Raw genomic sequence first — 55,110 nt, 5'->3', positions numbered from 1 at the left:
CGTCTTGTTGGAACAAGTCTATGCTTGAATCGATGCTTCGTGTACGCGCCAAAAGTTGCTTCCGTTTTCGATAGACATAGAAACTGAAGCAACAGAATGCGATCAAAGCGACGAATAACCCGAGATTTCGTCGTGTTGATTCTCCAGATTCCGTGATTCTCTCAAAAAAGTGATGTTTTCCTTTTTGAGGATCCAATTCAAACGGGTAATCTGCTTTGGATTCACCAATTAAAATGCCATCATCCTCATCCGATAGGAGATCAGTCGGGGGACTATTATTTTCCTCGACCGGTATCGTTTCCGGGTTATAGAGCCATTCGAATACCCCGGTCGCAACCACCATCATTGTAAAGGTGACGAGAAGTGTGGCGGCAATCATGAGAAAAAACTTGTTCGTCCAGCGCAAGAAGTTACCTCCTTTTTGAATGTTCAGACTATTTGTTGTTTATCTTACCATAAAAAGGTAAAGTTTGATTAAGACAAAAAATGGAGGTCATATCATGGGCATGGAGCGAGTCATCAAACAGTTGAACGAGGTGTATTTAGGAAAAGAGGATGTCGTGCGTCTCTGTTGTACGGCGTTACTCGCGGAAGGACACATTTTGTTAGAGGATGTACCGGGTACGGGAAAAACGTTAATGGCCAAGACGATTGCGGCCAGCTTTGATGGGGCATTCTCTCGCATCCAGTTCACGGCCGACTTGTTACCGTCTGACGTAATCGGCGCAGACTATTTCAACATGCAGACGCAGACGTTCGATCATCGACGAGGACCGATCTTTGCGAATATCGTCTTGATCGATGAAATCAACCGAGCGGTCCCACGAACGCAGTCCGCCTTGCTCGAGGCGATGGAAGAACGACAAGTCTCCATCGGGGGAGAGACGTATCCGATGCCGAAACCATTTTTCGTCATCGCGACGCAAAACCCGATCGAATCAGCGGGGACGTTCCCGTTACCGGATGCCCAACTCGATCGCTTCTTGATTTCGATTCCAGTCGGTTATCCTGATGTTGCGGAAGAGAGAGAACTCCTCTTACAAGTGATGCGCCAAACGAGGAAAACCGTAGAGGCGGTTGCGACGTTAGACGAGTTACGCTGTGCTCAGGAGGAAGTGAAGCAAGTATCGATCCAAGATGATGTCCTCGATTACTTACTCGGGCTCGTCCATGCGACCCGGGAACATGCATCCGTCGAGGTCGGTGTCAGTCCACGCGGAGCCATTGCGCTCATGCGAACGTCTCAAAGTTATGCCTATCTGAACGATCGATTGTACGTCATTCCGGAAGATGTGAAAGCCGTGGCACCTTATGTCTTGTCCCATCGTTTGACGTTGACGCTTGAAGGAGGCATCAAATCGACGAAACAGGACATCATCCGCTACATCTTAGACACCGTTTCTGTGCCGGTCGAGGGTTGATGATGACATTCTCGACACATAACGCCCTACAGAAACAATGGATTCCGGTTTATGGATTCGTTGGGGTGATTCTCGTATTCGTCCCGTACATGGAGATTGTCGGATATGCCCTTTGTTTACTTGCGGGCATCGTCTGGTTCTTCGAACGGACGCGGAAACAGTTAGAGCGAGCCCTTCGTCTTCATATACATACACACGAATCTCTTCTCTTTGTTGGGGATGAGACGGAAGTGCAAGTGATGTTAGATGGAAGTGAAACCCTCGAACGACTCGGACTTCCGGTTCGTGTTCGACTGAAATCCAATACGGCGCTCAGCTTTCCAGACCATGACCGTTCCCCAAATAGTTTAGATATGTCGATACGAACAGACCAGGCCCGTCACTCGCTCCGCGTTCAGGCCGAATTTCGGGGACCAGCTTATATCGAAGAATGCGTACTCGCTGTTCCGCTCCCGTTTCATCTCGGGACGTATCTTCTTGAGTGCCCCATCGAGAAGCGATGGACGGTATTGCCGTCGCTCACGTTACACCCACCCGTCGGCACGAAACGTTTAGCGCTCGGGGACCGACCTTTGACCGCATCGCCGCTACGGAATCCACTGCAGGTTCTAGGGTCAAAGTCTTATGAAGGAGAACCGGTCAAAGAGATTGACTGGGTCGCGACGGCGAAACTTGGACGAGTCCAATCGAAAGTCTTTCAAAAGACGTCGCTCGACACGTTCACATTCGCAGTTGATTTGAGTGGACCATCTGGCTACACGTTGCATCACGACTTTGAGTCGATCATCAGCCAGGTCGCATATGTGACGACTCGTCTGTTAAAAGAGGAGTGTAAAGTCGAACTGTTCATCAATCGCTTCAATGGCGAGGGAAAGATGGAGCATATCTCTCTTCAAGAGGGGGAACGAGGTTCACGCCTCATCCTTTTGATGTTGGCCGACCTCCATCCCGGGAACCGCTTCATCTCGACAGACGCGTTCGTACGTATGGTCGAGCGGAAACGCTTGAAGCAAAGCCATCTCGTCTGGTTCAATCAGCACAACCTGTATGACTAACAAGGAACTTTCCTTCTTCTGGCGAACTGTATCATATACAGAGATGACCAAAGGGGAGATCCATATGGCAAAACGAAAGTATGCGAATCGACGAGACTGGGAACGGATTTTAAAGAACCGCTACGCGCAAGTTCGTGTTCAGACGGAACAATTTTCAGGCGTCGTCGCCTTATTCCAAATCGATGAGGTTCGGGCACCTCAATATAAGATGCATAACGGCGAAGAATTCATCGTGGCAGATGCCGGGTTTGGTTGGCTCCAATATTTCCCGGACAATGAACCGTTCGGTGTGACGGTCATGTTCAACCCTGACGGTGAAATCGTGCAATGGTATATCGACCTCGTCGACCGAATCGGCGACGAAAATGGCATTCCGTACATGGACGACTTGTTGCTCGATATCCTCGTATTTCCGAACGGGGATATCGTCAAAAAAGATGAGGATGAGTTCAAAGCGGCGACTGAGAGCGGCGAATTGACGCCTGAACAAGTCGAGCGGGGATGGCGTGAGTTTGAAGCGACGCTCGAACGGATCAAACGTGGAGACTTCGTCTACTTTGATTTGGCAAAAGGACATTACGAACAGTTAAAACAAAAACTATGAGCGAACAAACTCTCTCTGCTACAGTAAGAGCGTAGGAGGGGGAGTTTTTATGAAAAGAATTGAAATCGAGACGTGGGCACGACGTAAGCACTTTGAGTTTTTTAAAGCGTTTGACGCGCCACATTTCAACGTGACGGCGAACGTGGATGTGACAAATCTCTATACATATGCCAAGGCGAGCAATCAATCGTTCTTCAAGCTCTTTTTATATGGTGCTGTGAGAGCGGCGAACGCGATTCCGGAATTACGCTATCGAATCCGTGGAGAAGAGGTTGTCGAACACGAGGTGGTCCATCCTTCGTTCACGGTCATGTTAGACGAGGGTGTCTTCAACTTTTGTGCGGCCACGTTCCATGAAGATTTACCGACGTTCTTACAGGAAGTGACGACGCGGATGGAGCGAGCTGCTGATGAAGTCGTGGTCGGGGATGACGAGCCCGACGATTTGCTGTATATCACGAGCGTCCCGTGGGTCACGTTCACGAGCATCATGCATCCGACGCATCAGCAACAAGACGATAGCGTGCCACGCATCGCCTGGGGCAAGTTCGAGCGTCAAGGAGAGCGTCTGGTTATGCCGTTATTCGTTCAAGCCCATCATGCACTCGTTGATGGGGTACATATCGGCAAGTATTACGAAACACTACAATCTTGGTTAGACGAAGATTTCGTACAGGAGGGAACCGACGTGATAGAGGAAAGTGAGTTTGATCGAGCCGTTCGCCTCCATGAAGAGGGACAGCTCGAACAGGCGAAGCAACTGTTCTTATCGCTCTTACGACAGGATGAGAAGAATCCGAGACTTCATGCATATTGTGCCTGGTGTTATGACTCGCTCGGGGAAGAACGTCAAGCCGTACCGCATTATGAGCGGGCTATCCGACTCGGGTTGACGGGGAAAGAGTTGGTCGAATCGTATCTCGGACTCGGCAGTACGTATCGGGCACTCGGACGATACGCAGAGGCGGAACAGTTATTTGAAGAGGCGATTGAGCAATTCCCGAATCACGGGGCGCTCAAGGTGTTTCAGGCGATGACGCATTATAACGTCGGTCGCCATGAAGAGGCGACGGGCGCGTTACTCGAGCTGCTCGCTAGCCCGAAGCCGGACGAGAGCATCGCAAGGTACCGCCGTGCCATCGCATTCTATGCGAGAAACTTAAATGAGATATATGACTAAAGGAGAATGACATGATTTCATTACGTCCGATCGATGCACAAAATTGGTATACATGCTGTCAACTGGCATTAAGTGAACAGCAACAGTCTTATATGGAGCCGAATGCGATTTCGTTACTTCAAGCGATGTATGAACCGACGCTACGCCCGCGTGCGATTTATGAGGAAGAGACGATGGTCGGCTTCCTCATGTACAACACGGAGCCGGAAGAATTGGATGCATGGTGGATTTACCGAATCATGATCGACCATGCTCATCAAGGCAAAGGGATTGGTCGACAAGCGACAGAGCTGATGCTTGAAGAAATTGGCGCAGAGAAACCGATTGTCGTCGGCTATCACCCTGAGAATGAGGCAGCGCATCACTTATATGAAAGCCTAGGATTCGTTGATGAAGGCCATCGATTCGGTCGTGAGATGGCTGTGATTCGGCGAGGGGAATGAGACGGAAACAACCCGTCTCATTTTTTTAATCAAATTGATTGACGACAAAATCATCACGTGATATATTTATCTCGAATTAAAGATATTTGAATTTAAGTAAATGGCTCTCTTGGACAAAGGAGGGAGACAGATGGAACCATCTGATGCATTGAAGACAATTACTGTGCTGTTGCGCGCCTCTCAGTCGTTACAAGACCTGGTGAAGCAGGAAGTGGCGTCTTACGGATTGAACGCGACCGAGTTCGCCGTACTCGAGTTTTTATATCATAAAGGGGATCAACCGATTCAAGTCATCGGAAAGAAAATTCTCCTCTCGAGCGGAAGCATGACGTATGTCGTGGACCGATTAGAGGAGAAAGGGTATCTCGTCCGAAAAGCTTGTCCGAGCGATCGCCGCATCACATATGCGGCGCTAACGGATGACGGAGAGCGCCTGATGCAAGATATTTTTCCGAAGCATACGGAGCATATGAATGTATTGTTTGAAGGATTATCTCTAACAGAGACGATTGAACAGTTGAAACAAATTGGGAAGCGGGCAGAAGCCGCAAAAAATTTTAATCATGTATCTTGAAATCAAGATATAAAAGGAGAGAGAACGATGAACCACGTAAAAGGAATTCACCACGTCACGGCAATCACGAGTAGTGCCGAAAAAAACTATGATTTCTTCACCCATATTCTTGGGATGCGCTTAGTGAAGAAAACGGTCAACCAGGACGACATTCAAACGTATCACTTATTCTTTGCGGACGATAAAGGGAACGCGGGGACAGACATGACCTTCTTCGACTTCCCAGGTATCCCGAAAGGTAAGCACGGAACAAATGAGATCGCGAAGACGTCGTTCCGCGTACCGACAGATGAAGCGTTGACGTATTGGGTCCGTCGATTCGACCGTCTCGGTGTCGAGCACGAAGGGATTCAAGAACAGTTCGGGAAGAAGACGCTCTCGTTCATCGACTTTGATGAGCAGGCGTATCAACTCATCTCGGATGAGTTCAACGAAGGCATCGCGTCGGGCGAGCCGTGGAAGAACGGTCCAATCCCGCTTGAATACGCGATCACGGGACTTGGTCCAATCTTTATTCGCATCGCCGATATCACATATTTCAAAAAAGTGATGGAGCAAGTGATGCTATTTAAAGAGATCGGGCGAGAAGGTGATGTGTATCTCTTTGAAGGAGGTGAAGGTGGAAACGGAGCGCAAGTGATCGTCATTCACGACGAGACATCTCCACAAGCGCGTCAAGGGTTCGGTACCGTGCACCATGTCGCATTTCGTGTCGAAGACCGCAGCGTCCTCGATGAATGGACAGCACGTCTCCAACAGTTCGGTTTGCCGACTTCTGGCTACGTCGATCGCTTCTTCTTTGAATCATCCTATGCACGTGTCGCGCCGCAAATCTTGTTCGAATGGGCGACAGATGGACCTGGATTCATGGGAGACGAGCCGTACGAGACGGTCGGTGAGAAGTTGTCACTCCCGCCGTTCCTCGAAGCGAAACGTTCGCAAATCGAGGCGATGGTACGACCAATCGATACAGTCAGAAGCACGAAAACATTTGAGAAAGAATATGAGGGCATGAAATGAGTTTCTTGAATCGCTTATTTGGAAAATCAGATGCATCACAACATAACCAAGGAGGAACTACTATGTTAAACATCGGAATCGTACTCGGATCAACTCGTGAAGGTCGCGTCAGTCCACAAGTCGGGGAATGGGTGAAAGAACTCGCCGACAAACGTGGCGATGCCAACTATGAAGTCATCGACATCGCAGACTACAACTTGCCGCTTCTCGGTGAAGCTGGCCAAGACGCATCAGGCGCAGCAGCCTGGTCGGAGAAAATTGCGCAAATGGACGGATTCATCTTCATCGTCCAAGAATACAATCATTCCATCTCAGCATCTCTTAAAAACGCACTCGACTACTTACGTGTCGAATGGAACAACAAAGCAGCTGGAATCGTCTCATACGGTTCTGTCGGTGGAGCACGGGCAACGGAACATTTACGTGGCATCTTGAGTGAATTGTCAATCGCTCACGTACGTGTCCATCCTGCGCTCTCACTCTTCACGGACTTCGAGAACGGGACGCATTTCGCACCGAAAGATGTGCAAGCACAATCGGTCAACGACATGCTCGACCAACTCCTTCCGTGGACGGAAGCGATGCAATCGGTCCGCACGAAAGCCGGAGAAGTTGCAAACAATTAACAAATCGCGAAGCCAGCCTGAATTCAGGCTGGTTTTTGTGCGTTTTCAAGTGGATTGCGCTAAAGTGGAGAAGAATGGAAAGAAAGGAGGGATTCGATGGTGAAACGAAAAATCATCGCGGCTTCCTGGACTGTGCCTATCTATGCGCTTCTATTAAGCATTGTTGAATTTTCGCAACAAACACTTGTGGAAACTTCATTTTTAGAGAGCGTATCTGGATTTCTATTATTATGTACGGTTTACATGGCTTATAGTTTTCCCATCATTTTTACATATGGCGTCGTGACATCGTGGTTTAGTGGTTGGGTCGCAAAGCGATTCAATTCGGAACGCGTACAGTTGTTCATTTCGTTCGTTTTACATATTCTATTTGGACTCATCTTGTCATGGTTGAGTCTGCTCGCAGCCGTTTTGTTCTTCCTGATTGATCGTCGATTGATGAATCAGATCGATGTGACGAAACGAGTGGTAATCAAAAATCTTTTCATCCCGATTGGATGCTGGCTCGTTGCGATGGGGAGTGTATATCTGATTGGAGTCGTTCAAGATTTCTTCGTTCGATTCAACTCGATTTAGGGAAACGAACATGGACAAACTCATACAAGGAGGTTTCAAGATGAAATGGATGATTTATGGGGCGAATGGCTATACGGGGGAACTGATTGCCCGACAGGCTGTCCGTGACGGATTGCGTCCGATTCTTGCCGGTCGGAACGGACGTGAGATTCATCGCCTCGGGGACGAGCTCGACTGCGAGACAGCAATATTTGCATTAAGTCGCGAAGCGGCAATCGAGGCGCTTCACAATGTGGATTTGGTACTTCACTGTGCGGGTCCGTTCACGGATACGAGCCAAGTGATGATTGAGGCATGTCTGGAAACGGGCACACATTATTTAGACATTACCGGGGAAATCGACGTGTTCGAATATGTCCATTCTAAACAGCGAGCGGCTCAAGCCAAAGAACGTGGTGTGATTTTATGTTCCGGTGTTGGGTTTGATGTCATCCCAACAGACTGTGTCGCACGAAAATTACGGGAACTTTTGCCGGATGCGACGACACTCGCCCTCGGATTTTCGGCGGCAGCTGGTATTTCTCCAGGTACGATGAAAACGGCTGTCCGTGGTCTTGGATCGAGCAGTATGGAACGTGTGAACGGGAAACTATCATCATTCCCAATCGGGGCAAAACGAAGAACGATTGATTTCGGACGTGGAAGCCGTACCGCCATCGCGATTCCTTGGGGAGATGTTTCGACCGCCTATTATACGACGGACATCCCAAATATTACGACGTGGGTGCCGGTCCCGACAGCGGCCGCTTATTTGGCACGCGCTTTGTCCTGGTTCAGCCCGATTCTTGGAAAAGAGGCGGTGCAGGAACGATTGCTCCGCTATGTCGATGAGAACGTATCGGGACCAAATGAAGCCGAACGTGAAAAAAACTCGACGTATGTATGGGGCGAGGCAACAAATGAGGGGGGCCGTAAAATCATCGTTCGCATTCAAACTGCGAGCACGTATGCCTTCACCGTATATGGCGCACTCGCCGTCGTCAAACGATTACTTGGCTCCGGCGGAATGCTTGCTGGAAGTTTCACCCCAGCCATGTTGTTTGGCTCACACTTTATCGAAGAGATTCAAGGCTCCTCTTCGTTCACGATTGATGAGATTCGTCCATGAGCCGAGAAATGTGGGATTTACTCGACGAAAATCGGCAACTGCTCGGTCGAACCCATTTTCGTGGGGATGAACTAGAACCGCATACATTTCATACGGTCATCGAAGTGTTCACGTTCGATTCGGATGGGAGACTCTTGCTATCAAAACGCCATCCGGACAAGACGTACCCGCTTCTGTGGGAAGGAACCGGGGGCTCGATTTTAGCTGGAGAAACGAGTCGACAAGGTGCGGTCCGTGAGCTGAAAGAAGAGCTGGGGCTATGCGTGTTGCCTGAGCAACTTCGGTTCGTGACAACGATTAAGCGGGGCACCTATTTCTTGGATCTGTACTGTTACGTATGCGAGAACCCCATTGACTTAGGACAACTCACTTTACAAGCAGATGAAGTGATTGATGTGAGGTTACAAGAATGGGAAGCCGTGTTAGGATCTGAGGACCTCGTTCCTTCTGTACGAGAACGAATGATTCAGTACGGTCATCTCATCCGAACGTGATATGCTACACTCAACATGAAAAAAGACAAGGGAGGGAACAAAGTGAAACGTTTAGAATTGGCACGACGCATCGAGCGCATCAAAGCAGAGGGGACGTCTGCTTACATTCGACATCGCAAACAAACCCCTCCCTATGAAGGTGCGGAACTGCACGTAGAAGGTAAAGGACACGTGTTTAAAATGGGGAATATGAGCTTTGCGGTCGGATTCGGGTTGAATCGACCGACAAGCTTTTATGATCTGCATCAAATGGAAAAGTGGGTACGCGGGAAAAACGTATCACGTCTACATATCGAAGTTTGTCCATTGGCAGAGGACTCGTTACTCCGCTTGTTGCAAGAGCGTAACTACACACTCGATCACTTTTTAGATGTGTGGACGTTGGATTTGAAACAATATTCGTCTGATTCTACAACGACCCAGGTCGAAAAAGTAAAGAATGAAACAATTCATGAGTGGGCACATGCGATTGCGGCAGGATTTGCCGAATCCGGAACCATCCTTCAAGAAACGATTGATACGGCTAAAGGATTCTATGCACTCCCGAGTAATCACGCCTATCTCGTCCGAGAAGCGGATACTGTCGTAGCAGGTGGGATTTTAGCGATACAAGACGGAATTGGAGAATTGTTTCTGACGAGCACCGTCCCGGCATATCGGCAAAAAGGGTATCAGACGCAACTCATTTTGGAACGGATTGCCGAGGCGAAAGCGCTTGGCTGTGACGTCTTGACCGTAACGACGAAAGTCGATTCGGCATCTGGACGTAATATGGAACGGCTCGGTTTTCAGCCGTTCTACCAAAAAGCTGTCATGAAAAGTCCTATTCTCAAATAAGCAGGCCGTCTCGGATGAGACGACCTGCTTTTCGATTACAAGAGGGATTCCGCACCGTCAACGTAAACCTCAGAGCCCGTGACATGGCTCGACATGTTGCTTGCAAAAAACAAGACGACGTCCGCGACTTGTTTGGCGGAACCGGACTTTCCGGCGAGTGGCTGGTTCCCGAGCGGATACTCGATGGGAATAACGACTTCTTCAAGCAATGCATCGTCACGATTGGTCGAATCATCGATATTTGTATCGATGGCCCCTGGACAGATGGAGTTGACCCGGATTCCAAATTGAGCGAGTTCGGCGGCAGCCATTTTCGCAAAACCGGTCTGTCCCGCTTTTGTTGTGGCATAACCACTGAAACCGAAATTTTTAAAATAGCGGTTGCCATTGATTGATGAAGTGATAATGATGCTTCCACCCTTCTCTTTCAAATGTGGAATCGCATGTTTGACGGTTAGGAAGGTCCCGGTGAGATTCGTCTCGATGACACCGTTCCAATCCTCTAAAGATAAATGTTCAATCGGTGTGATGGCCCCGTTTCGTCCAGCGTTCGCGAAGACGATATCGATTTGACCGAATCGATCCATCGTCTGTGCATACGCTTCTTTCATCGCCTGCTCATCCGACACATCCACACGAATACCGATGGCGCGCTCTTCCCCCACAAGACTAGCGAGACGCATCGCCTCCTCCTCATTCAAGTCGAGAATGGCGACTTTCGCACCCGCTTGAATAAAGCGAATGACAGCGGCGCGTCCGATTCCAGAGGCCGCTCCCGTGACGAACGCTACTTTTCCAGATAATAATTTGTTTGAAATCAATCCGACCACTCCTTTTTGGATTCTGTTGTCATATTCCACAGTTCTGGAAAAGTTACGCTTCATTTCAAAAAATCATGGTGCCATGACTTCAATCGTCCGCGCGATGTTCAAGTTCGAATTCGTCGGAATGACCTCGATTGTTACCAGTTGGCCGCTCTGTAGCCCTTGTACGCTGTTGACGATGCCAGTGACTTCGGTTTGATCATTGATCAAGATGACACGCAATGTGACTTCTTCAGAGGATTCGGTAGATTCAATCAATATTTGGGGGATATCGACTCGTTCAATCTGTCCTTCGACCATGTTGTCATTCCACGTGCTCAGCCAATAAACGGCGACTAAAAAAAGACCGAGAAAGATTAAGGCAAAGGTTAATCGTGAACTCATGTCTACCTCACTCCTTTGTCGTCCCGTTTCGCATCTCATCTAATGTATCTTTACCCAGAAATTCTCTCATTACTTGAAAAAATAGTAGGAATCATAAGAAAAATGGGGAATAGAAAGAAAAACGAAAAGGTGAGGTGTGGGCGAATGTGGATGATGATGGGAACACTCGGTTTGGTGGCTTGTGTATGGCTCACGTTTGGTTGGTATACAATTGGTAATGCAAAACGTCGAGTGAAAGGTGGGCTCTTTTCACTCAGCCTCATTTGTCTATTCGCTCCACTTTTACTCGTGAAATTAGGAGAACAGTACGGATTTTTCGGCGTACAAATCGGATTAATCACATTATTCGGCTTACTGGCGGGGGCCTTTTTCTTTGTGGCGCTCGGATGGACAGGACGACCAGCAAAAGTTCGGAAAGTGAGAACGTTATCGGAAGACCCTGATTTATTTTGAAGCATGGCTGACCACTCCTACGGTATAATGCGTTCATAACCATGTTACGAGGGAGTGGAGTGGGAATCATGATTAAACCGCCAAAGCTGCAAGTCGGGGATACGATAGGAATCATTACGCCTTCTTTTCCGGCACCTGTTCAATTTGAGGAACGCTATCAACGTGGCGTCGAACAGCTCAAGCGAATGGGATTCAAGGTGAAAGAGGGCATGTGTACATATAAAACAGAAGGATTTCGTTCATCGTCCATTCGAGATCGCGCGGACGAACTGAACGCATTTTTACATGATCCTGAAGTGAAGGCGATCATCAGTACGATTGGTGGAACGAATTCGAACTCATTACTACCGTATATCGATTATGAGCAATTGCGACGTCAACCTAAAATCATCATGGGTTATAGTGATGTGACGGCAATTTTGATGGCGTGTTATGCAAAAACGGAAGTCGTTACATTTTATGGACCGGCGATCGTCCCTTCTTTCGGGGAATATGGAGGAATGTTTGAGGCGGGCGAGCAATATGTCAAAGACATTCTCTGCTTAGAACGAAACGCTCCGTTTCAGTTACATATTCCTGATGAATGGACCGAAGAGATGCTCGATTGGTCAACGCAACAACGCGTCAAGACATTGCAGCCGAATAAAGGGTGGATCCCACTAAAGGGTGGGAAGGCAAGAGGGGCGTTGATTGGAGGGAATTTGAATACGATGTCCGGGTTTTTCAAATCAGATTATTATCCTGATTTGAAAGGAACGATTTTATTCCTAGAAGACTCGTTCAAAACGATGGCTGAAGAAGAACGGTCGCTCAGCATGCTAAAATTGGCTGGCGTATTTGATGAGATTTCAGGTCTGATCATTGGGAAACATGAGCATTTTCAAGATCAATCGGCACCCTTCTCATTCAATGATTTATTGCTCGAAGTCATCGGAGATACGAACATCCCGATTTTAACGAACGTCGATATTGGACACACATTCCCGTCGCATATCTTCCCGATCGGCATTCAAGTCGAGTTAGATGCGACGAATGGAATAATTCGATTTCTAGAAAATGGGGTGTCCACATGAAAGAACTCCTCACGATTTTTGATGCCAATCATCAAGAAATAGGAGTGAAAGAGCGGGAGCAAGTTCATCTGGATGGGGATTGGCATGAGACGTTCCATTGCTGGCTCTGGAAAGAAGACCTCATCTACCTTCAGCGAAGAAGCATGGAGAAGCAGGATTTTCCCGGGAAATATGATATTACCGCAGCGGGACACCTCACTGCAGGCGAGACGATTGTTGATGGCATTCGTGAAATCGAAGAGGAACTCGGACTCTCCTTGAGGTTCGAGCAACTCACGTCTCTTGGTGTCTTTGAGGATGTGATTGAACTGGACGGGTTTGTCGACCGCGAATTTGCACATACGTATAGCTATGTCTATCAAGGAGAGCCGATTCATTTTGACGACGGGGAAGTGATGGAGATCGTATCGGTACACCGGAACGAGCTTTTGGCGCTTACAGAAGGAAGCTTGCGTACGATTGAGGGACGCTCTCTTATGACGAATCATCTTGTCCGAATCAAACAAACCGATTTAGCCCCCCATCGTCTGACTTACTGGCAAAACGTATTTGAGAGTTTGACACGAATGGATGCCTCAAATCGATAAGGAGAGAATCCGTTGCTCACCAATCGGACCATCGATGCGACGTCCTGTATCAACCCATCCAACGTGCGTATAAAGGGAAAAAGCAGCTTCGTTTTTCAGATTGACCGACAGAACGACTTCACGAATATGAGGAAATTGTTGTTGTACGAACTTCGGAAGTTCGTGGAGTGCTGCTTTAGCGTAACCTTGTCTTTGGTCGTCATAGTTGATGGCGAAAGCGGAGAAGAGCAAGGCATGAGGTTCGCTCGTATAAGATGCGACGCGTTCATTGTCATGGAGTAAAAACATTCCGACCGGTTTCGTACTGAGGACGACAATCGGATAAGTGCCATCAGGTAATGGATCATCCATGTCTTTAGGCAGGGTCGTATACTTTTCTTGGTCCGTCGGTAGCGTGAACGTATCGAGAATTGGTCGATGCGTATCATTTCGATCGTCTAGTGTGATTTTCATGAGGAGTCTCCTTCAATTGTAAGTAAATTCATTTAGAAGAGAGGAATTATATGTCGACACAACTTACATATCGTCAAAACCCGCCACTACAAGATTTGTATCGCGCGTTTATGACTGGTTTTTCTGATTATATCATTCCGTTTCAATTCGATGAGCAGACGTTCGAAGACATCTTTCTCGTACGAGATCAAAATCAACCATCTCGTTCCATCGTCGCTTACGATGGCGAAACGCCAGTCGGTGTCGTATTGAGTGGGATTGCTTATCTCGATTCGAAATGGCAGACACGTTGTGGTGGACTCGCAGTCGCCCCACACGTTCGGAAGTTAGGCGTTGCGACCGAATTGATGCAACGATTTGAAGCGGAAGCAAAAGGTACTCGCTTACTTGAAGTCATTCAAGGGAACGTTGCGGCGCTGTCTCTCTATCAACGGCTGGGTTACAAAACGACTCGCGAAATCCTTTACTTCCAAGCGGTCTCATTAGAAACGACCGCAAATATGACTTCTGAACCGATTCAAACGTTATTTGATGAGGTGTATCCGGCAGCGAATCATGTTCCGATTTGGCAACGCGATGTACGGTTGACCCAACAAGCAGCTGAGTTAGTGAAAGTCGTAGAAGGAAATCGAATAGGATTTTTATTATACCGCGATCACGTATTGCTCGATGTTTTTGGACGAGCAGAAGAAGCGGAATGGCTATTGCGGGCGGCAGCAAGCCGAACGCCACTTCACATCACGTTGACGTCGGACCGCCCTGAATGGGTCGAAGCGGCACGGCGATTAGGGTTTGTCCAAGATGAGATTACTCAATTTGAGATGGTGAAGAACGCCTGATGAAGCGGTTACTAGTTATTTGTATCATCGTATTAATTGGTGGGAATACTGCGACATTGATTGCCCTGACGACCAATCTCCCACAAGGTGTGTCGCAAGGTCTACTGTTAGGTGGCGTGAGTGTAACCCTTCTTTCTATCGGTGGCATCCTATGGGCGGGATATTATACAAAAAAGCGCAAGTGAAATCCTTGTGAAGTGATCTCTGAAATTCTCACATGATGCTGTCATGTATGACATGAAAATGAAAAACTTCATATATTGAAATTTTTAACCCCCAGTGGTATATTCGCACATGTAGCTTTTTTGGAGTTCATGAATGTATCAATTTGGAGGGTTTATTATATATATGTGGAAACAACTCATCATGACAGCAGGTGTCGGTGTGCTCTTATGTCAAGGGCAGACGGCATCCGCTAGCGAAATGACCCCGCAAGACCTCGTACACACAGAAAAATCTGTGCAACAGACGAAGCAGCAAGTCAAAGAAACAAAACAATCCATTCACGCCATTAAAACGAAATTGAAGCAAGTCGATCATCAAGCAGAAGCGTTGCGCGATAAAATCGAAGGTACTTCTAAAGACTTGGAATCTATCGAAAAAGAGCTTGTACCGGCAGAACAATCACTCTTTGCGAAAGTCGTTTCTTCTGTGTTGCCAAGTGCGAAAGCAGAGGCCGCTGAAGCCGAAGAGGCGCATCAGACACTCGTTGAGAAGAAAAAACAAACGAGTGAAACGCTGAAACAGTTAAAAGAAGAGCAGCAACAAATTGAAGCGACACGTCAGGACGTGAAGACGTCATATGATGAAAAGTCGAAACAGTATAAGAAGCAAACGAATCAATTGAGCGATTTGAAAAAACAATATGAAGCGATGGCGCCAGACCAATTCTTAATGCCGGCGGAAGGGCGCCTCTCACAAGGGTTCGGTGCAGCGAGCGGTCAGTTCGGATACACATTCCACAATGGATTAGACATCGCCGCTAAAACAGGCACGCCTATCTATGCCGCAGAAGCAGGGAAGGTCACTAAAGTCAGTGCGAGCGGACCTTATGGAAATCATGTGCAGATCGAACACAACGTGGATGGTCAAACATGGACGACGGTTTATGCTCACATGCACAAAGTGAATGTGAAATTAGGACAGACAGTACGTCAAGGTGAATCGATTGGTCAAATCGGTACCACGGGCAACTCGTCAGGTCCACACTTGCACTTTGAAATTCATAAAGGGAACTACAATTTCTCTGCTAGTTCAGCTGGGAATGCCATTGATCCGATGAAAGTGGCAGCACGCCTCGGTGGTGCTTCTCCGGTGAAAGCAACATTTTAAACAGACAGATGCCCTGAGCCTCGTAAACGAGGTTCAGGGCATTTTTTATTGTTCGCGTGTCGGGTCGTGGTTGCCTTCACTATCGGCAATCGTATCCGAACTTCCATAGTCTTCTACTTGGGAGAAGGCATCTGTTTTTTGCCCAGGTTCATCCGTTCCGTCTAGTTCTTTGCGACGGGCCGTCTCGTTCGGGTTCAGCACATCCTCTTCGACCGGTCGATCGAGTTCGTGAGCGTGCTCTTCCTCTTCTTGTGCACGAGCATGTTCGATGCAGAGCGTAGCTTCTGGGATGACCTCAAGGCGATCTAGTTCGATGTCTTTCCCGCACACTTCGCACTTGCCATACGTCCCGTTCTGAATGGCAAGCAAGGCTTTATCGACATCACTTAAGAACTCTTCATCGAGTTCATTCAGTGCTTGGTCGCGCTCTCGTAAAAAGAGCTCCTCACCTGAGTCGGCAGGGTGATTATCGTAATGGGAGAGTTCGCCTTCATCGTATGTTTCTTCTCGCCCATCCATGTATCCTTCTGTTTTTGCTTTTTCTTTCAATAGACGTTGTTTAAACGTTTCGATTTGTTTTTCTGTCAACATCGTTATTCACGCTCCAGTTCTCAAGTCATTAATATAAGGTTTCCCATTTTATTTGCGTACAAACCTTTTGAAGTGGAATCCATCCTGTCGAGCAGTGTGCAGAACGGGTATGATGACAATAAAGAGTATTGTTTTTGAGGAGGAACCAATCATGCGAAAAGTTGAAGTGGTCGCATACAATCCAGAATGGAAGGGTCGGTTTGAAGAAGAGGCAGGCAAATTGAGCCGTTTATTTGAAGGAGAACTTGTTGCGATCCATCACATCGGGAGTACGTCGGTCGAAGGACTCGCGGCGAAGCCAATCATCGATTTGATGCCTGTCGTTCGAGAGATTGAGCGAGTCGATGCGTATACGGAACGAATGGAAGCACTCGGGTATCGAGGACTTGGAGAATACGGGATTCCCAAGCGCCGCTATTTTCGGAAAGGGGAAGAGCTGCGGACGGTTCACGTACATGTATTTGAAGAAGGCAATCCAGATGTCGTGAGACATCTCGCTTTCCGAGATTATTTGCGTACATTCCCTGACGTGCGCGATGCGTATGGAGAATTGAAGTTGCAACTCGCAGCGCAGCATCCGGAAGATATGGAGGGTTACATTCAAGGAAAGCACGAGTGGATTATCGAAACGGAACGACTAGCGACGAAATGGTATAAAGAAAATCATGATGTGTGAAACCTTTTGTGGGAATCACCGTATATGATATTAAACCTTGAAGGGGGAGATCTCATATGAAACGGTTTCTTGGAAAGTGCGTCGAATACGCCTTGGCGGCGCTCGTTTTCGTCGGTTTGTTCTTTGTTCTCCGAATGATTGCAGGAGATACAGATAAAGGGTATATGTTGACGCTACTCGGCTCATTTTTTCTTGTGTTACCCATCTCGCTCCTTGTTGGTTACTTCTTGGCTCGTCCTCTTCAACGTCGCCTAGAAGGGAGAGGGACATCATCTTCGAAAGAGCATACGTTACAAGGGACTGAAAAACCACACGGTGTAAATGAAGATCGAAACCCTTCAAACTATATCGGATGAAGGATATCTTATTTACGCCAACAACGGATGCCCGCCTCGTCGCACGGCTGAATCGGTCGATCCATGAGCATCACGTCCGTATGAATCCGACCTTTTTTGCGGAGTATGAGGAAGAGAAGATGTATGAAGCTTTTTTGACGCTGATTGGACGACCGGGTCATCATTATATGGTGATGGAGCTTGAAGCAACTCCAATCGGCTACATATGGTTTGAGGAGAAGGTGGGTGAGGCGACCGCATTTCGTCAAGCCGTTCGAACGATTTATATTCATCACATCAGCATTGACCCGATGTATCAGCGAAAAGGATACGGTCGACGCGTGATGGAATGGATGGAGCGTTGGGCATTAACCCATCATTTTAGAACGATTGAACTAGACTACTGGATGATCAACACAGATGCTGCCTCTTTTTACAGCGAGCTTGGATTTGTTCCAAAACGTCAGATTGTCATGAAAAAATTGGAGGAATGAAAAGATGGAATTACTTACAATCGGAATCGGTATTCTTGGAGTATTGTCATTAGGTTGGTTCTTTTATAGTTACTGGCTCGGATATAAAGGTGGCAATATCGTGATGACCCTCGATGAGCATTATACGAAACTTGAGGAATACGTGCCGGCCATTTTGGCGAAATTATATGAAGATGGAAAGTCCGCTAACTATCTTGGGGACCGCAAGTTCGAAGTGGAAGGGAAACGTTATGTGCTCGTCGAGCGTACCGTACCGATCGGGAACGTACCTACACAACAGACGGTGTTACAACCAGATCGCTCATAATCAGGAAAGGGAGCTCTCGAGTCGAGAGGCTCCCTTTGTTTATTTCACCGCTGGAGGACCGAACACGCCACTATGATAATCACGAAAGGCTTGGCGAATCTCTTCTTCCGTATTCATCACGAATGGACCGTGCGCGATATACTCTTCTCGAATCGGCTTTCCGGAATAGACAAGGAGGCGTGTACGTGTCGTGGCCTTCAGTCGAAGTGTGCTTATCGCCTCAGATGTTTCATCGAACGTCAGCGTCGCCACGTCCGTTTTGGTAAGTGGCGTGTTGGACGTTCCGACTTCTACAGACCCAGCTAAAACATATAAAAAGCTGTTATGATTCGCAGGCAAGATGTGTTCGTATTCGCTGCCTTCCTTCAATGATATTTCTGTCATCGTGATGGGGACGAGGCTTTCCATCGGTCCTTTTACGCCCGCGATTTCGCCGGAATAGACACGAAGCTGTCCGCCGTCGAAGGGAACGACGGGTGCGTCCTCGACGTATACGTTCTGATAGGAAGTCGTTGTCGTTTTTAACGACTTTGGCAAGTTCAACCAAAGTTGAAGCGTATGAATTAAATCATCGTCGACCGCTTCTTCAGCGTGACGGGCAGCCCATCCGGCATTCATATATTGAACGTCACCGGCGTCCAATATCGAATGTCCTCCATGATTATCAATATGTTCAAGGCGACCATCGATGACATACGTGATCGTTTGGAATCCGCGATGGGGATGGTCCGAAAACGTCCCACGCTTGAACCAGTCTTCTGCCATCAAAATAAACGGATCAAATTCCTCTTTTTGTTCCGGGGGCAACACCCAACCCTGTTGCACATGGGGATATCCGTTTTGTCGGTAAGAGACCCGCCAATGACGGTTCACGTCTCGAATAAATGGATTTGTCAAAATGATTCACTCCTTTCCTTTCTTATCTTCCCAAAAAATGTGTTCCATCGGACGAGATTTGCCTCGTGAATATGCAAAAAGACAGATGCGTTCGCATCTGTCGGATTATGTGTTTTGTTCAAACAGGTTATACCACTTGATGGCATCCTCGCGTAATAGCTTAAAATGGGCGCCTGTCTCTGAATTGGTCACATAGACATCGGCACCATCATAGCTGACATCGAATGTTTGGGCACATACGCCTTGAAACAACGTGACATACGGTGTTGGAGCAGGTTTTCCTGCATAGGCAGTTGCATTTGCTCGTTTGATAGCGCCGAAAATGAATTCCATTTCATCGTGACCCACATGATGTAAGAAGGATTCATCTTTCGATTCTGTACCGAGAAGCGCCAAATCATGAAAAATAACATGACGTTGACTGCTTAATTTATGGTGAATCTGTTCGTTCAATTCTTTCCCATAGAGTAACTGGGGTTCATGATACGTAAGTGAGACAGTCTGGCGATGAGCTGTTCCATCTTTCATGAATGTAAAACTATAGAGCGAATATTCATGCCCAGGTACAAGAACAGAAGGAAGCTGCGGAGCTGTCTTTGCCCCGAACATTTGTGAAATCTGCGCATGTTTCGGTCGCAATACCTCTTGATAGTTATTTTGATCCTGGCTCGTATAAATCGCATATTGTAACGCATCATCGGATTCTTCTGTCCCGAGTCCAATCGACAAATAGGGAGGGTGCGAGGAATCAATTGGAATTTTCAAGTGGTCTTCGCCTTCAGATGATGTAAAAGTGAGTTCAAATTCCCCGGTAAGGGGCATCGTGATATGGAAAAGGGTATGTTCAATCCCTTTTCTTTTTGGATAGGGCTCATTACCTATCGGTTTTTGCATCTCTTGTGCAAAGTGCTCATATTCATGTGGCTCCGCAAATCGGAATTTTGAAACATCCGGATACGTTTTTGCTGCATATTGGGCGTCATTTAAACTCTCAGGGAGTGTGGTGATTTTTGTAACATACGTGATGGAATCGAGCTGACATTGTACATAGGATTTATTTTCGACAGTGAAAAAAGTTGCTGTCGGAAAGTTAGCATTGGCGGCAGAATCGGTCAGTGGTTGTGTCAATGTAATCGTCCCGAGCCAACGTCGTTCACCGTTTGGAATCGTCGGAATCGCATGGTCTGGTTGACACATCTCAATAATAGCGGCGCGATCGGATTCTGGCATTTCGATTTGCTGTCCATTAGGTAACAGGGCACGTCCTTGATAATATTCAGGAGCGGGTTGAAGTCGGAGTGCGCGTTCTTCCTCGCATCCGAATAAGAAAAATAGGATAACGAGGGTACTGAAAATCAGGTACTTTTTCACATCGGTACTCTCCTTTGGTGAATCACTTTCACCATTCTAGCACCATTTTTTTGTGACTTTAGTCTTAGGAAAATTAATTTGTTATTTCGAAAAAAAATCAAAAAACCCGTTCGACTTGAACTGAACGGGGAGAAAAACCAATTATGTCTTATTTTTACTTTTTGGCTCTTTAGCGGTGTCGATTTTTGACGAAAAATCGTTGGTGTCATGCAATTTTAGAAAAAGGTAATTTTTCTTCTAAATTGCCACGTTATAATTCGGTGGGATTTATTTGATGAAGGTCCCTTTAATCGACATCTCGTCCGCGTGCCGCCTTCAAAATTTCAAACCATTCTTCTCGTGTGAGGTCGATTTGAAGAGCATCGACACCTGTCTGAACACGCTCGATTTTTCCTGATCCGATGATTGGCATGATGTTCGCAGGGTGTTTGACGAGCCACGCATATACGATCGAGTCAATCCCGCTCGCGTTGTGACGTGCACGGATTTCCTCAAGTTTTTCACGAAGGGGTGCGTACTGTTCGTCTTTGAAGAGTTGACCTCCAGCAAGCGGGCTCCAAGCCATGAGCGGCATCCGTTTTTCGTGACAAAGGTCGACCGATCCATCTTCGAAGTGCTTCAATTGCATCGGAGAGAGTTCGAGTTGATTCGTCACGAGTTGGAACGGGAGTCGTGATTGGAGCAAGTTCTGTGTCGATGGCACGTGGTTGGATACGCCAAACTCACGTACTTTACCGCTATCACGCAACGTAATGAAAGCCTCGGCCACTTCATCAGGGTTCATGAGTGGGTCTGGACGGTGGATAAGTAACGTATCAATATGATCAATTGCCAACTCTTTTAACGAACGCTCTGCTTGCGCGATGATATGCTCTTTTGTCGTGTCGTAATAATTGAGTGTTTGGTCCGGATTGAACGAACCTGTCAACTTAATTCCGGTCTTTGTGACAATCTCCATCTTGTCTCGGAGTTCAGGCTTTAATTTTAAGGCCTCCCCAAACAAGCCTTCACACGTGTAACCGCCATAAATATCCGCATGATCAAATGTCGTGATGCCAAGCTCAAGACATTGTTCGATAAACGTGAGGCGTTCCTGTGGGGTCATGTCCCAATCAGCGAGACGCCACATCCCATGGACGATGCGTGAGAATGATAATTCTTCTGTCAAAGCGATGCGTTGCATTATAACTCCTCCTTAGTTGTCAGTCGCTCTTCATTATACGTCTTACGAGAAAGGACGTCACTTGTCACCAACTCGAGCAGTTTTAACGTCAAATGAGCTTGAATGCGTTATGATGAAAGGGAAGAGAATGAAGAAAGAGGCGTGACGGATGATTAACTATAAACAATATGCAGATGTCACCTTCGAACGAGTAGGTGACTCGTTTCAGGTAGCCGCGATGCACCCAGATCTTCGTTTACATGGCATCGGTCGAAGTGCGGCCGTGTTTCGTTTAAAGGAAAAGGATCGTGTTATCAAAGTATTCTTTCCAGGTTATGAACAAATCGCAACTGAAGAAGCGGCAATCTATGAAAAACTAAAGGGGCTCCCTTACTTTCCGAAATGCTATGAGTCTGGTTCGTCATATATCGTGATGGATTACATCGAAGGAAAGACGCTATTTGAGTGTCTGACGGAAGGCGTCTGGATTGACCCGTCTTACATCGAGGTAGTAGATGAAGCGCTTCGACAAGCGCGGTTGCTAGGACTGACCCCGTCTGATGTCCATTTACGAAACATTATTTTGACCCCGAACGGACAGATTTTCTTGATTGATTTGGCACGCTTCAGACAAGGGCAACAAATCGATCATCAGTGGGAAGACTTGAAGCGGATGTATCGATTGTATCGCTATCGTTTCATGCCGAAACAATATGATGAGTCACTACTGAATCGAATCGCTTACTTGTATCGTAAGTTCGTGAACGACCCGGATTTTTGAACCGGGTCGTTTTTCTTTCGCCGATTAGGGAACAGCAGTAACGTGTCTAAAATTGAGGAAGCGAAAGGGGAATGATGTATGGCTCATCGGATCTATGCGAACGAACTTGAAATGCTCCACGAATGTGTGGAAACGTGCAACTACTGTCTGGAATCTTGTTTAGAAGAAAAAGACGTACAGATGATGGTCGATTGTATTCGACTGGATCGCGAATGTGCCGCTGCCTGTGCGTTTCTTGCCGAGGCGATGACGCGTGATTCGGCATTCGTTCCTGAACTCGCGCGAGCGTGTGCGGTCATCTGCAAAGCATGCGCACAGGAGTGTGGAAAACATAAGCACGCACATTGCCAGGAATGTGCGCGTGTCTGTACAGAATGTGCCTCGATGTGTGACCGCTTGGCCGCATGATTTGAGTGACCGGTTGATGGGACCGGTCACTTTTTTCGTGTCTTTTGAAGAGGGGATTCGTATAATGAAAAAAACGAAAAGGTGGTATGGGGATGATTCGCAATTGTCGACGAGATGATCTTCAAATGATTTTACATATTTACAATGATGCGATTGTAAACAGTACGGCCGTCTATCACTATCAACCGGTGACGCTCGAGAATCGAGTGGCATGGTATGAAGAGAAAAAAGAGCAAGATTGTCCGATCATCGTGTGGGTCGAGGATGACGTGGTCATGGGGTTTGCGACGTTCGGTCCGTTCCGTCCATGGCCAGCGTATCACTATACGGTCGAGCATTCGGTCTATGTACATCCTGGATATCGCGGAAAGGGCATCGGGAACAAATTGTTAAAAGAAATTATCCGTATTGCTGAAGCGAGAGGAATGAAAACGGTGATTGGTGGAATCGACACGTCGAACGTGACGAGTATTCGTGCGCATGAAAAAGTCGGATTCGTACATTCAGGAACGATTCGAAATGCCGGATATAAGTTTGGCAAATGGCTCGATTTATCGTTTTATCAACTTGATTTAGAAGGTCCTGCATCGCCTACAGAAGAATGAACGGTCTAGAAAGACTGAGCTACCATACGATATACTGGAACGAGTGAATCGAATGGAGGAAATGGAATGACTGAGTATCCGAATTGCCCAAAATGCCAATCATCTTATGTATACGAGGATGGACCGTTGCTCGTATGCCCGGAATGTGCCTATGAATGGTCACCGAGCGAGGCGGCAGAAGCGGAAGCGGCTTCACAAATCAAAGATTCGAACGGAAACCCACTTCAAGACGGAGACACCGTCACCGTGATTAAGGATTTGAAAGTGAAAGGGACCTCGCTTGTCGTCAAACAAGGAACGAAAGTGAAAGGGATTCGACTCGTGGAAGGTGACCATGACATCGATTGTAAAATCGACGGTCTAGGTGCGATGAAGTTGAAGTCGGAGTTTGTGAAGAAAATTTAAAAAAGTGTTTCGGCAACTCGCCGAAACACTTTTTGTATTAAGAGAAGAATGGTTTATACTCGCGACGTTCATGCATGATTGATACCCATTGAAGCGTCGTGAACTCTTCGAGTACCCATTCACCGTTGAAACGTCCGAGACCAGAGTTTTTCTCGCCCCCGAACGGCATGTGTGGTTCATCATTGACCGATTGGTCGTTGACGTGAATCATGCCGGTTTCGACTTTCCGTGCAAAATTGGTCGCGCGATAAACCGATCCGTGAACGGCACCACTCAATCCATATGGTAACTCATTCGAGAGACGGAGCGCCTCCTCGTCATCTTTAAAGGAGAGAATGACAGCTACCGGGCCAAAGATTTCATTTTTCGCGAGTGGCATGTCATTCGTGACGCCACTGACGACGGTCGGTTCGAGGACGTTGCCGTCGGCTGTTCCGCCGGTATGGACGGTAGCGCCGGCATCGACTGTCTTCTCGATTTGCTCTAAAATGCGATCGATTTGGTCGTGATCGATGAGCGGACCGACTTGCGTGTCTTTTTCGTTCGGATTCCCTGCTTTCAACTGTTTAACCCGTTCGACATAACGTTCCACGAACTCATCATGAATCGATTCAGCAACGAGGATTCGGTTCGTCGACATGCAAATTTGTCCTTGATGATAGAACTTGCTGTAGACGGCTGATTCCACGGCTCGGTCGAGGTCGGCATCATCGAGCACGACGAACACGTTATTTCCACCGAGTTCAAGTGCCGTTTTCTTCAATAAGCGACCAGCTTTCTCTGCGATTCCTTGCCCGACTTCAGTCGAACCTGTGAATGAGATTAGACGTGGGATTGGATGTTCGACAATGGCGTCCCCGATTTCAGACCCTCGTCCGACGACGACATTGAGTATACCTTTTGGAAGCCCGGCTTCCTCAAAGAGTGATGCGAACAGAAGACCACCTGTGACCGGTGTCGCTGTAGCTGGTTTGACGACGACCGCATTCCCGGTCGCGAGAGCCGTCACGATTGAACGGACAGCCAAATGGAACGGGAAATTCCAAGGACTGATGATTCCGATGACCCCGAGTGGTTTACGATAAACCCGGTTCTCTTTGTTCGGCACGACCGAAGGTTTGATGAGTCCGTCCATACGGAATGGGAATGTCGCGGCTTCTTTGATGATAGCCATCGATGCAGCAAATTCGCCTTCTGCTTTAATACGTGTACTACCGGATTCCTTCACAAGCCAATCGACAATAAAGTCTTTATTGTCCATCGTGATCTGAGCAAACTTCTCAATCAATTCACGTCGCGCCTGGGGGACCATGTCAGCCCATTCCGCCTGAGCCTCTTTGGCTGCTTCGTAGGCACGGTTTAAATCATTTTCATCTGCTGATTGAATCGAGAAGAGAGTCTCGTTCGAGAATGGATTGACGTTGTCGATCGACTTTTCACTTGATCCGTTGACCCACTCACCATTGATGTACATGTTCGTAAAATCTGTATGCATATTGGAACACTCCTTTATTTTTTCTTCACCATAAGAAGTATTCACTTCTTTTAGAAAAATAAACATCACAATGTATGAGATTTGGTAAGCTAGAATCAAAGAAGTCGAACTTATTTAGGAGAAGACAATGAAGACATGCTGCGTTGGTCTATTCTTTTTAATCCCTTGGGCATTTTTTGTGGCGGCTATGGATTATGTATGGGGTTTTTCGTTTGGATACGTGATTGTACCGATTGTCATTTGGTGGGTAACGAAACGAGCGTTGAGGTATATACGAATGCGTTTTGTTCTACTTTCATTGATCGGGTCTTATGGTTTGTCGAGTTATTTAGCCTACTGGTTTGATAACGATTGGGGATACTTCTTCAAGCCATTAAATCTGATAGGGATTGTTCATATGTGGTCGGTCGTGGTATTGATTGGGACACTCGTGATTTTAATTTATCGTGGGGCTCAAAAGTCAAACGACCATACAATAGAAATTGAAAGGGGAGATCAGTGACATCTCCCTTTTTTGATGTTCGTTTCTACTTCCTGTACAGTTAGACGAAGAGAGGGGTTAGAAAGAAATATGAAATGTTATGAAGCGATTTTATTTGATATTGATGACACGCTATTAGACTTTAAACAAAGTGAACATGTCGCACTTGAGCAGTTACTTGCATCCTACAACGTCCGGATGACGGATGAAGTGAAAGCGCGCTATGTCGACATCAACACGGGTCTATGGCGCGCATTTGAGCGCGGCGAAGTGGACCGTGAGGAGGTACTCGTCGGTCGACATACGAAACTGTTCGATTCGCTCGGACTCACGGTCGACGGTTCGCAGGTCGAACAGCAATATCGTGACTATTTACATGCAGGTGTGCATATGGTTGATGGTGCTTTGGAGGTCGTGCAAAAGCTGAGCAACGACTATCCACTCTATATCGTCACAAACGGTGTGACGGAGACGCAATTCAAACGGTTAGAGTCATCTGGACTATTGCCGTACTTCCAAGATGTCTTCGTATCGGATGCGACCGGTTCGCAAAAACCGATGAAGCCGTTCTTTGACTATGTCTTCGACCGAATCCCGAACGTAGCGCCAGAGAAAGGCTTGATTATCGGTGACTCGGTCACGGCAGATATCGCCGGTGGGCGGATGTATGGGTTGGATACGTGCTGGTTCAATCCGAACGAAGTGGCCGCGACGATCGAGTCGACGTATGAGATTCAACATTTACATGAGTTGAAATCGCTACTCTAAGTTCAAGACGGATTGAGTGAATGAGCGGGCAAGCGATTTGGTAGTTGAGCAAGTACTTCTGGGTAGAGCGTGATGTCTTGAAGACGGTCAAGTTTTTGCCAACGATAGATGAGGTGGTCTCCTTCAGGTCCATAAAAGTCCCCGTCTTGGAGCGGGAGGTCACCATCTACATAAAAGTATAGTCCAATCTCATGGAACGGCTGGTCATTATAGGTAAACAAGTTCTCGTGCACGAATGCGAACTCGGTATCGGTCACACGCATATTCAGTTCTTCATGTAACTCGCGCGCGAGAGCCGTTGCGGCTTCTTCACCGAGCGTCACGCGACCACCAGGTAGTGCCCAAAAGTCATCCCGGACGTTTCGGTGAATCAATACGTGACCGTCCTTCACAAAAATACCAGCGACGCGGTAATTGAAGACGCCCTGTTCTGTCGGAAATACGAGATCCATCTATATCACTTCCAATCTTTGTAATCTATTCTAGTATACCTGAAGGAGGGATATTATGTTTCAATCACATACGCACTATCGAGATGAAGATTTTCGAGACGTGACGCTCCGTGACGAAGAGCTGTCACATGTCACGTTCGAGAACTGTCGCTTCACATACATCGATGCGACGGAACTACAGACGGAGCGCTGTCAGTTCATCAACTGCGATTTCACGGATTCGAAATGGAATGCGTCCCGTCATGTCGGAAGTTCATTTTTAAACTGTCAGTTTCATGGTGCCAACTTGTTCACGAGTGAGTTTGAACAATGCAAAATGACCGGGTCATCTTTTGAGGAGAGTCAGTTCGAGGGCGTCCGTGTAACAGAAGGGGACTGGTCGTTCGTCAATCTTCGTCATGTGTCGCTCAAGAAAATGGATTGGTCCCACGTTCGTTTAGTCGAGGCGGACTTGTACGGAACGGACTTGACCGAGACGGTTTGGCATCAGGCCGATTTGTCACGGGCGACACTTCAACATGCGGTATGCCGCGGTGCCGACTTTAGAGGAGCAGTTGTCGATGGGGTTGATTTTTCGAACGTGACGTTACAACAAACAAAATTAGACGCGATGCAGGCGATTCAAGTCGCGCGCTCATTGGGGGCGATTGTAGAATGAAACAAGAACAAATCATTGAACAGTTGGTCGCGTTCGCAAAAGAAAATGACCAAATTCGAACGGTCGTCTTGAACGGCTCGCTCGTCAATCCGAGTACTCGACCTGATCTGTATCAAGATGTCGACCTTGCCTTTTATGTGAAAGACGTTCAAGCGGTTGCGGCCGATCGTTCTTGGATCGACATATTTGGAGAGATCTTGATCATGCAGACACCTGAAACGGCTGATTCCGAACGACATGTAACGTTTTTAGTGCAATATGTGGGCGGACATCGGATTGATTTGACGATTCGAAGTGTGGATCAACTTGAAGGGATGCTTGAAGCCGACTCGCTCAGTCAAATAATCTTTGACCGAGATCATCATTCGGTCGTCACGCCGTCAGACAGATCGTATCGCGTGAAACGTCCGTCTGCTGACGAGTATGCAGCGTGTTGGAATGAGTTTTGGTGGGTATCGCTTTATGTCATCAAAGGAATCAAGCGACATCAAGTGCTATACGCGCTCGACCACCTCGACATCATGCGAAATATGCTCCGTCAGATGATGGAATGGAACATCGGCTATGCGACGGACTTCTCCGTGAATCTTGGGAAATCGGGAGACGGGATGCGCGACCACTTGCCGGAAGAGTTATGGGAGATGCTCGGGGCGACATATGCTTCAGCTGAATTGAGTTCTATTGAAGACACGCATGGCCGATTGCAGTCGCTCTTCTTCTTTTGTGCGCAACGTGTCGCCGAACAAGGCGATTTCGTGTTCCGAGAAGAAGAAGCTAGACGCGTTCGTGCTGCATGTGCAACCCTTCGACATTCGAACGATTAATGACGGCGTGAGCCGGGAAACGCTCCTTATAGAGAAAGGAGCGTTTTTTCATGAATCCATATACGACATTTATTGCTCTACTTGTCGGAAGTCTTGTCCTCTTTGTCGGTATTCGATTAAAAAAATGGCCGATTATTTTGGTCTCAATGCTTCCCCTCGGTCTTGTCGCATTTAATATGTATTTACTGATTACGGGACGCTAGTGTATAAACCGGGGATTTGACGATTTGAGCGAGAAAAGGTTTGCAACGGATGAAAAGATTGATAGAATGTGGTCGAAGACGACTGAATTTCATAATGTTTGCCACTAGGGGAGTCGCGTCACGCGGCTGAGATGGACATGGTCCAGACCCTTTGAACCTGATCTAGTTCACGCTAGCGTAGGGAAGTGGGCGAAACGACTCATCTGGTTTCATCTAGATATGACTGTTCGAGACGCCGCTTCCGTTATGGGAGGCGGCGTCTTTTTGACTATCATAAGGGGGAATTTAGATGAAATTCACAGATCACTTACGTCAAGAGGCAGATGGATTGTTTGAAGCAAGCTTTCATCACCCGTTTGTCCGTTCACTCGGAGAAGGGACGCTCGATGAGAAGAAATTCAGACATTATGTCATGCAAGACTCGTATTATTTGAATCAGTTTTCAAAAGTACAGGCCAAAGGAGCAACCCTCGCACCGACGATGGAGTTATCGAGCCGCTTTTTAACGCATGCCTTACACACAATCGAAGCGGAACTCTCACTCCATCGAGAGTTCTTTACGATGCTTAACGTGACGGATGTCGAATTGGCGACTTTTGAACCGGCCCCGACCGCTTATGCGTATGCGCTCCATATGCAGCAGGCAGGACCGACACTCGGAGACGTATTGGCGTCGATTCTTCCATGCTACTGGGTGTATTACGAGATTGGCGAACGTCTGAAAGACAAGCGTCCGGACCATCCGATTTATTCGGCCTGGATTGCGACGTACGGTTCAGAGTGGTTCCGTGAATTGGTGGAAGAACAAATCGATCGATTGGATGAACTGGCTGGTCAGGCGACGGAGGAGGAGCGCGTACGTTATACGAAACTGTTCTTGAAGAGTTGCTATTACGAAGTCGCCTTTTGGGAAATGGCGTGGACGCTTGAGTCGTGGACCTTGTCGCAGGAGGTCAACCAATGAGACATGAGATTTGGAACGAGGTTCGACAACAGGCTCCGTTGATCCACAACATCACAAATACGGTCGTGGCGAATTTTTCAGCGAATGGACTACTCGCAATCGGCGCCTCGCCAGTGATGGCAGATGCAATTGAAGAAGTGGCAGAGATGACATTCGTAAGCGATGCGCTCGTGTTAAATATCGGGACGCTTGGAACGATGACCGAAGCGACAATGATTCGTGCAGGGCAGGCGGCGAATGAAGCCGGATGTCCGATTGTCCTCGACCCAGTCGGAGTCGGAGCGACGTCATTTCGACGAGATGTGGTCGAACGCATTTTGCGTCACGTTCGTGTGTCGGTCATTCGAGGAAATGCAGGAGAGATTGCGACATTGATTGGCGTTGATTGGGCGACTCGTGGTGTCGATGCGGGTGACGGGGCATGCGAGCCGCGACAATTGGCGCTTGAAGCGGCGAAACGATACGGATGTGTCGTGGCCGTGACTGGCAAAGAAGATATGGTCAGTGACGGGAGTGTCGTCATGGAAATCCGCGGTGGGACGAAACGGATGACTGAGACGACCGGTACAGGGTGTTTACTCAGTGCGGTGGTCGGAGCTTGTCTAGCAGTCGAAAAGAATGCCCTCAAAGCGACAGTGACCGCCATGTCAGGCTATGCCTATTGCGGGGAGTTGGCGAGTGAACGGGCAGAAGGACCGGGAGACTTTCCGATTCACTTTTTAAATGCGCTCCATCAATTGACGCAACATGCCATCCCGACGAATCGAATCGAGGTGTCGACATCATGAGACCACAAGTGTTGACGATTGCAGGTTCTGACTCAGGAGGAGGGGCAGGCATTCAAGCCGATCTAAAAACGTTTCAAGAACTCGGTGTGTTCGGGACGAGCGTGATTACTGCCATCACTGCTCAAAATACACTTGGTGTTCATGGAATCGAAACGATTTCCTCGGAAATGATTACGAAGCAACTCGATGCGGTGGCAGACGATTTTCAGATTACGGCATGTAAAACCGGGATGTTGGTGGATGCAGAGCGGATTGAAGCGGTGGCGAATGCGCTTGAACGTCACCGTTTCGAGCATGTGGTGGTCGACCCTGTCATGGTGGCAAAAGGAGGCGCTTCCTTGTTACAAGAAAGTGCGGTCGAAGCACTGCGCACGAAGCTGCTACCACAGGCGACAGTCGTGACCCCGAATATTCCTGAAGCAGAAGTACTTGCTGGAATGACAATTCGAACCGAGGCAGACCGCATGAAAGCCGCGCAGGCGATTCAGCATCTCGGCGTCGATGTCGTCATTATTAAAGGTGGGCACACGGAAGAAGAGGATGCTGTTGATTTAATCATGACTGGAACTGAAGCGTTTCAAGTAAAGGCCCCTCGAATCCAGACGAAAGACACGCATGGGACGGGATGTACGTTCTCTGCCGCATTGACAGCTGAACTGGCATACGGGAAGACACTTCGTCAAGCTGTCGTAGATGCGAAACAATTTATCCATCAAGCCATCACGCATGGATTATCGCTTGGACAAGGTCATGGACCGACGAATCACTGGGGACATCGTTTAGCGAAAGAAGAGGTGATTACCGTTGACGTTCTATACGAAACAAGCACTCGCTGAGCAGCTCCGTCTTTACTTTGTTTGTGGGACGATGAATACAGACGATGTAGTGAAGACTCTAGAAACGGCACTTCGATGTGGTGTGACATGTTTTCAATTTCGCGAAAAAGGTAAAGATGCATTGTATGGAGATGAAAAAGAAGCGATGGCAAGGACGCTCCAACGTCTGTGTCGAGAAGCAGGTGTTCCGTTCATCGTCAATGACGACGTCGACTTGGCGCTCACGATTGACGCGGATGGCATCCATGTTGGACAGGATGACTTATCTGCTGAACGCGTTCGGGAACGACTAGGACCTGATAAATGGTTAGGGGTGTCTGTCCATACGATGGAGGAAGTCAGAACGGCTCTTCCGTTTGCGGATTATGTCGGCATCGGTCCGATTCATGAGACGCAAAGTAAGTTGGATGCGGGACATGTGCGTGGTACGGAACTGATTCAACAAGTTCGCCGACACTACCCACTGCTTCCGATTGTGGGGATCGGGGGCATTCGTCCAAAGCATGTCCCTGCTATTATGGCTGACGGGGCTGACGGCGTTGCCGTCATCTCTGCCATCGCTTCTGCACCGGATGTAGCAACGGCTACCCGGCGTTTCGCTTGTCTCTGAATTCATTTTTGAGGAGGAAGACAGATGAACGTATTTGTTATCGGTGCAAACGGTCAGATTGGTCACCAATTGGTGGAGAAGTTACACAAGGAAGGAAAGCACAGCGTCACGGCGATGGTGCGCAAAGAAGAACAACTAAATGACTTCAAGTCAAAAGGATACAACGCAGTACTCGGAGACCTCGAAGGCTCGGTTGAAGATTTGCAGAAGGCGATGGACGGAATGGATGCCGTCGTGTTCGCTGCAGGTTCTGGTGGAAGCACTGGGGCAGATAAGACCCTCTTGATTGACCTAGACGGTGCAGCGAAGAGTATTGAAGCCGCGCAAGCGAACGGGAACATCAAACACTTCGTCATGGTCAGCGCCTTGAAAGCAGAGGATCGCTCGGCTTGGCCAGATTCGATGAAACCGTACTATGTCGCGAAACATCATGCAGACCGCTTACTCGAACAGAGTGGTCTCACGTACACGATTGTTCGTCCGGGTGCATTGACAGACGATGCGGGTACGGGCAAAGTGAATACGAAGTTTGAGGGTAGCGGAGAGATTCCGCGTGAAGACGTGGCCTCATTCTTGGTGCACGTCCTTCATAATCATTCGCATGCGCAGAACAAAGCGATTGATTTAATTAAAGGGGATACCCCGATTGAAGAGACGTTGTAAGGTTTATTGAGTGAGAGACGGGATGTGAACCATCCCGTTTTTTGTCGCTTTCAAAAGGGAAAAGTACGCAGAATAACGAATAATAGAAGACGAACAGGTGAGGAGGTTCCACATGACCGAGATGTTTATTTATCTGGCGGTCTATTTGTTGCCGTCATTTTTACTCGGCTTTTTAGCACTCGATGTCTTTCAACGCAATCCGAATAAAGTGGAGCATCGTTTGCTGAGCCTGTTTGTGTTCGGTTATTCGATGCTCTTCTTGGCGGAGTTTGTCCGTCATCTTTCTCCAATCGAATATAGTCCAGCACTCATCGCCTATTGGTTTGGAAATGCAGGGATTCTGATTTTTATCTTTTCCGTGCACTTCATCTTGAACATCACAGGTGTTGGAGCGAAGGCACCGCGATGGATTTATCCATGGGCCGTTTACTTACCATTGATTCCGGTCATCCTGACATATATTCGTCGAGAAAATATCACGAACAGTCAACAGTTTGAACAGATCGGGATTTGGATTTACCCAGAGTTCAATTCATCTTATTTGATTACGTTGACGGTCGGGAATATTTTTCATTCTTTGATTATTGGTCTGATTTTTTATGCATTACGACGAACGGAACGAAGAGAACATCAGCGTGTATTGCGTATGCTATTTTGGACGGCGATTGTCATCTTGATATGGGATATCGTATTCGGTTATTTTCAATTCCGTGGTCTCATCCCGCCGTACTCTTATATGTATGGAGGACTCGTTTGGGCAGTCGCTTTGGTCATTGCGATGAACCGATTGGACTTTTTGACCTCTTATGTGAAACGCTACGGGACCTTATATAATTTGAACCCCTCAGCGATTTTACTGCTTGACCCGGACGGCAGAGTAGAGAGCGCCAATCCGGCCGCACGAACATTGTTCCATACGGTGCGTGTCATGAATGAACGTTTTATTGATTTATTGCCAGAAAAGAAAAAGACAGAGTGGATGGAGCACTACAGTCAACACTTTCGGACACGGAAAAAGTTTTTGGAGTTCGAAACGAAGATTATGACGAAATCCGGCCAAGAACGGTATGTCGTCATTGATGGGGACTTCGTCGATATCGACCGCACGATTCACGGGATGATCATCATTCGGGATGTTCACTCGTTTAAAGAAGCCGAGCAAACAATCCGTTTCTTCGCTTATCATGACCCGCTCACAAAATTAGCGAATCGGCGTGCGTTTTATGAGCGGGCGGACCATGCGTTGCTTGATTCCGCCAGATTGTCTTTGCTGATTATTGATTTAGATGGCTTCAAGGCGGTTAACGACACGTATGGTCATCAGATCGGGGATCATTTCTTAACACACTTAGGTGGCCTGTTAGAGACGTCGACACGAGACGTCGGATTGGCCTCTCGAGTTGGCGGGGACGAATTTTATATTTATTTAGTGGATTTAACGGAATCGGAAGTGCGCGACTTTATTCATAAACTTCAGATGACATTGAATCAGAACCCATATCAAACGTCGGATGTGACGATTCCAATCCGAGCAAGTATTGGGGTCAGTCACGCCCCAGAACAAGGGACGGATTTAGATACGTTGATTCATAAAGCGGACCAGGCGATGTATCAAATCAAGCAGGATGGAAAAAATGACTATGCCATCTACGATGATGCGTTACATGGTCCGAAATAACGGGAAGAAAGTAGTGGTTGATTTTTGAAAGGAGGATGACATATGTCTGATAGACCGTTAGTGACAATGCGTGCCGAGGGAGAAGCGGGAGGCGTCAAGACGACTGTACGTGTAGGCGAGCACACCCCATTTATCGTAGATGAGCCGGAACGACTCGGTGGAACGAATAAGGGACCGAATCCACTCGAGTATCTTCTCGGTGCCCAATCGTCTTGTACAACCATTATGATTGCCTATGCCGCTCAGGATTTAAACTTCGAGTACGAAGGAGTCGAATTTGTGACGGAAGGAACGCTCGATCCACGAGGGTTCCAAGGGATGGAAGGTGTCCGAACATATTTTGAGTCGACGCATATGAAAGTTGTGTTGGATACGACCGAATCGGATGAACGGATTGAAGCATTAAGAAAGGCTGTCGAGGCACGCTGTCCGATTCATAATTTGATGCACGCAGCAGACGTGGCGATGACGGCAGAATGGACTCGAAAATAAGGATGAGGGCGACCTCATCTTTTTTACATAGAACTTGTGAAAAGAGTACGGAGGGAAGACGAATGTATCACCGACCGATGACGCGTGAATGGGCAGGTCAAATTCAAGAATGGACGTACGGAGCTCCTTATGACTTCTATAATCAACCGCCTTCTGAAGAGGGCATCGCCGAGTTGATGACGTATCAGGCGATTGTAGCGGAGCATGAGCTGATTGGATTTTATTGCATCGGTGTTGCTGCACAAGTACCCAATTCGACATATCTATATTCTTCAGATTTCACGGACATCGGATTGGGGCTACGACCTGATTTGACGGGACAAGGATATGGAAAATCGTTTGTAACATACATCGTGGAGAGAGCGATGGAACGAAGAAAACCGCTTCGTTTGACCGTCGCCTCTTTTAACGAACGAGCGATTCATCTATACGAAACGGTTGGATTTCGTACCATCACATCATTTGAGCGAAATGAGGTTCCGTTCCAAGTGATGGTGCGCGATTAACCATATTTTTTTTGATGTGCCTTTTTACGTCGCAAATAATCCTCATCGGCACGGAGTTGATCCCAATATGTTTTAAAGATACGGGCAGATTCTGCCTTCTCTTCGTCGATTTCGCGCTCGTGAATGTCACCATCTTCTTTATATTTACGACCGCCTTTATAATTGGCATAGCGCCGGGCCCGTGTATACCCCATTTGGATGAACTTTCGAGCCATGTCCATCCCGACGAAATCATCGTTCGCACGATACGCTTCAAACAATTCCATGATTTCTTCGGCAGATTGTTTCGCAATCTCAGGCGTCTTGAATCGCCAATGGGGCAAAATCTCACTTTTATACGGCTCAACGAGTAGTACTCCTTGTTCGCCACGGCCGACCCGGTACAGTTCCGGTTGTTGTCGGAAGTCGATTTCATCGAAGTTTAAGTCATAATCAAATGGCATGTTCATTCCTCCTCGCCTAACGTTTTCCCATTAGGTCGGGGAAAGAAACAACTTGAAGGAAAAGGATGGGTTAGTATGATCAAGATGGAGACAGAACGATTGATCTTAAGAGCATTTACGCTAGAAGACGCAGAAGATATGTACCATTATGCAAAAGATGATCGAGTCGGACCGATGGCTGGTTGGGCACCTCATGAATCGATTGACGAAACGAGGGACGTCATTCAACTGTTTATCGAGGAAAAAGACGTGTGGGCAATCGTCTTGAAAGAGACCGGGCAAGTGATCGGTAGCATCGGGTTACATGATCGAAGACCGGACTCGTCGATTCAACATGATGCACAGCGTGAGATCGGTTATGTGCTCAGCCCCGATTATTGGGGAAATGGTTACGCGCCAGAAGCCGTTCAGGCGATGATTCGATTCGGATTTGAAGCGTTAGGACTGGAGCGAATCTGGTGTGGCTATTTTAGCTTCAATGACCAATCGCGACGCGTCGTTGAGAAATGTGGGTTCACTTATGCGTTCACGAAAACGCAAGAATTGACCCGACTCGATGGACGAACGGTAGAAAACCTCGTCCATGTCCAACTAAATCCGACGTTTTCTACACATTGAAGCACTGTTTCAATGTGTTTTTCTATGAAATCATAAAAAACTATTGATATGTAACCGGTTACACATTAAGATGGTTTTGTAAGCGTTTCCAGAACGGAGGATGTCAAATGGCGACCATCAAACAAGTAGCAAAACATGCGAATGTCTCAGTGGCGACCGTATCACGCGTCATGAACAAAAGCGGATATGTGAGCGAAGAGGCGAAAGAAGCAGTCGAAAAGGCGATTTCGGAACTGAACTACGCACCGAACCGAGTCGCGCGTTCACTTTATAAAAAATCGTCGAATTTGATTGGACTCATCATGCCAGACATCACAAACCCGTTCTTTCCACAGCTGGCTCGGGCAATTGAAGATGTCGCCAATCAGCATGGGTATCAAGTCGTCTTATGTAACACGGACGAACAACTGGAAAAAGAACAGACGTATTTAGTCGCCTTGCAAACGATGCATGTCGACGGTTTGATTATCACGACGAATCATTCGCACAATCCGAATTATGAAACGTTGAATTTACCGATGGTCGCACTTGACCGAATCGTCAAAGCGGGAATCGATGCGGTTATATCGGACGGATACGAGGGCGGAAAATTGGCGGCCAACACGTTGATACAGCGTGGGGCGATGCGACTTGCACATATTGCCGGACCCGATCATCTTAAAACGGTTCAGCGTCGAACCGAAGGATTTGTCGAGGTGGCCGGCGATCGACTCGTCGGGATGACCGAGTCCGCGTTCGCATTTAAAGATGCATTGAAAGCATCCCAAGAGCTATTCGACCATGCTTGGCCGTTTGATGGCATCTTCGCAGCGAACGATGTGATTGCAGCCGCGGTGTTGCAGGAAGCCGTCCGTCGGAACATTCGTGTCCCGGAAGAACTACAGGTCATCGGATATGACGGAATCGAGCTAGGCGAGATGACGTCCCCGCCACTGACGACCATCGTGCAACCCATCTATGAGATGGGTCGAGTCGCGACCGAGCGATTGCTAGATTTGATTGAGAAGAAAGATACACGACCAAAAGAGATGTTATTACCAGTCGCATTGTTAGAGAGACAAACGACAAAGCGGAAGGAGAGATAAAGAATGAAACGCATTGTTGTCATTGGCAGTATATCGATGGACCTTGTCGTCACGTCCGACAAACGTCCGCAAGCAGGGGAAACCGTCATCGGCGAGTCGTTCCGTACCGTTCCAGGGGGGAAAGGTGCGAACCAGGCAGTCGCTGCTTCTAAATTAGGGAGTGCAGTTCAGATGGTCGGTTGTGTAGGGGACGACCCGTTCGGTCAACAGGTTGTTGAAAATTTTAAACAGCATGGCGTCGATGTTTCGCACGTTCAGGTCGTACCGAATGAAGTGACGGGTACAGCCCATATCGTATTGGCTGAAGAAGATAATTCAATTGTCGTCGTCCAATCGGCGAACAAGCAAGTCATTTTCACGGAAGAGGAACTGGATCATCTTTTCGATGAGCAGTCGTTCGTACTCTTACAGCTCGAGATTCCAATCGAGACCGTTCGACAAGTGACCGCTTACTGCAAAAAGAAAGGAATCCCAGTACTATTGAATCCGGCTCCGTCTCAATCGCTCCCGTTAGAAGTGATTGAAGACGTCACGTACTTGACGCCGAACGAACATGAATGCCGGGATTTATTTAAGGGGTTATCCGTGGATGATGTTCTCAAACGATATCCGAACAAGTTACTCGTCACGGAAGGCGTTCGTGGTGTCCGATTCCATGATGGACAAGAAGTGCGGCATGTGCCAGCCATCCGAGCGAACGTCGTCGACACAACAGGAGCTGGTGACACGTTCAACGGTGCGCTCGCTGTCTCCCTCATCGAGCAAGAGGATTTAGAGACGGCCGTACGGTTTGCCGTAGTCGCGTCCGGTATGAGTGTCGAAGGGTTTGGCGCACAAGGTGGTATGCCGACACGAGAAGATGTACAACAACGATTGGAGCGCGTGTAATGAAAAAACATGGGATTTTAAACAGTCATTTAGCAAAAATCTTTGCCGATCTCGGACATACAGACCGTGTTGTCATCGCCGATTGTGGGCTACCGATTCCAGACGGTGTGAAGCGGGTCGATCTTAGCCTTCGCATCGGAGAACCTTCCTTTCTAGAAGTGCTCGATGTCGTCGAATCGGATTTGGTCGTCGAGCGCATCACGATTGCCGAGGAAATCATCGCGCATAATCCGACGATTGCAGATTCACTGAAAGAACGATACACGAGTATCGATATGTGTTCGCATGAAGACTTCAAACGAGAGGTCGCACAAGCAAAAGTGGTCATTCGAACTGGGGAAGCGACACCTTACGCCAACGTCATTTTACACGCCGGGGTCATTTTTTAAGGGGGGATTCGATGCATATTCAGTTGAAAGGCATCCATAAGTCGTTCGGTCCGGTCTCCGTCTTGAAAGGGGTCGATTTTGAACTGTTACCTGGAGAGATTCATGCACTCATGGGCGAGAACGGGGCTGGGAAGTCGACATTGATGAAGGTGATGACGGGTCTTCATGCGCAGGATGAAGGAGAGATTCTCATCGATGGGAAGAAACGTCAATTCAAGCACCCAAAAGAAGCGGAGCAAGAAGGCATCGCCTTCATCCATCAGGAGCTCAATATCTTACCGGAGATGACGGTGACGGAAAACTTATTTCTAGGTCGAGAACTGACAGGACCGTTCGGGATGGTCAAGCAACAGGAGATGACTAGACGAGCTCGAGAATACTTGGCGGAACTGAACGTGTTTATGGATGTCGATGAAGTAGCGCGCAACTTATCTGTCGGTCAACAACAGATGATTGAGATTGCCAAGGCACTCATGACGGATGCGAAAGTCATCGTCATGGATGAACCGACTGCCGCCTTGACGGACCGCGAAATTCAGGCGCTCTTCGCCGTCTCACGGGCGTTGCGGGACCAAGGTGTGTCCATCATCTATATTTCACACCGGATGGAAGAGATTTTTGACTTATGCGACCGGATCACGGTCCTCCGGGACGGACAATCCATTTCGACTCGTACGATTCAAGACACCTCATTTGAGGAAACGGTACGCGATATGGTCGGTCGCGAGATCGGGGAACGCTATCCGACGCGTGCCTCTAAACTAGGGGACGTCGTACTCGAAGTAGATGATTTAATCGGTAACCGGTTCCACAACGTATCATTCAACGTTCGTGCCGGAGAAATCGTTGGATTCTCCGGATTGATGGGAGCGGGACGGACCGAGGTGATGCGTGCTTTGTTCGGGGCGGACACCCACAAAGGGGGAGTCATCAAACTGAACGGGAAACCGATTCGAATCAAGACTCCGGCCGACGCCATCAAACACGGGATCGCCTTTTTAACAGAAGACCGAAAAGGAGAGGGCTTGCTTCTCGACTTTTCCCTAAGAGAAAACTTGTCACTTCCGACACTCGATAAACGATCGAAAGGGGCCGTCATCTCGAAACAACAAGAAGCAACATTCGCCGAGACATACTTACAAAAATTGCGGGTCAAACATCATTCGATGGAGCAGAAAGTGAAGTCGCTGTCTGGTGGGAATCAACAGAAGATTGTGCTCGGTAAATGGTTAGGTGTTGAACCGGACGTTTTGATTTTGGATGAACCGACTCGAGGCGTCGACGTTGGTGCCAAGAAAGAGATTTATAACATCATGAGCGACCTCGCGGAATCGGGAGTCGCCATCATCATGGTCTCTTCTGATTTACCAGAAGTGCTCGGGATGAGTGATCGAATTGTCGTCATGCGGGAAGGTGTCGTGACCGGAACGCTAACGAAAGAAGAGGCGACACAAGAAAAAGTAATGACGTATGCGACAGGAGGGCAATGATATGGAATTGAAAGCAACAACTTCGCTGAAGCGCCCGGGTCGACTCGGATGGGGACAAAAGTTAGGACCGTTGTTTGGTCTACTCGTCATCATCGTCGTCGTGACGGCGCTCGAACCAGGCTTTTTATCATTAAATAATATCTTCAACGTACTGCGACAAGTATCGATCAATGCCTTGATCGCTTTCGGGATGACGTTTGTCATCTTGACAGGGGGCATCGATTTATCGGTCGGGTCGATTCTAGCGCTCGCTTCTGCACTAGTGGCAGGCATGATGGTGGATGGGCAACATGCGATTATGGCCGTTGCACTCGGTCTGATTGCGGGAGCCGTTCTCGGAGCGTTCAACGGCGCAGTCATCACGTACGGAAAAGTGGCACCGTTCATCGCAACATTGGCCACGATGACCATTTATCGCGGATTGACGCTCGTCTATACGGACGGAAGACCGATCACAGGTCTCGGAAATTCAGGTTGGTTTGAGATGCTCGGCCGTGGTTACTTCTGGATCATTCCGGTGCCGGCATTGACGATGCTACTCGCATTCGGTGTCCTGTATTTCATCTTGAAGAAGACGACATTCGGTCGTCACACGTACGCAATCGGTGGAAATGAAGAAGCGGCTAAATTGATGGGGATTGGCGTCAATAAAGTCAAAATCATGATTTATTCGTTATCCGGGATGCTTGCGGCACTCGCTGGTATCATTTTGACGTCACGTCTCAATTCCGCACAACCGACAGCAGGAACGTCGTATGAACTCGATGCCATCGCAGCCGTCGTTCTCGGGGGAACGAGCCTTGCGGGTGGTCGCGGCTGGATTGTCGGGACGTTGATCGGGGCGTTGATCATCGGAACATTAAATAACGGATTGAACCTTCTCGGCGTATCATCATTCTTCCAACTCGTCGTAAAAGGTGCAGTTATATTGTTTGCAGTATTGCTTGATCGTCGACAAAACGCGTAACACGCGAAAGGGGAAACGGAACATGAAAAAATGGACAGCTTGGCTACTCGCACTGACAATGGTATTGATGGCAGCATGCTCGACTGAACAACCGGGGTCAACATCAGAAACGGAAACGAAAGATGGGGATTATGAGATTGGCTTATCGATTTCGACACTGAATAACCCGTTCTTCGTCGCATTGAAAGAAGGCGCAGAAGAACAGGCGAAAGAAATGGATGCGACGTTGACTGTAGCGGATGCGCAAAATGATGCTGCGAAGCAAGTGAACGACGTGGAAGACATGATTCAAAAGGGTATGGATTTGATTCTCATTAACCCAACAGATTCAGAAGCGGTCGGTGCGGCTGTACAAGCAGCGAACGATGCCGGGATTCCCGTCATCACGGTAGACCGTAACGCTGAAACAGGTGACGTCGTCGCACACGTGGCATCAGACAATGTTGCGGGTGGCCAATTGGCAGGTGACTACATGGTCGAACTCGTAGGCGAAGGGCAAAAAGTCGTCGAGCTCGAGGGGATTCCTGGAGCTTCTGCGACACGTGATCGCGGACAAGGATTCAACGAAGCCATCGATGGAAAATTAGAAGTCGTGGCAAAACAATCGGCAAACTTCGACCGTGCAGAAGGGTTGACGGTCATGGAGAATATTTTGCAAGACAATAAAGACATCGTCGCTGTATTCGCACATAACGATGAGATGGCGCTCGGTGCTGTTCAAGCGCTCGAAGCGGCTGGTATGAGCGATGTCAAAGTCATCGGATTTGATGCGACAGACGATGCGGTCAAAGCGGTTGAGGATGGAACGATGGCTGCAACGGTTGCGCAAAAACCGACTGAGATTGGTAAGTTGGGTGTGGAAGCGGCCATCAACCACCTGAAAGGTGAAACGGTGGAAGAAAACATCCCGGTCGAACTCGAATTAATCAAATAAGGAAGATGAAACCTCACGGTGCCTCGATTTCGGGTAGGGCTCGTGAGGTTTTTCATTGTTCACATATCCCGCTTCGGAAATTGGATAGAAACTCCCTTTTAAAGGGTATATCTAGGTAAAATACAGGAAGGGGGAGTCGTTTCTTCTTTTTGAGAAACGCAGCACATATGTATAAACTCAAACCGGTGTTTAAAGAACGTATTTGGGGTGGCCGTCAGCTAGAGACGTTATTTCATCTTTCACTGCCGGAAGGGAAGATTGGAGAGTGTTGGGCGGCATCCGCACATCCAAATGGCATGACCGTATTTGAAAATGGACCGTATGAAGGGCAGACGCTAGCAGATTTATGGGATGCTCACCGATTGGAGTTATTCGGACCTTACCCATTCGCCACGTTCCCGTTACACGTCAAGTTACTCGACGCGCGTGCCTATTTATCGGTACAGGTTCATCCGAACGATGAGCAGGCGCAACGTCTAGAACAAGAAGAGTTCGGAAAAGAAGAGTGCTGGTATGTGTTAGATGCGGAACCGAATGCGGAAATTATCGTCGGTCATACGTTCCGTGCCAAACAAGAAGTGTATACATGTGTGCAACAAAAAGAATGGGCGACTCGTTTGAAGACACAACCCGTGAAAAAAGGAGATTTCATCTACATCCCTAGCGGTACAGTACATGCGCTTGGACCGGGTGTCGTCTTACTTGAAATTCAACAGACGAGCGACCGGACGTATCGACTGTACGATTTCGATCGTGTCGATGACGCGGGGAACCTTCGCGAACTTCATATCGAGAAAGCGGTTGAAGTGATGAACATCCCAGACCGTCGTACAGATGAACTCGTGCGAACAAACTTGGAAGATGGATTAACGACTGAATTGATTTCAAAACCATCGTTCACGATTATGCGACATCAAGTAGACGGTACTCCGGCTATTTTAGAGCGGGCTGAAACATTCCGATTAATCTCGGTCGTTTCGGGTGAAGGGTTCGTTCAAGATGAGGACGGCACACAGGCAATTCGAGCAGGCGAACATTTCTTCATTCCAAAAGGAAAAGGACCTCACTTGTTCACCGGAAAGATGGAAATCGTTACAAGTGAAGTCCCTGTTCCAACGACGCATCGCGTCAATACTGTTTATCAAGTGGAGATGGTACAGGACAAGCATCGTCAAGCGTCCAATCGTTTGAATACTGAACCTCGATAAACACGACATCTTCTTGTGCTTTGAGCGTGTGAGCCGCGCCGCGTTGGATTGAGATGACGTCGGTCGGCTTCGCCTCAAACGTTTCTCCATCAATCGTCACGGTCGCTGTGCCTTGAAGCATCGTCCAAATCGTATCGGTCTCTTCATGATAGTGGTAACTGAGTTCTTTCCCTGCTTGAACGAGCATGCGTCGTGTCACGCTATGGTGTCCGTCTGCTAGCGTCTCATGATGAATGACTTCCGACTGTCCCCATCGCTTCCATTTGAACTTTGGATAGTCGTCGGATGAGGCGAGATAATCTTTCAACTGTGGGGTCGCTTCTTTCGTCGAGACGAGAATCCCGTCCGCGTTGACGGCGACGACAAGGTCTTCTAACCCAATCCCGATCAAGGGAAGGTTCAATTCATTGATCACATGGGTGTTCGTCGATTCAAACAGGTCGACTTGACCGTGAGTTGTGGACGTCATTTCTTCGGTCAACGTGTTCCATGTCCCTAAGTCTTTCCAATCTCCGTTGTAGCGGTGAACGAATACGGACTCCGCATGTTCGACAACAGCATAGTCGAACGAAGTCTTTTCTAATTCGTCATAGCGGGATGTGAGGTCTGAATAGGTGGTCGGTAAGTTTCGTTCTGACAGTTCATCAAGTAACAGATGCAACTTGCAAGCAAAGATCCCACAGTTCCAGAGCGCACCTTGTTCAATCAACTGTTCTGCCACATCGACGGTCGGTTTTTCCTGGAACAGGCGAACCGAGGATACTTGAGCCGTCTCATCCGGAACGATATATCCGTATTTTGACGTCGGATGAAGAGGTGTGACCCCAATCAAATGCAAGGCATAGTCACTCGCTTGGACCGCTTGATCGACTTGAGGGAAGTATTCAAAGAAGCGGAGGTCGACATAAGCGTCGACCGGCATCACGAGCACCGTTTCATCTGGGTCGACCTGTTGTTCGTTCAAATAACTTGCGCCGAGTACGATTGCGGGGAACGTGTCGCGGCGACTTGGTTCGGTGATGATATTGGCGTCGGTTCCGATTTGATAGACAATGGCGTCACGTTGATGTGCATTTGTTAAAATAAAGGCATCATGGTTTAATTCCATATCACTTAATTGTGAGAAAACGCGTTCAATCATGGATTGTTTAGAACCGTGTCCGTCGTCGAGCAATCGAATGAACTGTTTCGAGTTGATATCGTTTGACAGTGGCCATAGACGCTTTCCAGACCCACCGGATAATAGAAGTAGTTTCATTACGTAACACCCTTTCTTAATGAAAATGGAGGTACACAACATGGCAAATTACTTACTCGTCGAACCGCATGACCATACGCGAAAAACGTTAGCTCGTCTGTTGATGAAAGAAGGAGAACTCATTTTTGAAGCGACAGAGGCGACGGAAGCGATCTCGATTCTAGAATCGAGTGATATCGACGTCGTCATCACGGAACTACGGCTTCCGCATACAGATGGGGTCGAACTATTATCGTACGTGAAGAAAAAATTCCCGCTCATCCATCAAATCGTATTGACCGACTATACGCATACCCATACGTTGATTGCGGCGGTCAATTACGGGAACGTCAAGCGCATCATGACGAAACCGATGAAAATTGATGAGTATGTGATTCGTGTCATGCGCGATGTTGGGCAACAAGCCGTCAATATGAAAACGAATCAATATCGAGTCGCGGATATGTTGACGGAGTTTCTAGACGATCTTGGAAATGCGTACTGTCTGTTTTATGAGAGTGGTGATTTGGTCAGTTCTGAAAATCTCGTTGTCCCGTTCGAGGCGGGGGAGACGAGCGAATTGAAGCGCTTCGTCATCCCAACCCAGTACGGCGACTTTATTTTGTATCAGTCACGGGATCACTCTTCCCGAACTTATGGGTAACGAGTTGCGATACCCCAATCGTTGTTAATCGAAGATACATGTAGGCGACCCCTAATGTTAACACCGGGTGTCGTCTATATTTTTTGAGGTTTGATGGATGGTAGAGCACCGGTCTAAAGAAATACCAACGCGCCAGCGCCTTTCGGAAACCTCCTTCTTCGGTCTCGAGCGTCTGTGGCATCACTTGGAAGTAATACCGCTTCTTCTCAAGCAAATTCTGAAGCGTCACTTCCTTCTCATTATGTTTCACAGAGGTGAACGTGGCGCGACGGATGATGCCACCTTGTTGAATGTAACGAATGGTCGGTTGGGTTTCTTCAAAACTAATTTGAGCGGGATTGATTCCACCTGATGCTTCGTACGCCTCCATTCGCCAAAAGCGTGCCGCCTCGATCGAACGGTCATCGATTTTTTCTTCAGGAATTTGGAATAGGTTACGCTCAAACACCTTTACTTTGGAGAAGAAATTGGTATAGGTGCTATAGGCTTCTTCCGGGATGACGAGCGCACCGACCTCTTCGTGGTGTTGAAGATAAAGCAGGCAACTCGTTAGCAAGCCGTCGGTCAATACCATATCCGAGTCGATGACGTATAAGACGTCTACATGCAGTTCGCGAAGACGCCCAATGGACTCTTTACGGGCGATACCCCGCTCTCCGTGTGGAAGTGATAAGATGATGAACCGATCATCTCCTGCAGTCAGTTCGCGCATGACGTCGACGGTTCGATCGGTCGAACCATCATCTGCGATCACGCAGACGAATTCAGTCGTTTGCCGTTGTATCGATTCAATTGTTTCCCGAATAATTTCTTCGTTACAATACGTTGACATCGCAATTCCGATCATGATGTTCTCCCTTCCTGAATCAAGATTCCGAGCTTGTCGGTCAACCATTGTTCAAATGCCGCACCGGTGCGACTCCATTGCAAGGTTTTCGCAAACGTATGGGCATCGTGTCTCACGGTTTCATAGTGATCTTGGTCGTTCAAGCAGCGTCTCATTTCGAGAGCGAGCGCCTCTGCGGTTTGTGCCATCGTCATATAACCGAGCTTTCCATGTTGGACCGCGTCTCGAAGCCCAGGGGCATCGTACACGATGGTCGGTGTTCCGACGGCAGCAGCCTCGCTGACGGTCAGTCCCCAACCTTCACGACGAGATGGGAAGAGAAGGGCCGTCGCTCGACTCATCCGCTCGAGTTTCTCTTCTTCACTCACAAAGCCAAAATAATGGATATCCGATCGCATGTCCTCTGGTGTAATCGGGTCAAGTTGTTCAGCGATATACGCCTCATTCTTCTTCCCGATGATCCACAGTTGGGCGGTCGGAAAGTCGCGCTTGATGGAAACGAACGCTTTGACGGCATCATTGATTCCTTTATAAGCGGACATGCGGCCGACATATAAGAACGTAGGATGCTCTTCTTTCTCAAACCATTCTTCTTCTGGCCACGGTGTGAAGTTGAGTCCTTCCGGCAAAATTGTGATGTGCGACTCTGGAATGCCGACTGCAATCAAGTCATCTGCCGTCGATTGACTGACGGTCAAGACGTTGTTTTGCCGATAGAGACGTAGACGACTCGTTTCTGTCCATGCCCCGACCCATGAAACGGGAGGGGGAAGATTGATGCGCCAAATCTCACGCGTCAATTGATGGATGAAGAGAACGCGTTTGTGTGCCGGCACATAGAACGGTGTGAAGTAATGGTGTGTATTCATCTGATCGAGGACGAGGTCGATTTCATCCTCATGGGCTTTGAAGTAGCGCCGTGCTTCTACGATGCTCGTAACGTCCGTACCGGAGCGGATATAACGAATACCATCAATCCATTCCTCGTCCTCACGTCCTTCGATATGAGGGGACAAATGAATGATGTTGTAACGAGGGGCCACGTAAGCGAGCATCTCATGTGTGAATACTTCAGCCCCTCCTGCTTTCGGATGTTTGATGTCTCGCCAAGATAAGCAGAGTAACGTTGGTTTCATCACGATTCCTCCTTTAAATGTCGACGTCGCTCAGAGTGGAAACGAAAACGAAGAAGTAGCGAGCCTCCAAGTAACACGACTGCTTGAGCGAATAGCCACATTTCCATCGATTGCCGGAACAAGAACAGGGCGGTGAGGAATACGAAGAGCAATGCCCAGTACCACCGTAAATAGTGAGTGTTCCGTAAAATAAATTGCAACATCGCCTCGTATTGGACGATGATGATGCCGATATACGTAAAAATCATATAGCGTACATAATATCCGGCCTCATCGTACCCTTGTCCGAAGAAGACAGGGACGACCGATGGGATGATTAAGAAATATAGCACGGTGATGATTCCGAGAGTTGCCAATAATAAACGGAACACCGTACGTTCAAATGACAAGAATGAATCCGTTTCGGCTGCTCGACTCAGACGTGGTAACAGCACTTGGAAAATCGAGAGACAGACGAACAAGACGAGCTGACTAAAGCGTAGACCGACGGAATAATCTCCAACGAGTGATGGGAAAAATCGTGTGACGAGTAGACTGTCGACCGAGAAAAAGAGTGTCATGACGATTTGGACGTGAATGAGCTGAAATAGACCATGAAATTCTTTCTCTCCGGCGGTTTCTGGGAAATGTGTTTGCCATATACTGAGTCCATACGTCAGGACCATTCCGATCACAATCCCAATGAGCGCGAGCGTGATATCGAGGTTCTCAAGAAAAATCCACGTGACGCCTACTTTGACAATCGCTTCGACGTAATAAGAGAGCGTTAAGGCATAAAATCGTTCATTCGCTTGCAACACACCACGTCGGAACGACACGAGAATATGGAAAAATACTGTAACTGCAAGTAAAAAGAGGTTAATCCTAGATAAAGGAAGAATATATGGAATAAGTATAAGAACTATACTGGACAGACCCATCGCAATGAGCAAAATCATTCGCTCGATATACCGGTAATCGGTTGCGATTTGTTGTCCTAAGTTTCGGGTGACGATCCATTGGACGGCACTCCCGATAATGAGCAATAGACCGAGAAGGGCGAGATAAGCATTCAAAAGACCATAGTCTTGACTGGTCAAACCTCGTGCTAAGAAGAAGTGATACGAGTAATTAATGATATTCAGCAACGCATCGAGAACAGGGAAGATGAGTAAAATCGAATAACGACTCATGACAGCTTTCATACCAATCACCTCTTTCAGTTCGTCAATCTTAAAGGAGGGCAATGTGATGGATAAAGGAAAAGTGGTTATCTTTACAGACCAACAACGAAACATTCCGTATGCTTCTTGTATTCCGCACTACGAACTTGTGATTTCTGCCTCAAATGAATCGTCTGACCAGACAATTTCACCAGACATTCGTGCCATGAAAGATCAAATTAAAGTATATGTGATTGATTATGCAGACTATGAAACGGGATTAAACGTGGCAGCTGCGCTTCGCACGTACAACCCTCAATCTTCGATTCTTTGGGTTGATGACGTTATTCGACATAAAGGAAATTTCCCCTTCAATCAATTGTTAGGGAATGGGATATTTAGAATATTTTATTATAGAGAAGAATATGCAGATGAATTATTAGCTGAAATTCAAAATATTATTCATCCTGAATACGCTGTAAAAAAAGGGACTGTAGCCTTTATATTACCAATTTTTAATGAAGAGAAACGGTTTTCACACATTCATGCTTTTTTGACAGCCCTTACCAAAATGATTGAACGAAACTATTTACACAGCTCTATCTATTTTGTCGATGACGCCTCATCCGATCAATCAAAGCATCTGTTACAGGAGTATCGAGACATCGTTATGAATGCGACGGATACGTTGTTCAAAATCGATTACTTGAAGATGTATGAGTTGAAGCAGAACACAAAAAAAGCGGGTCTCTTTATCGAAGGGATGACGCATATCTCTAGCGAATATTATGTGTTCGTCGATGCGGACAATTCCTTTAAAGTCGACGATATCGCCCAACTACTGAGTATCGCGGAAAATGATTATTATGATATCGTCATCGGGACGAAAGATTTGACGATTGAAGACCGAAGCTTCGTTCGAAAGTTTGTCAGTTTCGCAAAACGAACGATCACAAAACCGTTCCTACCAGAAGGCGTGTCAGATTCTCAGACGGGCCTCAAAATCATCAATCGTCGAGCGATTCCACGCTTACTTCCGTATTTGAGCGCGACGAGCGGGTTTGCCATCGATTTGGAGATGATGTATGCCGCCAAAAAAGAGCGACTTCGCGTCTATCAACAGCCGGTGACCTGTATCGAACGGGAGGGATCGCACGTCGATCTCGTAAAAGATTCCATTGCTTTTCTCAAAACGATGGCACTTCTCCTGAAGCGGCAGCGAGCTGTCAGTCGGGCAAGACGATAAAGCCGCATCACGCACAAAATCCCACGCCTTCGGACATGGGATTTTTGTTTGACCTTATTCGTGGGTGATTGATTCAGCAATTGAAGAGTCTGTCTCAGTATATTCAATCGTGATGACATCTCCGACGTGCAGTGTATCGAGGTGATTGCTTTTCCCGTCAACAACCGTCGACGAAGTAAGTGTCACTTCCTGTAGCGCATATTGTTCCTCAGGGTCTTGATTAGATGGCGCAATCCATAAGGTATTGTCTTGTCGGTCTTCAATGACACTTTTTTCATCAACATGCGAACATGCACTAAGAATCACCGTCCAACTCATCAAAACCGTCAACATTAAGATTCGAATCATTGTAAGTCATCCTCTCTTGAATCGTTGTCGGATTCGGCGAAGGAGCGGCTCTTCTTGCCGCGCGTTCCGATAAAAGAAGAACGAGACAGGTGTGGCGAGTAATAAGAGAATCATCCCTGCGAAGTAGACGAGACGCAAGACAGCATTCACCTGTACATCACGTTCAGACGACATATAAAACTGTGTCACACCGTTCAACGCGACTTCCCCACGTTGTGCTCCTTCATCGGTCGAAAGCTCGAACAATGGAGACGGAGAATCGTTTAATGTGAAGCGACCGAGTGACGATTCGTGAGAAACGGTTCGCTTCATGATGCTTCGTGTCACATCGAGTGTCTCTGCTTCTTTTGTTGAAAGAAGCGGACGATCCGTTACTTCCTCTACCGTCACTTGGTCTGTCAATAACAGATGGTCGTAGCGGACGACGTTCAAGTTTTTCATCTCCAGTCGCCCTACCTCTTCAACATTGCCGCGTGCCCAAATGTGAAGTTGCATCGAAGCGGTGCCTTCTGGTGGAATCAGAATCTGTTCGTAGTGATTCCATGTCGATTTACGATATTCTTCCACTTCGCTGATGAAGTCGGTCCCGATCACACGGCGTTCTTCGTCGAGATAGTACATTTTCACGTGCCGATTTCGAATCTGTTCACTCCGCGCGTCAAAAGCGACCAAGTATTCGCGGTCAGGAAGTGCCTCGATTTGTTCCGATGCGAAGATGTACCAGTCACAAGAACATGTCGGCTCGTATGATGCGACAAACGTGTCATCCTCGACCGTGGACTCGAACATATCGTCTGTAATCGATACACAAGTCGCGCACGTCGCGGCGGCTTCCGGTGTCGCGAGGGGTTCGGTCACGACGATTTCGTTCGGGTCGAATTTCCGTAAATCCGTTAGCTCGATTCGTGACGGCACGTTACTGTCTACGGTCAACTCGAGCGTGTATGATCCTGGCTCCATCTCAAACGTACTCGGTGTCCATCGCTTCAAGGTCGGATGCACATCTTCGAGTGACTGAAGTTGGTAGGGGAAGTCACGACGCAAGGAATCATATGTGACCGTCTGCGACCCGACAGCCGTTTTCACATCAGGCAGTCGCTCCATCGCAGTGACCTCGATTGTCTCTTCTTGAACGACTTTCTCGTTTTGCAGGAGGCGTAAGCGAATCGTTCCATCTGTCGACACAGGTGGTGTCAGGTTGATATGGAAACGGTACGCCCCACGCTCTGCGACATCGATTGTACGAGACAACGTACCGGAAGTGAGTGACACGCCTTTCCCGAAACTGAGAGACGGGTAATTGCGCTCAGACTGGATTGTCCCGGTGTAGTCGAAATCTTGTTCACCTTCGAGAACCATGAACGTGTTCGTTGGTTTTAATACGTTTTGAAGTGACTGCTGTAACGTCTTCCATTCTTCCTCTGGTAAAAAGACGATGTTTTGAATGGCGTTAAACCCGACCGTATTCTCGACCGTGATGGTCGTTTCATTCGTGTCGACATCGTGTATTCCGAGCGGCACCCATTCGAGTCGTGCGCCTGTTTGTCGTGTTGTTTCGACGATTTGTTTGTCGTCGTTGATCGTTACGTCTAGCTGTCCGCCACTCTGATTCATCAAGACGCGAGCGAATCCGATGTAGCGACCTGGCGGAGTCTCTTTCGTGATTGAAAAGGTATTCGGTACCATATGTGATTCGAAACTTTTGATTTGTACGTCGTGAATCCACCAGTACGTCTTACGCTCTGGTTTTTGATAACTCAATAAGTCAATGCGCATCGTCTCGGCAGCCCGTGGCGTCACGTATTCCCCGCGAAGGTGAATCCCGTCTAAATTTCCGGAATCTCTCGGAGCGACGACGTAGGTCTGGTCGATTTCTTCTCCGGATGCATCAAAGAAACGAACTTTGACGTGCAGGCGGTCGACCCCTCGACCTGATGCGACAATATCGAACCGATACGCGTTATTCGGGAGTGCCGGCAACAGTCCAGACTTCGCAACTTGCCAAATATAGTTTGGATCTCCTTTGGCGACCTCGGCTTGAAGGAGTGGCAAATCGTTCGTCGAGGACAATGGGTTAGGTGACAGTTCGACGATGTCCGGGTTATCGGCTTTGAAGAACGTTTCATCTTCGAGCATCGAGTTGAACGATGCGACTTGTTTCGTCGATAAGTCATCGATTTCATAAGGCGGGGCATCGATTCGGGCCGAGGCGAAGGAGAGACCAACGCCATCTCCAAAATCGAGGTCGAATGCAGGGTCTTTCACACCCTGTGTCTGTTGATACCACCGCCAATCACTGTTCGCAAATAAGGTCTTGCCCCACGTGAGGAACGGGTTGGCGGAATCGATTGCCTCAAACGGCTTCCAGTAATACGTGTCGGGTACCTGACTGAGGAGCATATCATTTTGCTCAATCATCTCGATCGCGTCACCTGGACGCACCCAGTTGAAATCGTCACTATGGCGCTGTGTCGTGAATAAAATCGATTGTTTTCCTTGTTCATATCCAGGAAGTGTCCCATAGGTGATGGAGCGATCGATGCCGTAAGGGGTCACGATGAGCTGTGGGACGGTTCGGTCGGTGAGTGGGGCAACGACATCGAACAAGGTAAACAGTCCCACTTGCTTCGTCCGGAGTAAGTCGCGTTGTGATGCGAGCATCTCCAAGTTAAATTGCTGTCGCTCTTCCATGCCTAAATATTCATCTCGATACGCAAACTGATTGACGCCGAACACTTTGATCAAGTTACTCGCCTCGTTCGATCGTCCTGTATCGAGCAGGTACTGAAGGAGCGAAAAGAGATAGCGAATGGCGGGAGTCGACCCTTCATGGTGGAATACTGTGTTTTCTAGTGAACTGTATACATGAAAATCACCAGTTGGTTTCACCGTCTCCCCGAGTGCGGGATTTTGATTCCATCTCGGCGTTGCAACCCCGGTGATCGGTTGAGTCATCTCATCTGCAATCGGGAACTGAAGCCATTTTCCTTCAATTTCTTGTTGGATGGTCGCGTACTCTTCAGGTACGTCGACTGGTTTATAGAATCCTTCCATATATACGGTACGATACGGATTAACAAAGAGGGTCAATGCGACAAAACTACTGATGAAAAGGATACCGCGATAGAGCGGACGTGGTATCGCTTTAGATTGTCTGGCATCAACAATCCCGATACCGAGAGAAAGCAGCAAGCTGTAACTGACAATCAATAGACCGACGAGCTTATTCGGGTCGCGGAACATCGGACCGATCAACGGTGTGTACGTGACGAGCGCGACGAATGCCGTCGCGACCCATTCATACGTCCCGGTCGCAAAAATGATCAAACCGATGCCGAGTAAGCCGAAGAACAGGTGAATCGGTCGTTTGTAGCTTCCGAGAAGACCGATTCCGATAAAGAAGAGCAAGATTCCCCCGGCCACCCAAAACGTCAGCGGAAGTGTATGCAAGTCGAACATCGGCCACCAATAACTGATGGTGTATAATACGTTTTCGATTGAAGAATTTCGACTGAACAGCATCAACGTCTCTGTGACGTTAATATTGTGTTGGGACGCCTGGGCTCCGAACAGAATCGAACCGACATACATGAAGAACCAGTAGCCGTTGAATAAGATGAACACGAACCCGACCGCTGTGATCAGTCGGACATAATAAAAGAAGAACGAGCGGAACGGAAGGGTTTTGCGCTCGGTCCAAAGCGTTTTGACAACAATCAGACCGAGCATGACCCCCATATAAATCGCCGAGAAGAAAAAGTAATGAATGCCAGCCGACATGAACATGAATGTGACGGATAGCCCGACCGCATCAATCCAAATTCGCGGTGAGAGTCGTTTGCTGAACGAGAAGTCAGGATCCAACTGACGTCGGAATTTCGGGTCGAACAAGTTAAAGAAGAGTAAGAGCGCGAACGGGAATAGAGAATAACCGCATAACAGATAAATATGCTGGATACGTGTGATGATCCACGGGTTCAACGCGTAAAAGAGCCCGGCAAGCGTGAACGTCATGAGTGTCATCAACTGAAAATGTTTCGTAATGTAAATCGAATGAAGTCGTTTGACGAGCGCGTACATGCTGAGTGCCGAAACGATGAGCAACGTCAAAATAAATGATTTGATGAGAAGTGGTCCGGACGCGCCGAACAGTAGACTCAGTCCATAAAGTGGTGCGATGAAGACGAGTCGAGGTACGTTCAATAACGTCGTCGTACTCCATCGTTCATTCCAGGCACCAAAAATTTCTTCGATATAACGGTCGGACGATAGACCGAATGCGATATCACTAAAGACGACCATTCCCGATGAAAACAGCGGGTACGCATAGACAAGGATGCATGACAGCATAATCGTCAAGGCGATGAGGTCGTAACGGTACGTATGCAGACCGTTTCGTAGAGTGAATAAGATGCGTTGCAAACCCGATCTGCCTCCTTTCATCACGTATGTCATCTATTTCGCCAAACTTCGGACTATCCCTGTCTAATCAAAAAAGAGACAGCCGATTCCGGCTATCTCTTTACGACATGGGGCGAAGCAGTGCACGAACAGGGCTTCCATCGCCTTCGACGATTGGGAGCGGGACGGCATTCAAGTCATAATCTCCCGGTAAGATGTCGTCTAGAACGAGTCCTTCTAGGATATGGACACCATTTCGTGCTAAGGCGTGATGAGCATCCATCTCTTTACTGTCAATCGCATCAACGGACGGTAAGTCGAGTCCGATCAAGAAGATTCCGAGTTCTCCGAGACGATCGGCAAGAGAGGGTGTCAGTTCAGGGATTGTCTCGGGAAAGACGCGCTTATCGGGCCAACCATCCGTTTTTAAGATGAGGCGTTCGACCCCGGTCAAATCGTGACCATCCAAATCAGATGCTTCAATCTTTGCCTTATGCGGTAGATGAATGACACGGGCCGGACCGATATATACGGACGGATCGAGGTCAATCACGCGCTTCCCGTGGTCGTCAAAGTGGAACGGTGCATCGATGTGGGTCCCGAGATGTAAACTCAATGTCATCTTCCCGACATTGACGGAACCACTCTCTGCCATCGGCCACGCGATTTCATATGAAAATGTTGTATCTCCCGGCCATGTCGTAACATCGGCATGAAGTGGCTGTGATACATCA

Annotated in this window: 67 protein-coding genes and 1 riboswitch (2 of these 68 running past the window's edge); of the genes, 49 read left to right on the top strand and 18 right to left on the bottom strand. The window is 47.9% G+C overall.

What is annotated here, in order from left to right:
• Positions 1 to 406: the 5' portion of a hypothetical protein gene (locus KNO66_RS10225; protein ID WP_214742316.1), read on the bottom strand. The gene continues 284 nt to the left of window position 1, outside the view; the window shows 406 of its 690 coding nt (coding positions 1-406); it begins with the start codon at positions 404 to 406; the stop codon falls past the left edge of the window.
• A gap of 94 nt (positions 407 to 500) precedes the next feature.
• On the opposite strand from KNO66_RS10225, the gene KNO66_RS10220 reads away from it, so the two are divergent.
• The 12 genes from KNO66_RS10220 (at position 501) to KNO66_RS10165 (ending at position 9,938) form a co-directional block, all read left to right on the top strand.
• A complete protein-coding gene (locus KNO66_RS10220) occupies positions 501 to 1,421 on the top strand; it encodes an AAA family ATPase (protein ID WP_214742315.1) in 921 nt (306 codons plus the stop codon).
• Between the two features lie 2 nt (positions 1,422 to 1,423).
• Positions 1,424 to 2,476, top strand: coding sequence for a DUF58 domain-containing protein (locus KNO66_RS10215; RefSeq protein ID WP_214742314.1), 1,053 nt, complete (start codon positions 1,424 to 1,426; stop codon positions 2,474 to 2,476).
• 64 nt (positions 2,477 to 2,540) lie between these two features.
• A complete protein-coding gene (locus KNO66_RS10210) occupies positions 2,541 to 3,080 on the top strand; it encodes a ribonuclease FAU-1 family protein (protein ID WP_214742313.1) in 540 nt (179 codons plus the stop codon).
• Positions 3,081 to 3,129: 49 nt separating this feature from the next.
• The gene (locus tag KNO66_RS10205) at positions 3,130 to 4,260 is read left to right on the top strand and encodes a tetratricopeptide repeat protein (protein ID WP_214742312.1); all 1,131 of its coding nucleotides are present in this window, start codon (positions 3,130 to 3,132) and stop codon (positions 4,258 to 4,260) included.
• 11 nt (positions 4,261 to 4,271) lie between these two features.
• A complete protein-coding gene (locus KNO66_RS10200; RefSeq protein WP_214742311.1) occupies positions 4,272 to 4,703 on the top strand; it encodes a GNAT family N-acetyltransferase in 432 nt (143 codons plus the stop codon).
• A 130-nt stretch (positions 4,704 to 4,833) separates the two neighbouring features.
• On the top strand, positions 4,834 to 5,277 hold the full coding sequence (locus KNO66_RS10195) for a MarR family winged helix-turn-helix transcriptional regulator (protein ID WP_214742310.1): 444 nt from the start codon (positions 4,834 to 4,836) through the stop codon (positions 5,275 to 5,277).
• 27 nt (positions 5,278 to 5,304) lie between these two features.
• Complete coding sequence (locus KNO66_RS10190; protein WP_214742309.1) at positions 5,305 to 6,297, top strand: ring-cleaving dioxygenase; 993 nt, start codon at positions 5,305 to 5,307, stop codon at positions 6,295 to 6,297.
• Complete coding sequence (locus KNO66_RS10185; protein ID WP_374193977.1) at positions 6,294 to 6,923, top strand: NADPH-dependent FMN reductase; 630 nt, start codon at positions 6,294 to 6,296, stop codon at positions 6,921 to 6,923. Before KNO66_RS10190 ends, KNO66_RS10185 begins: the two co-directional genes overlap by 4 nt.
• A gap of 96 nt (positions 6,924 to 7,019) precedes the next feature.
• Positions 7,020 to 7,499 carry a hypothetical protein gene (locus tag KNO66_RS10180; RefSeq protein ID WP_214742308.1) on the top strand — a complete coding sequence of 160 codons (480 nt, stop codon included), beginning with the start codon at positions 7,020 to 7,022 and terminating at the stop codon, positions 7,497 to 7,499.
• 40 nt (positions 7,500 to 7,539) lie between these two features.
• Positions 7,540 to 8,607, top strand: coding sequence for a saccharopine dehydrogenase family protein (locus KNO66_RS10175; RefSeq protein WP_214742307.1), 1,068 nt, complete (start codon positions 7,540 to 7,542; stop codon positions 8,605 to 8,607).
• Complete coding sequence (locus KNO66_RS10170; RefSeq protein ID WP_214742306.1) at positions 8,604 to 9,101, top strand: NUDIX hydrolase; 498 nt, start codon at positions 8,604 to 8,606, stop codon at positions 9,099 to 9,101. The genes KNO66_RS10175 and KNO66_RS10170 overlap by 4 nt, the downstream gene beginning before the upstream one ends.
• A 42-nt stretch (positions 9,102 to 9,143) precedes the next feature.
• Positions 9,144 to 9,938 carry a GNAT family N-acetyltransferase gene (locus KNO66_RS10165; RefSeq protein ID WP_214742305.1) on the top strand — a complete coding sequence of 265 codons (795 nt, stop codon included), beginning with the start codon at positions 9,144 to 9,146 and terminating at the stop codon, positions 9,936 to 9,938.
• Positions 9,939 to 9,973: 35 nt separating this feature from the next.
• Here the strand turns inward: KNO66_RS10165 and KNO66_RS10160 are convergent, their stop codons facing one another.
• A complete protein-coding gene (locus KNO66_RS10160; RefSeq protein WP_214742304.1) occupies positions 9,974 to 10,759 on the bottom strand; it encodes an SDR family oxidoreductase in 786 nt (261 codons plus the stop codon).
• Between the two features lie 72 nt (positions 10,760 to 10,831).
• On the bottom strand, positions 10,832 to 11,146 hold the full coding sequence (locus tag KNO66_RS10155) for a hypothetical protein (RefSeq protein ID WP_214742303.1): 315 nt from the start codon (positions 11,144 to 11,146) through the stop codon (positions 10,832 to 10,834).
• 144 nt (positions 11,147 to 11,290) lie between these two features.
• Between KNO66_RS10155 and KNO66_RS10150 the strand changes: the two genes are divergently transcribed.
• The 3 genes from KNO66_RS10150 (at position 11,291) to KNO66_RS10140 (ending at position 13,259) form a co-directional block, all read left to right on the top strand.
• Entirely contained in the window at positions 11,291 to 11,599 is a 309-nt protein-coding gene (locus tag KNO66_RS10150) for a hypothetical protein (RefSeq protein ID WP_214742302.1), read from the top strand.
• A 68-nt stretch (positions 11,600 to 11,667) separates the two neighbouring features.
• Positions 11,668 to 12,672 carry a S66 family peptidase gene (locus tag KNO66_RS10145; RefSeq protein WP_214742301.1) on the top strand — a complete coding sequence of 335 codons (1,005 nt, stop codon included), beginning with the start codon at positions 11,668 to 11,670 and terminating at the stop codon, positions 12,670 to 12,672.
• Entirely contained in the window at positions 12,669 to 13,259 is a 591-nt protein-coding gene (locus tag KNO66_RS10140; RefSeq protein WP_214742300.1) for an NUDIX hydrolase, read from the top strand. The genes KNO66_RS10145 and KNO66_RS10140 overlap by 4 nt, the downstream gene beginning before the upstream one ends.
• Here KNO66_RS10140 and KNO66_RS10135 read toward each other — a convergent pair.
• A complete protein-coding gene (locus KNO66_RS10135) occupies positions 13,248 to 13,712 on the bottom strand; it encodes a GNAT family N-acetyltransferase (protein WP_214742299.1) in 465 nt (154 codons plus the stop codon). The two genes, KNO66_RS10140 and KNO66_RS10135, sit on opposite strands and share 12 nt — an antisense overlap.
• A gap of 50 nt (positions 13,713 to 13,762) precedes the next feature.
• Here KNO66_RS10135 and KNO66_RS10130 point away from each other — a divergent pair, with 50 nt between their 5' ends.
• From KNO66_RS10130 to KNO66_RS10120, 3 genes are all read left to right on the top strand, one after another.
• Positions 13,763 to 14,551: a GNAT family N-acetyltransferase gene (locus tag KNO66_RS10130; protein WP_214742298.1), complete on the top strand. Its 789-nt coding sequence runs from the start codon at positions 13,763 to 13,765 to the stop codon at positions 14,549 to 14,551.
• Positions 14,551 to 14,736 carry a hypothetical protein gene (locus KNO66_RS10125; RefSeq protein ID WP_214742297.1) on the top strand — a complete coding sequence of 62 codons (186 nt, stop codon included), beginning with the start codon at positions 14,551 to 14,553 and terminating at the stop codon, positions 14,734 to 14,736. Before KNO66_RS10130 ends, KNO66_RS10125 begins: the two co-directional genes overlap by 1 nt.
• Positions 14,737 to 14,899: 163 nt before the next feature.
• Positions 14,900 to 15,883 (top strand): M23 family metallopeptidase, encoded by a 984-nt coding sequence (locus tag KNO66_RS10120; protein ID WP_214742296.1) that lies wholly within the window; start codon positions 14,900 to 14,902, stop codon positions 15,881 to 15,883.
• Positions 15,884 to 15,928: 45 nt separating this feature from the next.
• Here the strand turns inward: KNO66_RS10120 and KNO66_RS10115 are convergent, their stop codons facing one another.
• Complete coding sequence (locus KNO66_RS10115) at positions 15,929 to 16,474, bottom strand: TraR/DksA C4-type zinc finger protein (protein WP_214742295.1); 546 nt, start codon at positions 16,472 to 16,474, stop codon at positions 15,929 to 15,931.
• Positions 16,475 to 16,625: 151 nt separating this feature from the next.
• On the opposite strand from KNO66_RS10115, the gene KNO66_RS10110 reads away from it, so the two are divergent.
• The 4 genes from KNO66_RS10110 to KNO66_RS10095 are packed head-to-tail and all read left to right on the top strand — an operon-like array spanning position 16,626 to position 18,286.
• Complete coding sequence (locus KNO66_RS10110; RefSeq protein WP_214742294.1) at positions 16,626 to 17,150, top strand: GrpB family protein; 525 nt, start codon at positions 16,626 to 16,628, stop codon at positions 17,148 to 17,150.
• A 56-nt stretch (positions 17,151 to 17,206) separates the two neighbouring features.
• Positions 17,207 to 17,506 carry a hypothetical protein gene (locus KNO66_RS10105; RefSeq protein ID WP_214742293.1) on the top strand — a complete coding sequence of 100 codons (300 nt, stop codon included), beginning with the start codon at positions 17,207 to 17,209 and terminating at the stop codon, positions 17,504 to 17,506.
• A complete protein-coding gene (locus KNO66_RS10100) occupies positions 17,503 to 17,979 on the top strand; it encodes a GNAT family N-acetyltransferase (protein ID WP_214742292.1) in 477 nt (158 codons plus the stop codon). Before KNO66_RS10105 ends, KNO66_RS10100 begins: the two co-directional genes overlap by 4 nt.
• A 4-nt stretch (positions 17,980 to 17,983) precedes the next feature.
• Positions 17,984 to 18,286 (top strand): hypothetical protein, encoded by a 303-nt coding sequence (locus tag KNO66_RS10095; RefSeq protein WP_214742291.1) that lies wholly within the window; start codon positions 17,984 to 17,986, stop codon positions 18,284 to 18,286.
• 39 nt (positions 18,287 to 18,325) lie between these two features.
• Here the strand turns inward: KNO66_RS10095 and KNO66_RS10090 are convergent, their stop codons facing one another.
• The 3 genes from KNO66_RS10090 to KNO66_RS10080 form a co-directional block, all read right to left on the bottom strand.
• Entirely contained in the window at positions 18,326 to 19,183 is an 858-nt protein-coding gene (locus KNO66_RS10090) for a pirin family protein (protein ID WP_214742290.1), read from the bottom strand.
• 105 nt (positions 19,184 to 19,288) lie between these two features.
• Positions 19,289 to 20,554, bottom strand: coding sequence for a hypothetical protein (locus tag KNO66_RS10085; protein ID WP_214742289.1), 1,266 nt, complete (start codon positions 20,552 to 20,554; stop codon positions 19,289 to 19,291).
• Between the two features lie 286 nt (positions 20,555 to 20,840).
• Complete coding sequence (locus KNO66_RS10080; protein ID WP_214742288.1) at positions 20,841 to 21,737, bottom strand: aldo/keto reductase; 897 nt, start codon at positions 21,735 to 21,737, stop codon at positions 20,841 to 20,843.
• Between the two features lie 148 nt (positions 21,738 to 21,885).
• On the opposite strand from KNO66_RS10080, the gene KNO66_RS10075 reads away from it, so the two are divergent.
• The 4 genes from KNO66_RS10075 to KNO66_RS10060 all read left to right on the top strand — a co-directional run bounded on the left by KNO66_RS10075 (position 21,886) and on the right by KNO66_RS10060 (position 23,915).
• Positions 21,886 to 22,497: a protein kinase family protein gene (locus KNO66_RS10075; RefSeq protein WP_214742287.1), complete on the top strand. Its 612-nt coding sequence runs from the start codon at positions 21,886 to 21,888 to the stop codon at positions 22,495 to 22,497.
• A 78-nt stretch (positions 22,498 to 22,575) separates the two neighbouring features.
• On the top strand, positions 22,576 to 22,905 hold the full coding sequence (locus tag KNO66_RS10070) for a four-helix bundle copper-binding protein (protein WP_012727586.1): 330 nt from the start codon (positions 22,576 to 22,578) through the stop codon (positions 22,903 to 22,905).
• 92 nt (positions 22,906 to 22,997) lie between these two features.
• Positions 22,998 to 23,510: a GNAT family N-acetyltransferase gene (locus KNO66_RS10065; RefSeq protein ID WP_214742286.1), complete on the top strand. Its 513-nt coding sequence runs from the start codon at positions 22,998 to 23,000 to the stop codon at positions 23,508 to 23,510.
• Between the two features lie 66 nt (positions 23,511 to 23,576).
• On the top strand, positions 23,577 to 23,915 hold the full coding sequence (locus tag KNO66_RS10060) for a zinc ribbon domain-containing protein YjdM (RefSeq protein ID WP_214742285.1): 339 nt from the start codon (positions 23,577 to 23,579) through the stop codon (positions 23,913 to 23,915).
• 37 nt (positions 23,916 to 23,952) lie between these two features.
• Here the strand turns inward: KNO66_RS10060 and KNO66_RS10055 are convergent, their stop codons facing one another.
• Positions 23,953 to 25,410 carry an aldehyde dehydrogenase family protein gene (locus tag KNO66_RS10055; RefSeq protein ID WP_214742284.1) on the bottom strand — a complete coding sequence of 486 codons (1,458 nt, stop codon included), beginning with the start codon at positions 25,408 to 25,410 and terminating at the stop codon, positions 23,953 to 23,955.
• Positions 25,411 to 25,687: 277 nt separating this feature from the next.
• On the opposite strand from KNO66_RS10055, the gene KNO66_RS10050 reads away from it, so the two are divergent.
• Both KNO66_RS10050 and KNO66_RS10045 read left to right on the top strand, forming a co-directional pair.
• Positions 25,688 to 25,912, top strand: coding sequence for a hypothetical protein (locus tag KNO66_RS10050; RefSeq protein ID WP_214742283.1), 225 nt, complete (start codon positions 25,688 to 25,690; stop codon positions 25,910 to 25,912).
• A gap of 69 nt (positions 25,913 to 25,981) precedes the next feature.
• Positions 25,982 to 26,659: a YjjG family noncanonical pyrimidine nucleotidase gene (locus KNO66_RS10045; RefSeq protein WP_214742282.1), complete on the top strand. Its 678-nt coding sequence runs from the start codon at positions 25,982 to 25,984 to the stop codon at positions 26,657 to 26,659.
• A 2-nt stretch (positions 26,660 to 26,661) separates the two neighbouring features.
• On the opposite strand, the gene KNO66_RS10040 is transcribed toward KNO66_RS10045, so the two are convergent.
• Positions 26,662 to 27,111: an NUDIX hydrolase gene (locus KNO66_RS10040; protein ID WP_214742281.1), complete on the bottom strand. Its 450-nt coding sequence runs from the start codon at positions 27,109 to 27,111 to the stop codon at positions 26,662 to 26,664.
• A 55-nt stretch (positions 27,112 to 27,166) separates the two neighbouring features.
• Between KNO66_RS10040 and KNO66_RS10035 the strand changes: the two genes are divergently transcribed.
• The 11 genes from KNO66_RS10035 to KNO66_RS09985 all read left to right on the top strand — a co-directional run bounded on the left by KNO66_RS10035 (position 27,167) and on the right by KNO66_RS09985 (position 35,333).
• Positions 27,167 to 27,769 carry a pentapeptide repeat-containing protein gene (locus KNO66_RS10035; protein ID WP_214742280.1) on the top strand — a complete coding sequence of 201 codons (603 nt, stop codon included), beginning with the start codon at positions 27,167 to 27,169 and terminating at the stop codon, positions 27,767 to 27,769.
• A complete protein-coding gene (locus KNO66_RS10030) occupies positions 27,766 to 28,593 on the top strand; it encodes an aminoglycoside 6-adenylyltransferase (RefSeq protein WP_214742279.1) in 828 nt (275 codons plus the stop codon). Before KNO66_RS10035 ends, KNO66_RS10030 begins: the two co-directional genes overlap by 4 nt.
• A 50-nt stretch (positions 28,594 to 28,643) precedes the next feature.
• Positions 28,644 to 28,796 carry a hypothetical protein gene (locus KNO66_RS10025; protein ID WP_214742278.1) on the top strand — a complete coding sequence of 51 codons (153 nt, stop codon included), beginning with the start codon at positions 28,644 to 28,646 and terminating at the stop codon, positions 28,794 to 28,796.
• Positions 28,797 to 28,892: 96 nt separating this feature from the next.
• Positions 28,893 to 28,997: riboswitch (TPP riboswitch) on the top strand.
• Positions 28,998 to 29,085: 88 nt separating this feature from the next.
• Positions 29,086 to 29,760, top strand: a complete 675-nt coding sequence (gene tenA / locus KNO66_RS10020) for a thiaminase II (RefSeq protein ID WP_031421962.1) — start codon at positions 29,086 to 29,088, stop codon at positions 29,758 to 29,760.
• Positions 29,757 to 30,548, top strand: a complete 792-nt coding sequence (gene thiM / locus KNO66_RS10015; RefSeq protein ID WP_214742277.1) for a hydroxyethylthiazole kinase — start codon at positions 29,757 to 29,759, stop codon at positions 30,546 to 30,548. Before tenA ends, thiM begins: the two co-directional genes overlap by 4 nt.
• Positions 30,545 to 31,384, top strand: a complete 840-nt coding sequence (thiD, locus tag KNO66_RS10010; protein WP_214742276.1) for a bifunctional hydroxymethylpyrimidine kinase/phosphomethylpyrimidine kinase — start codon at positions 30,545 to 30,547, stop codon at positions 31,382 to 31,384. Before thiM ends, thiD begins: the two co-directional genes overlap by 4 nt.
• The gene (thiE, locus tag KNO66_RS10005; RefSeq protein WP_214742275.1) at positions 31,353 to 31,994 is read left to right on the top strand and encodes a thiamine phosphate synthase; all 642 of its coding nucleotides are present in this window, start codon (positions 31,353 to 31,355) and stop codon (positions 31,992 to 31,994) included. Before thiD ends, thiE begins: the two co-directional genes overlap by 32 nt.
• Before the next feature lie 24 nt (positions 31,995 to 32,018).
• Positions 32,019 to 32,657 carry an SDR family oxidoreductase gene (locus tag KNO66_RS10000; RefSeq protein WP_214742274.1) on the top strand — a complete coding sequence of 213 codons (639 nt, stop codon included), beginning with the start codon at positions 32,019 to 32,021 and terminating at the stop codon, positions 32,655 to 32,657.
• A 112-nt stretch (positions 32,658 to 32,769) separates the two neighbouring features.
• Complete coding sequence (locus KNO66_RS09995; protein WP_214742273.1) at positions 32,770 to 34,335, top strand: GGDEF domain-containing protein; 1,566 nt, start codon at positions 32,770 to 32,772, stop codon at positions 34,333 to 34,335.
• Between the two features lie 42 nt (positions 34,336 to 34,377).
• Entirely contained in the window at positions 34,378 to 34,827 is a 450-nt protein-coding gene (locus tag KNO66_RS09990) for an OsmC family protein (protein ID WP_214742272.1), read from the top strand.
• Positions 34,828 to 34,889: 62 nt separating this feature from the next.
• The gene (locus KNO66_RS09985) at positions 34,890 to 35,333 is read left to right on the top strand and encodes a GNAT family N-acetyltransferase (RefSeq protein ID WP_214742271.1); all 444 of its coding nucleotides are present in this window, start codon (positions 34,890 to 34,892) and stop codon (positions 35,331 to 35,333) included.
• Here KNO66_RS09985 and KNO66_RS09980 read toward each other — a convergent pair.
• A complete protein-coding gene (locus tag KNO66_RS09980) occupies positions 35,330 to 35,776 on the bottom strand; it encodes a DUF4385 domain-containing protein (RefSeq protein ID WP_214742270.1) in 447 nt (148 codons plus the stop codon). The genes KNO66_RS09985 and KNO66_RS09980 overlap by 4 nt on opposite strands.
• 75 nt (positions 35,777 to 35,851) lie before the next feature.
• On the opposite strand from KNO66_RS09980, the gene KNO66_RS09975 reads away from it, so the two are divergent.
• From KNO66_RS09975 to KNO66_RS09940, 8 genes are all read left to right on the top strand, one after another.
• On the top strand, positions 35,852 to 36,394 hold the full coding sequence (locus tag KNO66_RS09975) for a GNAT family N-acetyltransferase (RefSeq protein WP_214742269.1): 543 nt from the start codon (positions 35,852 to 35,854) through the stop codon (positions 36,392 to 36,394).
• 107 nt (positions 36,395 to 36,501) lie between these two features.
• Positions 36,502 to 37,479 carry a LacI family DNA-binding transcriptional regulator gene (locus KNO66_RS09970; protein ID WP_214742268.1) on the top strand — a complete coding sequence of 326 codons (978 nt, stop codon included), beginning with the start codon at positions 36,502 to 36,504 and terminating at the stop codon, positions 37,477 to 37,479.
• A gap of 3 nt (positions 37,480 to 37,482) precedes the next feature.
• Positions 37,483 to 38,367: a ribokinase gene (rbsK, locus tag KNO66_RS09965; protein WP_214742267.1), complete on the top strand. Its 885-nt coding sequence runs from the start codon at positions 37,483 to 37,485 to the stop codon at positions 38,365 to 38,367.
• Positions 38,367 to 38,756 (top strand): D-ribose pyranase, encoded by a 390-nt coding sequence (gene rbsD, locus KNO66_RS09960; protein ID WP_214742266.1) that lies wholly within the window; start codon positions 38,367 to 38,369, stop codon positions 38,754 to 38,756. The genes rbsK and rbsD overlap by 1 nt, the downstream gene beginning before the upstream one ends.
• Before the next feature lie 11 nt (positions 38,757 to 38,767).
• Positions 38,768 to 40,246 (top strand): sugar ABC transporter ATP-binding protein, encoded by a 1,479-nt coding sequence (locus KNO66_RS09955; RefSeq protein WP_214742265.1) that lies wholly within the window; start codon positions 38,768 to 38,770, stop codon positions 40,244 to 40,246.
• 1 nt (position 40,247) lies between these two features.
• Positions 40,248 to 41,213 (top strand): ABC transporter permease subunit, encoded by a 966-nt coding sequence (locus KNO66_RS09950; RefSeq protein WP_214742264.1) that lies wholly within the window; start codon positions 40,248 to 40,250, stop codon positions 41,211 to 41,213.
• Positions 41,214 to 41,235: 22 nt separating this feature from the next.
• Complete coding sequence (gene rbsB / locus KNO66_RS09945; RefSeq protein ID WP_214742263.1) at positions 41,236 to 42,147, top strand: ribose ABC transporter substrate-binding protein RbsB; 912 nt, start codon at positions 41,236 to 41,238, stop codon at positions 42,145 to 42,147.
• Between the two features lie 167 nt (positions 42,148 to 42,314).
• Positions 42,315 to 43,355, top strand: coding sequence for a type I phosphomannose isomerase catalytic subunit (locus tag KNO66_RS09940; protein WP_214742262.1), 1,041 nt, complete (start codon positions 42,315 to 42,317; stop codon positions 43,353 to 43,355).
• Here the strand turns inward: KNO66_RS09940 and KNO66_RS09935 are convergent.
• Positions 43,276 to 44,613, bottom strand: a complete 1,338-nt coding sequence (locus tag KNO66_RS09935; protein ID WP_214742261.1) for a sugar phosphate nucleotidyltransferase — start codon at positions 44,611 to 44,613, stop codon at positions 43,276 to 43,278. The two genes, KNO66_RS09940 and KNO66_RS09935, sit on opposite strands and share 80 nt — an antisense overlap.
• Positions 44,614 to 44,653: 40 nt before the next feature.
• On the opposite strand from KNO66_RS09935, the gene KNO66_RS09930 reads away from it, so the two are divergent.
• Positions 44,654 to 45,256 (top strand): response regulator, encoded by a 603-nt coding sequence (locus KNO66_RS09930; RefSeq protein ID WP_214742260.1) that lies wholly within the window; start codon positions 44,654 to 44,656, stop codon positions 45,254 to 45,256.
• Here KNO66_RS09930 and KNO66_RS09925 read toward each other — a convergent pair.
• The 3 genes from KNO66_RS09925 to KNO66_RS09915 are packed head-to-tail and all read right to left on the bottom strand — an operon-like array spanning position 45,210 to position 48,423.
• The gene (locus tag KNO66_RS09925; protein ID WP_214742259.1) at positions 45,210 to 46,103 is read right to left on the bottom strand and encodes a glycosyltransferase family 2 protein; all 894 of its coding nucleotides are present in this window, start codon (positions 46,101 to 46,103) and stop codon (positions 45,210 to 45,212) included. The genes KNO66_RS09930 and KNO66_RS09925 overlap by 47 nt on opposite strands.
• Positions 46,100 to 47,239: a glycosyltransferase family 4 protein gene (locus KNO66_RS09920; RefSeq protein ID WP_214742258.1), complete on the bottom strand. Its 1,140-nt coding sequence runs from the start codon at positions 47,237 to 47,239 to the stop codon at positions 46,100 to 46,102. Before KNO66_RS09920 ends, KNO66_RS09925 begins: the two co-directional genes overlap by 4 nt.
• Complete coding sequence (locus KNO66_RS09915; RefSeq protein WP_214742257.1) at positions 47,239 to 48,423, bottom strand: lipopolysaccharide biosynthesis protein; 1,185 nt, start codon at positions 48,421 to 48,423, stop codon at positions 47,239 to 47,241. Before KNO66_RS09915 ends, KNO66_RS09920 begins: the two co-directional genes overlap by 1 nt.
• 46 nt (positions 48,424 to 48,469) lie before the next feature.
• Here KNO66_RS09915 and KNO66_RS09910 point away from each other — a divergent pair, with 46 nt between their 5' ends.
• Positions 48,470 to 49,627: a glycosyltransferase gene (locus KNO66_RS09910; protein ID WP_214742256.1), complete on the top strand. Its 1,158-nt coding sequence runs from the start codon at positions 48,470 to 48,472 to the stop codon at positions 49,625 to 49,627.
• Positions 49,628 to 49,681: 54 nt separating this feature from the next.
• Here the strand turns inward: KNO66_RS09910 and KNO66_RS09905 are convergent, their stop codons facing one another.
• The 3 genes from KNO66_RS09905 to kynB all read right to left on the bottom strand — a co-directional run.
• Positions 49,682 to 49,975, bottom strand: coding sequence for a hypothetical protein (locus KNO66_RS09905; protein WP_214742255.1), 294 nt, complete (start codon positions 49,973 to 49,975; stop codon positions 49,682 to 49,684).
• A 6-nt stretch (positions 49,976 to 49,981) separates the two neighbouring features.
• A complete protein-coding gene (locus tag KNO66_RS09900; RefSeq protein ID WP_214742254.1) occupies positions 49,982 to 54,397 on the bottom strand; it encodes a glycosyltransferase family protein in 4,416 nt (1,471 codons plus the stop codon).
• A 100-nt stretch (positions 54,398 to 54,497) separates the two neighbouring features.
• A protein-coding gene (kynB, locus tag KNO66_RS09895; RefSeq protein WP_214742253.1) for an arylformamidase crosses the window boundary here: on the bottom strand, positions 54,498 to 55,110 show its 3' portion. The gene runs 11 nt beyond the window's last position; only the last 613 of its 624 coding nucleotides appear in the window; its start codon lies beyond the right edge, outside the window — the gene reads right to left on this strand; it ends in the stop codon at positions 54,498 to 54,500.

The sequence above is a fragment of the Exiguobacterium sp. s48 genome (assembly GCF_018617395.1).
In the GTDB taxonomy this organism is placed as follows: domain Bacteria; phylum Bacillota; class Bacilli; order Exiguobacteriales; family Exiguobacteriaceae; genus Exiguobacterium.
This window is presented reverse-complemented; position numbering and strand designations above follow the sequence as displayed.

Coding starts and splice junctions, on each gene's coding strand:
- KNO66_RS10120 (WP_214742296.1), top strand. CDS start 14,900: ATGTGGAAACAACTCATCATGACAGCAGGTGTCGGTGTGCTCTTATGT.
- KNO66_RS10205 (WP_214742312.1), top strand. CDS start 3,130: ATGAAAAGAATTGAAATCGAGACGTGGGCACGACGTAAGCACTTTGAG.
- rbsB (WP_214742263.1), top strand. CDS start 41,236: ATGAAAAAATGGACAGCTTGGCTACTCGCACTGACAATGGTATTGATG.
- thiD (WP_214742276.1), top strand. CDS start 30,545: ATGAGACCACAAGTGTTGACGATTGCAGGTTCTGACTCAGGAGGAGGG.
- KNO66_RS10055 (WP_214742284.1), bottom strand. CDS start 25,410: ATGCATACAGATTTTACGAACATGTACATCAATGGTGAGTGGGTCAAC.
- KNO66_RS10220 (WP_214742315.1), top strand. CDS start 501: ATGGGCATGGAGCGAGTCATCAAACAGTTGAACGAGGTGTATTTAGGA.
- KNO66_RS09935 (WP_214742261.1), bottom strand. CDS start 44,613: ATGAAACTACTTCTATTATCCGGTGGGTCTGGAAAGCGTCTATGGCCA.
- rbsK (WP_214742267.1), top strand. CDS start 37,483: ATGAAACGCATTGTTGTCATTGGCAGTATATCGATGGACCTTGTCGTC.
- KNO66_RS10110 (WP_214742294.1), top strand. CDS start 16,626: ATGCGAAAAGTTGAAGTGGTCGCATACAATCCAGAATGGAAGGGTCGG.
- KNO66_RS09920 (WP_214742258.1), bottom strand. CDS start 47,239: ATGAAACCAACGTTACTCTGCTTATCTTGGCGAGACATCAAACATCCG.
- KNO66_RS09915 (WP_214742257.1), bottom strand. CDS start 48,423: ATGAAAGCTGTCATGAGTCGTTATTCGATTTTACTCATCTTCCCTGTT.
- KNO66_RS09940 (WP_214742262.1), top strand. CDS start 42,315: ATGTATAAACTCAAACCGGTGTTTAAAGAACGTATTTGGGGTGGCCGT.
- KNO66_RS10045 (WP_214742282.1), top strand. CDS start 25,982: ATGAAATGTTATGAAGCGATTTTATTTGATATTGATGACACGCTATTA.
- KNO66_RS10000 (WP_214742274.1), top strand. CDS start 32,019: ATGAACGTATTTGTTATCGGTGCAAACGGTCAGATTGGTCACCAATTG.
- KNO66_RS10070 (WP_012727586.1), top strand. CDS start 22,576: ATGGCTCATCGGATCTATGCGAACGAACTTGAAATGCTCCACGAATGT.
- KNO66_RS10215 (WP_214742314.1), top strand. CDS start 1,424: ATGACATTCTCGACACATAACGCCCTACAGAAACAATGGATTCCGGTT.
- KNO66_RS10140 (WP_214742300.1), top strand. CDS start 12,669: ATGAAAGAACTCCTCACGATTTTTGATGCCAATCATCAAGAAATAGGA.
- KNO66_RS09980 (WP_214742270.1), bottom strand. CDS start 35,776: ATGCCATTTGATTATGACTTAAACTTCGATGAAATCGACTTCCGACAA.
- KNO66_RS09985 (WP_214742271.1), top strand. CDS start 34,890: ATGTATCACCGACCGATGACGCGTGAATGGGCAGGTCAAATTCAAGAA.
- KNO66_RS09990 (WP_214742272.1), top strand. CDS start 34,378: ATGTCTGATAGACCGTTAGTGACAATGCGTGCCGAGGGAGAAGCGGGA.
- KNO66_RS10025 (WP_214742278.1), top strand. CDS start 28,644: ATGAATCCATATACGACATTTATTGCTCTACTTGTCGGAAGTCTTGTC.
- KNO66_RS10035 (WP_214742280.1), top strand. CDS start 27,167: ATGTTTCAATCACATACGCACTATCGAGATGAAGATTTTCGAGACGTG.
- KNO66_RS10175 (WP_214742307.1), top strand. CDS start 7,540: ATGAAATGGATGATTTATGGGGCGAATGGCTATACGGGGGAACTGATT.
- KNO66_RS10040 (WP_214742281.1), bottom strand. CDS start 27,111: ATGGATCTCGTATTTCCGACAGAACAGGGCGTCTTCAATTACCGCGTC.
- KNO66_RS10200 (WP_214742311.1), top strand. CDS start 4,272: ATGATTTCATTACGTCCGATCGATGCACAAAATTGGTATACATGCTGT.
- KNO66_RS09975 (WP_214742269.1), top strand. CDS start 35,852: ATGATCAAGATGGAGACAGAACGATTGATCTTAAGAGCATTTACGCTA.
- KNO66_RS10210 (WP_214742313.1), top strand. CDS start 2,541: ATGGCAAAACGAAAGTATGCGAATCGACGAGACTGGGAACGGATTTTA.
- KNO66_RS10135 (WP_214742299.1), bottom strand. CDS start 13,712: ATGAAAATCACACTAGACGATCGAAATGATACGCATCGACCAATTCTC.
- KNO66_RS09910 (WP_214742256.1), top strand. CDS start 48,470: ATGGATAAAGGAAAAGTGGTTATCTTTACAGACCAACAACGAAACATT.
- KNO66_RS10125 (WP_214742297.1), top strand. CDS start 14,551: ATGAAGCGGTTACTAGTTATTTGTATCATCGTATTAATTGGTGGGAAT.
- KNO66_RS10060 (WP_214742285.1), top strand. CDS start 23,577: ATGACTGAGTATCCGAATTGCCCAAAATGCCAATCATCTTATGTATAC.
- KNO66_RS10115 (WP_214742295.1), bottom strand. CDS start 16,474: ATGTTGACAGAAAAACAAATCGAAACGTTTAAACAACGTCTATTGAAA.
- KNO66_RS09955 (WP_214742265.1), top strand. CDS start 38,768: ATGCATATTCAGTTGAAAGGCATCCATAAGTCGTTCGGTCCGGTCTCC.
- KNO66_RS09950 (WP_214742264.1), top strand. CDS start 40,248: ATGGAATTGAAAGCAACAACTTCGCTGAAGCGCCCGGGTCGACTCGGA.
- KNO66_RS10130 (WP_214742298.1), top strand. CDS start 13,763: ATGTCGACACAACTTACATATCGTCAAAACCCGCCACTACAAGATTTG.
- KNO66_RS10075 (WP_214742287.1), top strand. CDS start 21,886: ATGATTAACTATAAACAATATGCAGATGTCACCTTCGAACGAGTAGGT.
- KNO66_RS09970 (WP_214742268.1), top strand. CDS start 36,502: ATGGCGACCATCAAACAAGTAGCAAAACATGCGAATGTCTCAGTGGCG.
- KNO66_RS10145 (WP_214742301.1), top strand. CDS start 11,668: ATGATTAAACCGCCAAAGCTGCAAGTCGGGGATACGATAGGAATCATT.
- KNO66_RS10100 (WP_214742292.1), top strand. CDS start 17,503: ATGAAGGATATCTTATTTACGCCAACAACGGATGCCCGCCTCGTCGCA.
- KNO66_RS10190 (WP_214742309.1), top strand. CDS start 5,305: ATGAACCACGTAAAAGGAATTCACCACGTCACGGCAATCACGAGTAGT.
- KNO66_RS10180 (WP_214742308.1), top strand. CDS start 7,020: ATGGTGAAACGAAAAATCATCGCGGCTTCCTGGACTGTGCCTATCTAT.
- KNO66_RS10195 (WP_214742310.1), top strand. CDS start 4,834: ATGGAACCATCTGATGCATTGAAGACAATTACTGTGCTGTTGCGCGCC.
- KNO66_RS09925 (WP_214742259.1), bottom strand. CDS start 46,103: ATGATCGGAATTGCGATGTCAACGTATTGTAACGAAGAAATTATTCGG.
- rbsD (WP_214742266.1), top strand. CDS start 38,367: ATGAAAAAACATGGGATTTTAAACAGTCATTTAGCAAAAATCTTTGCC.
- KNO66_RS10030 (WP_214742279.1), top strand. CDS start 27,766: ATGAAACAAGAACAAATCATTGAACAGTTGGTCGCGTTCGCAAAAGAA.
- KNO66_RS09995 (WP_214742273.1), top strand. CDS start 32,770: ATGACCGAGATGTTTATTTATCTGGCGGTCTATTTGTTGCCGTCATTT.
- thiM (WP_214742277.1), top strand. CDS start 29,757: ATGAGACATGAGATTTGGAACGAGGTTCGACAACAGGCTCCGTTGATC.
- KNO66_RS10095 (WP_214742291.1), top strand. CDS start 17,984: ATGGAATTACTTACAATCGGAATCGGTATTCTTGGAGTATTGTCATTA.
- KNO66_RS09905 (WP_214742255.1), bottom strand. CDS start 49,975: ATGATTCGAATCTTAATGTTGACGGTTTTGATGAGTTGGACGGTGATT.
- KNO66_RS10155 (WP_214742303.1), bottom strand. CDS start 11,146: ATGAGTTCACGATTAACCTTTGCCTTAATCTTTCTCGGTCTTTTTTTA.
- KNO66_RS10065 (WP_214742286.1), top strand. CDS start 22,998: ATGATTCGCAATTGTCGACGAGATGATCTTCAAATGATTTTACATATT.
- KNO66_RS10050 (WP_214742283.1), top strand. CDS start 25,688: ATGCGTTTTGTTCTACTTTCATTGATCGGGTCTTATGGTTTGTCGAGT.
- KNO66_RS10185 (WP_374193977.1), top strand. CDS start 6,294: ATGAGTTTCTTGAATCGCTTATTTGGAAAATCAGATGCATCACAACAT.
- KNO66_RS09930 (WP_214742260.1), top strand. CDS start 44,654: ATGGCAAATTACTTACTCGTCGAACCGCATGACCATACGCGAAAAACG.
- tenA (WP_031421962.1), top strand. CDS start 29,086: ATGAAATTCACAGATCACTTACGTCAAGAGGCAGATGGATTGTTTGAA.
- KNO66_RS10105 (WP_214742293.1), top strand. CDS start 17,207: ATGAAACGGTTTCTTGGAAAGTGCGTCGAATACGCCTTGGCGGCGCTC.
- KNO66_RS10080 (WP_214742288.1), bottom strand. CDS start 21,737: ATGCAACGCATCGCTTTGACAGAAGAATTATCATTCTCACGCATCGTC.
- KNO66_RS10150 (WP_214742302.1), top strand. CDS start 11,291: ATGTGGATGATGATGGGAACACTCGGTTTGGTGGCTTGTGTATGGCTC.
- KNO66_RS10170 (WP_214742306.1), top strand. CDS start 8,604: ATGAGCCGAGAAATGTGGGATTTACTCGACGAAAATCGGCAACTGCTC.